Origin of the sequence: Streptomyces sp. NPDC093510, from assembly GCF_040683555.1 — a bacterium.
In the GTDB taxonomy this organism is placed as follows: Bacteria; Actinomycetota; Actinomycetes; order Streptomycetales; family Streptomycetaceae; genus Streptomyces.
In genome coordinates this window covers 1-57,671 of sequence record NZ_JBFBEE010000035.1, presented here as the reverse complement: position 1 = coordinate 57,671, position 57,671 = coordinate 1, and the positions used below count along the sequence as shown (strand labels likewise).

Annotated in this window: 46 protein-coding genes, 1 tRNA gene and 1 other RNA gene (1 of these 48 running past the window's edge); 36 read left to right on the top strand and 12 right to left on the bottom strand. The window is 71.6% G+C overall.

Annotated elements, in window-relative coordinates:
- A protein-coding gene (locus AB0N81_RS37540) for an FHA domain-containing protein (protein WP_365366587.1) crosses the window boundary here: on the bottom strand, nt 1-361 show its 5' end (the start). It extends 3,044 nt beyond the left edge of the window; 361 of the gene's 3,405 nt are visible here — the first part of the coding sequence; the start codon lies at nt 359-361; the stop codon falls past the left edge of the window.
- A gap of 448 nt (nt 362-809) precedes the next feature.
- On the opposite strand from AB0N81_RS37540, the gene AB0N81_RS37535 reads away from it, so the two are divergent.
- The 4 genes from AB0N81_RS37535 to AB0N81_RS37520 all read left to right on the top strand — a co-directional run bounded on the left by AB0N81_RS37535 (nt 810) and on the right by AB0N81_RS37520 (nt 7,598).
- Entirely contained in the window at nt 810-2,510 is a 1,701-nt protein-coding gene (locus AB0N81_RS37535; RefSeq protein WP_365366585.1) for a protein kinase, read from the top strand.
- Between the two features lie 207 nt (nt 2,511-2,717).
- Nucleotides 2,718-3,980, top strand: a complete 1,263-nt coding sequence (locus tag AB0N81_RS37530) for a serine/threonine-protein kinase (RefSeq protein WP_365366583.1) — start codon at nt 2,718-2,720, stop codon at nt 3,978-3,980.
- Nucleotides 3,981-5,491: 1,511 nt separating this feature from the next.
- The gene (prfB, locus tag AB0N81_RS37525; RefSeq protein WP_365366581.1) at nt 5,492-6,598 is read left to right on the top strand and encodes a peptide chain release factor 2; all 1,107 of its coding nucleotides are present in this window, start codon (nt 5,492-5,494) and stop codon (nt 6,596-6,598) included.
- Nucleotides 6,599-6,929: 331 nt separating this feature from the next.
- Entirely contained in the window at nt 6,930-7,598 is a 669-nt protein-coding gene (locus AB0N81_RS37520; protein ID WP_365366579.1) for an LPXTG cell wall anchor domain-containing protein, read from the top strand.
- A 162-nt stretch (nt 7,599-7,760) separates the two neighbouring features.
- Here the strand turns inward: AB0N81_RS37520 and AB0N81_RS37515 are convergent, their stop codons facing one another.
- The gene (locus AB0N81_RS37515) at nt 7,761-7,952 is read right to left on the bottom strand and encodes a hypothetical protein (protein WP_355816744.1); all 192 of its coding nucleotides are present in this window, start codon (nt 7,950-7,952) and stop codon (nt 7,761-7,763) included.
- Nucleotides 7,953-8,180: 228 nt separating this feature from the next.
- Between AB0N81_RS37515 and ftsE the strand changes: the two genes are divergently transcribed.
- The 6 genes from ftsE (at nt 8,181) to dacB (ending at nt 13,963) form a co-directional block, all read left to right on the top strand.
- Entirely contained in the window at nt 8,181-8,870 is a 690-nt protein-coding gene (gene ftsE / locus AB0N81_RS37510; RefSeq protein ID WP_055569411.1) for a cell division ATP-binding protein FtsE, read from the top strand.
- 116 nt (nt 8,871-8,986) lie between these two features.
- Entirely contained in the window at nt 8,987-9,904 is a 918-nt protein-coding gene (gene ftsX, locus AB0N81_RS37505) for a permease-like cell division protein FtsX (RefSeq protein WP_365366577.1), read from the top strand.
- Nucleotides 9,905-9,982: 78 nt separating this feature from the next.
- Nucleotides 9,983-11,185 (top strand): S41 family peptidase, encoded by a 1,203-nt coding sequence (locus AB0N81_RS37500; protein ID WP_365366576.1) that lies wholly within the window; start codon nt 9,983-9,985, stop codon nt 11,183-11,185.
- Nucleotides 11,186-11,203: 18 nt separating this feature from the next.
- On the top strand, nt 11,204-11,725 hold the full coding sequence (smpB, locus tag AB0N81_RS37495; protein ID WP_365366574.1) for an SsrA-binding protein SmpB: 522 nt from the start codon (nt 11,204-11,206) through the stop codon (nt 11,723-11,725).
- Between the two features lie 154 nt (nt 11,726-11,879).
- Nucleotides 11,880-12,249: a transfer-messenger RNA gene (gene ssrA, locus AB0N81_RS37490) on the top strand.
- Between the two features lie 148 nt (nt 12,250-12,397).
- Nucleotides 12,398-13,963: a D-alanyl-D-alanine carboxypeptidase/D-alanyl-D-alanine-endopeptidase gene (gene dacB / locus AB0N81_RS37485; protein WP_365366608.1), complete on the top strand. Its 1,566-nt coding sequence runs from the start codon at nt 12,398-12,400 to the stop codon at nt 13,961-13,963.
- On the opposite strand, the gene AB0N81_RS37480 is transcribed toward dacB, so the two are convergent.
- Nucleotides 13,881-15,128, bottom strand: a complete 1,248-nt coding sequence (locus tag AB0N81_RS37480) for an MFS transporter (RefSeq protein WP_365366572.1) — start codon at nt 15,126-15,128, stop codon at nt 13,881-13,883. The genes dacB and AB0N81_RS37480 overlap by 83 nt on opposite strands.
- 83 nt (nt 15,129-15,211) lie before the next feature.
- Here AB0N81_RS37480 and AB0N81_RS37475 point away from each other — a divergent pair, with 83 nt between their 5' ends.
- The 5 genes from AB0N81_RS37475 to AB0N81_RS37455 all read left to right on the top strand — a co-directional run bounded on the left by AB0N81_RS37475 (nt 15,212) and on the right by AB0N81_RS37455 (nt 21,665).
- Nucleotides 15,212-16,195, top strand: coding sequence for a LysR family transcriptional regulator (locus tag AB0N81_RS37475; RefSeq protein WP_365366570.1), 984 nt, complete (start codon nt 15,212-15,214; stop codon nt 16,193-16,195).
- Between the two features lie 157 nt (nt 16,196-16,352).
- Entirely contained in the window at nt 16,353-17,150 is a 798-nt protein-coding gene (locus tag AB0N81_RS37470) for a hypothetical protein (RefSeq protein ID WP_365366568.1), read from the top strand.
- Nucleotides 17,151-17,365: 215 nt separating this feature from the next.
- Complete coding sequence (locus AB0N81_RS37465) at nt 17,366-19,486, top strand: glycosyltransferase (protein ID WP_365366606.1); 2,121 nt, start codon at nt 17,366-17,368, stop codon at nt 19,484-19,486.
- Nucleotides 19,483-20,718: an acyltransferase gene (locus AB0N81_RS37460; protein WP_365366566.1), complete on the top strand. Its 1,236-nt coding sequence runs from the start codon at nt 19,483-19,485 to the stop codon at nt 20,716-20,718. The genes AB0N81_RS37465 and AB0N81_RS37460 overlap by 4 nt, the downstream gene beginning before the upstream one ends.
- Before the next feature lie 344 nt (nt 20,719-21,062).
- Complete coding sequence (locus AB0N81_RS37455) at nt 21,063-21,665, top strand: hypothetical protein (protein ID WP_365366564.1); 603 nt, start codon at nt 21,063-21,065, stop codon at nt 21,663-21,665.
- 129 nt (nt 21,666-21,794) lie between these two features.
- Here AB0N81_RS37455 and AB0N81_RS37450 read toward each other — a convergent pair whose 3' ends face one another.
- Entirely contained in the window at nt 21,795-21,995 is a 201-nt protein-coding gene (locus AB0N81_RS37450) for a DUF397 domain-containing protein (protein ID WP_365366562.1), read from the bottom strand.
- A 12-nt stretch (nt 21,996-22,007) separates the two neighbouring features.
- Nucleotides 22,008-22,859 (bottom strand): DUF5753 domain-containing protein, encoded by an 852-nt coding sequence (locus AB0N81_RS37445; protein ID WP_365366560.1) that lies wholly within the window; start codon nt 22,857-22,859, stop codon nt 22,008-22,010.
- 227 nt (nt 22,860-23,086) lie between these two features.
- On the opposite strand from AB0N81_RS37445, the gene AB0N81_RS37440 reads away from it, so the two are divergent.
- Nucleotides 23,087-23,656, top strand: coding sequence for an ATP-binding protein (locus tag AB0N81_RS37440; protein ID WP_365366558.1), 570 nt, complete (start codon nt 23,087-23,089; stop codon nt 23,654-23,656).
- Here the strand turns inward: AB0N81_RS37440 and AB0N81_RS37435 are convergent.
- Nucleotides 23,640-24,284 carry an NAD(P)H-binding protein gene (locus AB0N81_RS37435; protein ID WP_365366604.1) on the bottom strand — a complete coding sequence of 215 codons (645 nt, stop codon included), beginning with the start codon at nt 24,282-24,284 and terminating at the stop codon, nt 23,640-23,642. The two genes, AB0N81_RS37440 and AB0N81_RS37435, sit on opposite strands and share 17 nt — an antisense overlap.
- Nucleotides 24,285-24,373: 89 nt before the next feature.
- Nucleotides 24,374-25,384, bottom strand: a complete 1,011-nt coding sequence (locus AB0N81_RS37430; protein ID WP_365366556.1) for an EamA family transporter — start codon at nt 25,382-25,384, stop codon at nt 24,374-24,376.
- 156 nt (nt 25,385-25,540) lie between these two features.
- On the opposite strand from AB0N81_RS37430, the gene AB0N81_RS37425 reads away from it, so the two are divergent.
- From AB0N81_RS37425 to AB0N81_RS37375, 11 genes are all read left to right on the top strand, one after another.
- Nucleotides 25,541-26,101 carry a MarR family transcriptional regulator gene (locus AB0N81_RS37425; protein WP_365366554.1) on the top strand — a complete coding sequence of 187 codons (561 nt, stop codon included), beginning with the start codon at nt 25,541-25,543 and terminating at the stop codon, nt 26,099-26,101.
- 229 nt (nt 26,102-26,330) lie between these two features.
- Nucleotides 26,331-26,990: a hypothetical protein gene (locus AB0N81_RS37420; RefSeq protein ID WP_365366552.1), complete on the top strand. Its 660-nt coding sequence runs from the start codon at nt 26,331-26,333 to the stop codon at nt 26,988-26,990.
- Complete coding sequence (locus tag AB0N81_RS37415) at nt 26,978-28,021, top strand: hypothetical protein (RefSeq protein ID WP_365366551.1); 1,044 nt, start codon at nt 26,978-26,980, stop codon at nt 28,019-28,021. The genes AB0N81_RS37420 and AB0N81_RS37415 overlap by 13 nt, the downstream gene beginning before the upstream one ends.
- A 280-nt stretch (nt 28,022-28,301) precedes the next feature.
- Nucleotides 28,302-29,642: a nitrate/nitrite transporter gene (locus AB0N81_RS37410; protein WP_365366549.1), complete on the top strand. Its 1,341-nt coding sequence runs from the start codon at nt 28,302-28,304 to the stop codon at nt 29,640-29,642.
- Between the two features lie 123 nt (nt 29,643-29,765).
- The gene (locus tag AB0N81_RS37405) at nt 29,766-30,983 is read left to right on the top strand and encodes a uroporphyrinogen-III synthase (protein WP_365366547.1); all 1,218 of its coding nucleotides are present in this window, start codon (nt 29,766-29,768) and stop codon (nt 30,981-30,983) included.
- A 141-nt stretch (nt 30,984-31,124) separates the two neighbouring features.
- Nucleotides 31,125-31,721 (top strand): CGNR zinc finger domain-containing protein, encoded by a 597-nt coding sequence (locus AB0N81_RS37400; RefSeq protein WP_365366545.1) that lies wholly within the window; start codon nt 31,125-31,127, stop codon nt 31,719-31,721.
- A 147-nt stretch (nt 31,722-31,868) separates the two neighbouring features.
- Nucleotides 31,869-32,444, top strand: a complete 576-nt coding sequence (locus AB0N81_RS37395) for a sigma-70 family RNA polymerase sigma factor (RefSeq protein ID WP_365366543.1) — start codon at nt 31,869-31,871, stop codon at nt 32,442-32,444.
- A complete protein-coding gene (locus tag AB0N81_RS37390) occupies nt 32,441-33,241 on the top strand; it encodes a zf-HC2 domain-containing protein (protein ID WP_365366541.1) in 801 nt (266 codons plus the stop codon). The genes AB0N81_RS37395 and AB0N81_RS37390 overlap by 4 nt, the downstream gene beginning before the upstream one ends.
- A gap of 99 nt (nt 33,242-33,340) precedes the next feature.
- Nucleotides 33,341-35,689 (top strand): UvrD-helicase domain-containing protein, encoded by a 2,349-nt coding sequence (locus tag AB0N81_RS37385; protein WP_365366539.1) that lies wholly within the window; start codon nt 33,341-33,343, stop codon nt 35,687-35,689.
- Between the two features lie 395 nt (nt 35,690-36,084).
- Nucleotides 36,085-37,515, top strand: a complete 1,431-nt coding sequence (locus AB0N81_RS37380) for an NAD-dependent malic enzyme (RefSeq protein WP_365366537.1) — start codon at nt 36,085-36,087, stop codon at nt 37,513-37,515.
- Between the two features lie 300 nt (nt 37,516-37,815).
- Nucleotides 37,816-38,097, top strand: coding sequence for an HU family DNA-binding protein (locus AB0N81_RS37375; protein WP_016645140.1), 282 nt, complete (start codon nt 37,816-37,818; stop codon nt 38,095-38,097).
- A gap of 67 nt (nt 38,098-38,164) precedes the next feature.
- On the opposite strand, the gene murA is transcribed toward AB0N81_RS37375, so the two are convergent.
- Nucleotides 38,165-39,508: a UDP-N-acetylglucosamine 1-carboxyvinyltransferase gene (gene murA / locus AB0N81_RS37370; protein WP_365366535.1), complete on the bottom strand. Its 1,344-nt coding sequence runs from the start codon at nt 39,506-39,508 to the stop codon at nt 38,165-38,167.
- 244 nt (nt 39,509-39,752) lie between these two features.
- On the opposite strand from murA, the gene AB0N81_RS37365 reads away from it, so the two are divergent.
- Nucleotides 39,753-40,361: a YqgE/AlgH family protein gene (locus AB0N81_RS37365; RefSeq protein WP_365366533.1), complete on the top strand. Its 609-nt coding sequence runs from the start codon at nt 39,753-39,755 to the stop codon at nt 40,359-40,361.
- On the opposite strand, the gene AB0N81_RS37360 is transcribed toward AB0N81_RS37365, so the two are convergent.
- Nucleotides 40,334-41,233 (bottom strand): LysR family transcriptional regulator, encoded by a 900-nt coding sequence (locus AB0N81_RS37360; protein WP_365366531.1) that lies wholly within the window; start codon nt 41,231-41,233, stop codon nt 40,334-40,336. The two genes, AB0N81_RS37365 and AB0N81_RS37360, sit on opposite strands and share 28 nt — an antisense overlap.
- Nucleotides 41,234-41,341: 108 nt before the next feature.
- Between AB0N81_RS37360 and AB0N81_RS37355 the strand changes: the two genes are divergently transcribed.
- From AB0N81_RS37355 to AB0N81_RS37325, 7 genes are all read left to right on the top strand, one after another.
- Complete coding sequence (locus AB0N81_RS37355) at nt 41,342-42,526, top strand: MFS transporter (protein ID WP_365366529.1); 1,185 nt, start codon at nt 41,342-41,344, stop codon at nt 42,524-42,526.
- A gap of 307 nt (nt 42,527-42,833) precedes the next feature.
- Entirely contained in the window at nt 42,834-43,130 is a 297-nt protein-coding gene (locus AB0N81_RS37350) for a DUF3039 domain-containing protein (RefSeq protein WP_365366527.1), read from the top strand.
- 114 nt (nt 43,131-43,244) lie between these two features.
- Nucleotides 43,245-44,870: a beta-N-acetylhexosaminidase gene (locus tag AB0N81_RS37345; protein WP_365366525.1), complete on the top strand. Its 1,626-nt coding sequence runs from the start codon at nt 43,245-43,247 to the stop codon at nt 44,868-44,870.
- A gap of 312 nt (nt 44,871-45,182) precedes the next feature.
- Nucleotides 45,183-46,088 (top strand): FAD binding domain-containing protein, encoded by a 906-nt coding sequence (locus tag AB0N81_RS37340; protein ID WP_365366523.1) that lies wholly within the window; start codon nt 45,183-45,185, stop codon nt 46,086-46,088.
- Nucleotides 46,085-47,893 (top strand): 2Fe-2S iron-sulfur cluster-binding protein, encoded by a 1,809-nt coding sequence (locus AB0N81_RS37335; RefSeq protein ID WP_365366521.1) that lies wholly within the window; start codon nt 46,085-46,087, stop codon nt 47,891-47,893. Before AB0N81_RS37340 ends, AB0N81_RS37335 begins: the two co-directional genes overlap by 4 nt.
- Nucleotides 47,890-50,205, top strand: coding sequence for a molybdopterin cofactor-binding domain-containing protein (locus AB0N81_RS37330; protein ID WP_365366519.1), 2,316 nt, complete (start codon nt 47,890-47,892; stop codon nt 50,203-50,205). The genes AB0N81_RS37335 and AB0N81_RS37330 overlap by 4 nt, the downstream gene beginning before the upstream one ends.
- Nucleotides 50,202-50,741 (top strand): AAA family ATPase, encoded by a 540-nt coding sequence (locus AB0N81_RS37325; protein WP_365366517.1) that lies wholly within the window; start codon nt 50,202-50,204, stop codon nt 50,739-50,741. Before AB0N81_RS37330 ends, AB0N81_RS37325 begins: the two co-directional genes overlap by 4 nt.
- Before the next feature lie 25 nt (nt 50,742-50,766).
- Here the strand turns inward: AB0N81_RS37325 and AB0N81_RS37320 are convergent, their stop codons facing one another.
- The 3 genes from AB0N81_RS37320 to AB0N81_RS37310 all read right to left on the bottom strand — a co-directional run bounded on the left by AB0N81_RS37320 (nt 50,767) and on the right by AB0N81_RS37310 (nt 55,999).
- Nucleotides 50,767-54,105 (bottom strand): S8 family serine peptidase, encoded by a 3,339-nt coding sequence (locus AB0N81_RS37320; RefSeq protein WP_365366515.1) that lies wholly within the window; start codon nt 54,103-54,105, stop codon nt 50,767-50,769.
- A gap of 179 nt (nt 54,106-54,284) precedes the next feature.
- Nucleotides 54,285-54,359, bottom strand: a tRNA-Cys gene (locus AB0N81_RS37315).
- Nucleotides 54,360-54,478: 119 nt separating this feature from the next.
- Entirely contained in the window at nt 54,479-55,999 is a 1,521-nt protein-coding gene (locus AB0N81_RS37310) for an FAD/NAD(P)-binding protein (RefSeq protein WP_365366513.1), read from the bottom strand.
- A gap of 175 nt (nt 56,000-56,174) precedes the next feature.
- Between AB0N81_RS37310 and AB0N81_RS37305 the strand changes: the two genes are divergently transcribed.
- Nucleotides 56,175-57,257 (top strand): helix-turn-helix transcriptional regulator, encoded by a 1,083-nt coding sequence (locus AB0N81_RS37305; protein WP_365366511.1) that lies wholly within the window; start codon nt 56,175-56,177, stop codon nt 57,255-57,257.
- The last annotated feature ends 414 nt before the right edge of the window (nt 57,258-57,671 follow it).

The window sequence follows — 57,671 nt, the reverse complement described above, 5'->3', positions numbered from 1 at the left end:
GCAGATGCACGCCGCCCGCGTCGGGACCCGCCACCACGTGCAGCTGGGCGGCCGCACCGGCCGGTTCGGGGCCCGGCTCCGCGGGGGCGCCGAGCGACAGCACCGCGCCGTCGATCAAGGGGGGCTCGCCGAGCGTGCAGCGCTGGGCGTCGAGGCGCTCCGGGCCCGCGTACAGCACCAGGGGGGCCTCGCTGCCCGCCACGGTCGTGGCGAGGCCGGAGACCACCGCGGCGAGCGCGGTCCCCGCGGGGGCGGTGACCAGGACGTCACAGGCGCCGGGGGCTCCCGGCGCCGCCGCGGGGCGGCCTTGCGGGTCGGTCCGGCCGCTGCGCGGCCCGAGGACGGTCAGCCGGATCTGCATCGCCGTCAGCGGTCCCTTCTGCGCTGGGCGCCCGGCACGGGGACACGCGCTGTGATTCCCCCCACCGCACACGGGCACGTCGGCCAGTACTGGAGGCATCCTCGCACCTGCCACTGACAACACGCCCGGCGGCCACCGGTAAGTGATCTTGATTGGTCGGCTCTGCTCGGAAAAGTGCCTGCTTGGACCGTTGCGCAGGGGTGCGGGAGTTATTCGGAGAAGGTCAATTCGGGACCACTCGGCAACCAATGGCCACGGGCGAGCGTCTTTCCACCGAACAGCGATCCGGAAAGCCCCGGAAAGAAAAGGCCGGGCGGAATCCGACCGGCCGGTGCCCTGTTCGGCGGCACTACAGTGGGTCGGAACATCTTCGTGTCACCTTCGGACAGACCCCCGGACAGGACCAGCGTCCGGACGGGACCAGCCAGACCAGCAGGGAGCGCATGACGTGCGGCCGGTAGGCAGCAAGTACCTGCTCGAGGAGCCGCTCGGGCGCGGCGCCACGGGCACCGTCTGGCGAGCCCGCCAGCGGGAGACCGCGGGTGCCGAGGCGGCCGTTCCCGGCCAGCCCGGCGAGACCGTCGCGATCAAGGTCCTCAAGGAAGAGCTCGCCAACGACGCGGACGTCGTGATGCGCTTCCTCAGAGAACGGTCCGTCCTGCTCAGGCTCACGCACGAGAACATCGTCCGCACGCGCGACCTGGTCGTCGAGGGCGACCTCCTCGCGCTGGTCATGGACCTCGTGGACGGCCCCGACCTGCACCGCTATCTGCGCGAGAACGGCCCGTTCACGCCGGTCGCCGCGGCCCTGCTGACCGCCCAGATCGCCGACGCGCTCGCCGCCAGCCACGCCGACGGCGTCGTGCACCGCGACCTGAAGCCCGCGAACGTCCTGCTCAAGCAGGACGCCCAAGGCATGCACCCGATGCTCACCGACTTCGGCATCGCACGCCTCGCGGACTCCCCGGGCCTGACCCGCACCCACGAATTCGTCGGCACGCCCGCGTACGTCGCGCCCGAGTCCGCCGAGGGCCGCCCGCAGACCAGCGCCGTGGACATCTACGGCGCGGGCATCCTGCTGTACGAGCTCGTCACCGGACGCCCGCCGTTCGCCGGCGGCTCCGCCCTCGAAGTCCTGCACCAGCACCTCAGCGCCGAGCCGCGCCGCCCCTCGACCGTCCCCGACCCGCTGTGGACGGTCATCGAGCGCTGCCTCGACAAGAACCCGGACCGCCGCCCCAGCGCCGAGAACCTCGCCCGCGGCCTGCGCGCCGTCGCCGAGGGCGTCGGCGTGCACTCCACCCCGGCGCAGATCGCCGCCGCGGAGGGCGTGGGCGCGCTGCTCATGCCGGACCCCTCGCCGGCGCACGTCCCGGGGACCCCGGACGCGGCCGACCCCACGCAGGTGCTGCCGAACAACGCGGGCTCGTACGATCCGAACGCCGCGACCAGCGTCATGCAGAGCACCGGCGGCCACACCCCCGGCTCCCCGGACGCCGACCCGACGTCCGTGCTGCCGCACCGCGGCGGCAACGCCGACCCGACGGCGGTCATGCCGCCGGTCCCGCCGAACGGCCCCGGGGCGGACCCGAACGACCCGCACCCCTGGCAGAGCCAGATGGCCGCGGCCCGCGACCGCAACGAACAGACCCAGTACCAGGCGTACCTGGACCCGAACGACGACCCGCTGCGCCGCCGCCCCCAGCGCCAGGTGGCCCGGCCCCAGCAGCAGCCGCAGCAGCCGCCCCCGCAGCAGTACGCGCCGCAGCAGCCGCGCGGCCGGCAGCAGCAGCGCCAGCAGCAGTACGCGCCCGCGCCGCAGCCCCAGCACCAGCCGCAGCACCAGCCGCAGCAGTATGCCGCGCCCCCGCAGGCGCCGCAGCCCCAGCAGCCCGCCCCGCGCCCCGCACGGGAGCCGCGCGAGCCGCGTCAGCCGAGGCAGCGCAGCGCCAACCCGATGAAGATCCCGGGCCTCGGCTGCCTCAAGGGCTGCCTGTTCACGATCGTCATCCTCTTCGTGGCGAGCTGGCTGGTCTGGGAGTTCAGCCCGCTCCAGGACTGGATCGGTACGACGAAGGGGTACTGGGAGCAGCTCCAGGACTGGTACGACACGGTCAGCGGCTGGATGGGCAAGGTCGGCGGCAACTAGCGCGGGCCGGGGCGGTCCTGAGGGCTGCTCAGGTTCTGCTCGGGCTCTGCTCGGGCTTCGCTCTGGCTCCGCTCCGGCTCCGCGCGGGCCCTGTTCAGGCTGCACTGTGGATTTGTCGACATCTGCAGGGTGATTTCTGCTCCCGGAGTGAAGGTTGGCGGCAAGGCCGCGTAGTTTTGTCGCCAACACGCATCCGTAGGAGCAGTCTTGACGCGCAAGATCGGCAGCCGGTACACCGCCCACCAGATCCTGGGCCGTGGCAGCGCCGGCACGGTGTGGCTCGGCGAAGGACCCGAGGGCCCCGTCGCCATCAAGCTGCTGCGCGAGGACCTGGCCTCCGACCAGGAACTCGTCGGCCGCTTCGTCCAGGAGCGCACGGCGCTGCTCAGCCTCGACCACCCGCGCGTGGTCGGCGTCCACGACCTCGTGGTCGACGGCAACGACCTGGCGCTGGTCATGGATCTCGTACGCGGCACCGACCTGCGCACCCGCCTCGACCGTGAGCGGCGCATGGCCCCCGAGGCCGCCGTCGCCATCGTCGCGGACGTAGCCGACGCCCTCGCCGCCGCGCACGCCGCGGGCATCGTCCACCGCGACGTCAAGCCCGAGAACGTACTCCTGGACATGCAGGGCCCCCTCGGCCCCGGCGGCGCGCACCCCGCCCTCCTCACGGACTTCGGCGTCGCCAAGCTGATCGACTCCCCGCGCAGGACCCGCGCGACGAAGATCATCGGCACTCCGGACTACCTCGCCCCCGAGATCATCGAGGGCCTCCCGCCGCGTGCGGCCGTCGACATCTACGCGCTGGCCACGGTCCTGTACGAACTCCTCGCCGGCTTCACCCCCTTCGGCGGCGGGCACCCCGGCGCGGTCCTGCGGCGGCACGTCACCGAGACGGTGGTTCCCCTCCCCGGCATCCCCGAAGAGCTCTGGCAGCTCCTCGTCCAGTGCCTGGCCAAGGCCCCCGCGTCCCGGCTGCGCGCCTCCGAGCTCGCCGCGCGGCTGCGGGAGCTGCTGCCGCTGGTCGCGGGGATGCCGCCGCTGGACGTCGACGAACCGGACACGGAGTCCGAGCAGGCCGATGAGGCGTACGACGCCTCCTCCTCCGCCGCCTCCGCCCCGGCCGCCGAGACCCGGGCGGCGGCTCCCCGGCGGGGGGCGGTGCCGCTGGTCCCCGGCTCGGCGTCCGCCGACTCCAACCGGGACACGCACACGTCCATGCGGGTGCCGGGGCCCGACGAGCTGGCCGGCGGCGCGCGCGGCACGGCCCGCGCTCCCCGCGCCTCCGGCGCGGCCCGCCCCGGCTCCGCCAAGCACCGGTCCTCGGCTCGTCGCCGCAGGATCACGTTGGGGGTGGCGGGGGTGGTGCTCGTTGCGGCGGCGGGGGTCGGAACGTGGGTCGCCACGAGCTCCGACGACGGTTCCCCCACGCCCCCCACCAACACCAACTCGGCCCCTCCGACGCCCTGACCCCACCCACGTGCCTGCGCGCCTGGCGCGGGCTGCTGTGGGCAGGGGCAGGGGCCGGGGCAGGGGGTAGCGGGTTGCTGGGTGTGGGCAGCGGCGGGGTGGGGTCGGGGCGGGGTCGCGACCGCCCGCCCCGGCCCGGCCCGCCGCTGCCGCTCCGCGGCGGCCACCTCCCACCCACCCGCCCACCCGCCCGTGCACCCCGCACAGGCCCCCGGGGGGCGCGGGTGCCCGTCCCCGCCCGCCTGGTGGGCACTGCGCCCTGTCTCGTCGCTGCGCGCCGGATGGCTCCCAGCCCGCCCGTTTGCCCTGCGCCGAATTCCGCGGGCAGAGCCGCCCCGGGGGTGCGGGTGTCTGTCTCCGGTCCCGCTGGTGGGCGCTGCGCCCTGTCCCGTCGCTTCGCGACGGATGTTTTCCCACCCGCCCGCTCGTGCGCCCCGCGCCGCATCGGGCTGTAGGAGCCGGGCTGCAGCCCGAGCGGGTGCGGGTGGCTGTCCCGGTCCTGCCGGGGTGGCGTGTCCTGTCCCGTTGCTTCGCGCCGGATGTTTCCCGCCCGCCCGCCCGTGCGCCCCGTGCCGCATGGGGCTGTAGGAGCCGGGCTGCAGCCTGCTCGGGTGCGGGTGGTTGTCCCGGTCCTGCCGGGGTGGCGTGTCCTGTCCCGTTGCTTCGCGCCGGATGTTTCCCGCCCGCCCGCCCGTGCGCCCCGTGCCGCATCGGGCTGTAGGAGCTGGGCCGCAGCCCGCTCGGGCGCGGGTGTCTGTCCCCGGGGCCTGCCGGTGGGTGCTGTGTCCTGTCTCGTCGCTTCGCGACGGATGCTTCCCACCCGCCCGCCCGTTTGCCCTGCGCCGAATCCCGCGGGCAGAGCCACGCCGGGGTGCGGGTGTCTGTTTCCGGTCCTGCTGGTGGGTGCTGGGCCCTGTCCCGTCGCTTCGCGACGGATGCTTCCCACCCACCCGCCCGTGCGCCCCGCGCCGCATGGGGCTGTAGGAGCCGGGCCGCAGCCCGCTCGGGCGCGGGTGCCTGTCCCCGGGGCTCGCCGACGGGTGGCCTGTCCTGTCTCGTCGCTGCGCGACGGATGCTCCCCGCCCACCGGTTTGCCCCGCACCACATCCAGCCGTAGGGACCGGAGTCGTAGCCGTCTCCCCCACCCCGGCCTCCGGGCGGCCCGCCCCTACAGCCCCATGCGGTGCCGGGCGAACGGGTGGGTGGGTGGGGAGCATCCGCCGCGGAGCGGCGGGACAGGACAGGCCACCCACCGGGCAGAGGGGAGGGGGCCGCCTCGGCTCCGGGCGGGGCAGGATGTGTCCGACCCGGCACAAGGGCGAGGGCACAAGGGCGAGGGCAGAAGGGCGAGGGCAGGAGGGTGTGGGCAGAGGGGTGGGTCCCGGGGGCCCGGATCCCGGGGGGCCAGGTCCCGGCTTCCGGGGGTTGGGGGAGAGGCTCCGCGGAGCGGGAGGCGTCCCGCCAGGGCCCGCCCGGCCAACCCCCCTTCCCATAGCCGTTACGCTGGAGTCGTGGCAGTCGTCGATGTTTCCGAAGAGCTCAAGTCCCTCTCCTCGACCATGGAGTCGATCGAGGCCGTCCTGGACCTCGACAGCATGAGGGCCGATATCGCCGTGCTCGAGGAGCAGGCGGCCGCGCCGTCCCTGTGGGACGACCCGGAGGCGGCGCAGAAGATCACCAGCAAGCTGAGCCACCTCCAGGCGGAGGTCAGGAAGGCCGAGGCGCTCCGTGGGCGCATCGACGACCTCAGCGTGCTGTTCGAGATGGCCGAGGAGGAGGACGACTCGGACACCCGCGCCGAGGCCGAGACCGAGCTCACCGCCGTCAAGAAGGCACTGGACGAGCTGGAGGTCCGTACTCTCCTCTCCGGGGAGTACGACGCGCGTGAGGCCCTCGTCACCATCCGCGCGGAGGCCGGCGGCGTCGACGCCTCCGACTTCGCGGAGAAGCTCCAGCGCATGTACCTGCGCTGGGCCGAGCGCCACGGCTACAAGACGGAGCTGTACGAGACGTCGTACGCGGAAGAGGCCGGCATCAAGTCGACCACCTTCGCCGTCAACGTCCCGTACGCGTACGGGACGCTCTCCGTCGAGCAGGGCACCCACCGCCTCGTGCGCATCTCGCCGTTCGACAACCAGGGCCGCCGCCAGACGTCCTTCGCAGGAGTTGAGATCCTGCCGGTCGTCGAGCAGACCGATCACATCGAGATCGACGAGAGTGAGCTGCGCGTCGACGTGTACCGCTCCTCGGGCCCCGGCGGCCAGGGCGTCAACACCACCGACTCCGCGGTCCGCCTGACCCACCTGCCGACCGGCATCGTCGTCTCCTGTCAGAACGAGCGCTCGCAGATCCAGAACAAGGCGACCGCGATGAACGTCCTCCAGGCGAAGCTCCTCGAGCGCCGCCGCCAGGAGGAGCAGGCGAAGATGAACGCCCTCAAGGGCGACGGCGGAAACTCCTGGGGCAACCAGATGCGTTCGTACGTCCTGCACCCGTACCAGATGGTGAAGGACCTGCGGACGGAGTTCGAGGTCGGCAACCCCGAGTCCGTTTTCAACGGCGAGATCGACGGTTTCCTGGAAGCCGGAATTCGCTGGCGCAAGCAGCAGGAGAAGTAGCAGGAGAAGCAAGCAGGAGAGCGAAGCTCGCCGGGGACCGTCGGAAACGGCTTGGGGCGGCTTTATCGACAAGGCAACTGCTGCCCAGAAGGCGGCAGTTGCCTCTTGCGTCACAGTCACATCTCCGTACGACGGTCAACTCCCCCAATTTCGGACATCGCGCCCGCAACGACCTTGACGCTGCTGTGAAAAGTGGAAAGGCTAGCGCGCGGCGTGCGTATTTCTGGGGCGCGTGGGATCCGTGGGGGCTGATCGTTGGTCGAACGCCCCCGGCGAACGCAGCCCCGGGCGCTGCCTCACTGACGATTCAGCTACTGGGGGTAGCAACCAGATGACAAAGAAGACGCGGATCCGTGTCGCGCGAATAGCTGCCGGCGCGGTGATCGCCGCCGGTGCCTCGCTGACCGCCGCGGGTGCCGCCTCGGCCCTCGACGTCGGTGTCGAGCTCGGCGGGGTGGGCGCCGGTGCCCACGCCGACGAGAGCGGTGTGGGCGTGGACGTGGACCTGGACCCCGCCGAGGACCCGGAGGTCCCGGGCGACCCGGGGCCCGGGGACCCGGACCCGGAGGACCCGACCGACCCGCCGGAGCCCACCGAGGAGCCCACGGAGCCGACCGAGGAGCCGACGGACCCGGAGATTCCCACCGAGGAGCCGACGGACCCCGAGATCCCGACCGAGGACCCCACCACCGACCCCACCGACCCGGGTGAGGGGAACGGCAACGGCGGTGGCAACGGCGGCGGTGGCGACAACGGCAACGACACCGACCCCGACGGCGGCTCCGTCCCCGTCGAGCAGGGCAAGGGCAAGGACAGCCTGACCGACACCGGCTCCAAGCCGGTCGAGCAGGGCGGCAACAAGGGCGACGCGGGCGAGCTCGCCGAGACCGGTGCCACCGAGACCACGTTCCTGCTGATCGGCGCCGCGACGATGATCGCCGGCGGCATCGGCTTCCGCATCCTGCCGCGCCTCGTCGGCAACCGCGGCGCCGCTGCCTGATCCAGGCCGGTACGGGCCGCGTCGTACGACACGTACGCGTGAAGTACGACACGTAGCCACCACGTATGCGTGAAGAAGGGCCCGGAGCTCCACGGAGCTCCGGGCCCTTCTGTGTGACGCTGTGACGCCGGTCCGGGCGTCGTGACTCTCTGTGTGCCGCGCCTAAGCGGTCTGGTGCGCCAGCAGTGCCACCGCCGCGATCAGCACGACGAGCAGCGCTATCAGTGCCGCGGGATTGAGCCCCGCGAAGGGCCCTTCCTGCTGCAGACGCTCGCGATTGGCCCGGCACACGGGGCAGCGGCCTTCATTCACGGGCGCTGCGCAGTTCGCGCATACCAACCGATCCAGGGTCATGCGCTTCTCCTCCCGCACAGTCTCAGCCTGCCCAACGCTAGGGGTAACCCAATCGTTCCCCCTACCACTGTGCCAGCTTCCGCGGATTTCGGCGCGGCCCGCCCCCGCACGACGGTTTCCGGCGCCGCCAGGCGTGACAATTTGCGCAACTCAGGACGCCGACTGCGCTCGCGTACCGCCTTCGCGTATGGTCACGCTCACCTACCCCCGGCAACCCGTGGTGCATCCGTGATCCGATTCGACAACGTCTCCAAGGCCTACCCGAAGCAGACCCGCCCCGCGCTCAGGGACGTCTCCCTCGAGATCGAGAAGGGCGAGTTCGTCTTCCTGGTGGGCTCCTCCGGCTCCGGAAAGTCCACTTTCCTGCGGCTCGTCCTGCGTGAGGAGCGCACCAGCCACGGCCAGGTGCACGTCCTCGGCAAGGACCTCGCGCGCCTGTCCAACTGGAAGGTGCCGCACATGCGCCGCCAGTTGGGCACCGTCTTCCAGGACTTCCGGCTCCTGCCCAACAAGACCGTCGGCGAGAACGTCGCGTTCGCGCAGGAGGTCATCGGCAAGTCCCGCGGCGAGATCCGCAAGTCCGTGCCCCAGGTCCTCGATCTCGTGGGTCTCGGCGGCAAGGAGGACCGGATGCCGGGCGAGCTCTCCGGTGGTGAGCAGCAACGCGTCGCGATCGCGCGCGCGTTCGTCAACCGCCCGAAGCTCCTCATCGCCGACGAGCCGACCGGCAACCTGGACCCGCAGACGTCCGTCGGCATCATGAAGCTGCTCGACCGGATCAACCGGACCGGCACCACCGTAGTGATGGCCACTCACGACCAGCAGATCGTGGACCAGATGCGCAAGCGGGTCATCGAGCTGGAGAAGGGCCGTCTCGTCCGCGACCAGTCCCGCGGCGTGTACGGCTACCAGCACTGACAGCACTGACAGCACTGACAGCACTGACAGCTCTGACAGCTCTGACAGCACTGACAGCCCTGTCTCGCTCGTACCGTCTGATCCACTTGATCCACCTGATCCACTGAAAGGCCGCCATGCGCGCCCAGTTCGTCCTGTCGGAGATCGGCGTCGGTCTCCGCCGCAATCTCACGATGACCTTCGCGGTCATCGTCTCCGTAGCGCTTTCGCTCGCCCTGTTCGGCGGTTCGCTGCTCATGCGTGACCAGGTGAGCACGATGAAGGGCTACTGGTACGACAAGGTCAACGTCTCGATCTTCCTGTGCAACAAGGCCGACGCCGAGCAGGACCCCAAGTGCGCCAAGGGCGCCGTCACGAACGAGCAGAAGGACCAGATCCTCGGCGATCTGAAGAAGATGCCCGTCGTGGACAAGGTCCAGTACGAGTCGGCGGACGAGGCGTACAAGCACTACAAGGAGCAGTTCGGCGACTCCCCGCTGTCCAGCTCGCTGACGCCGGACCAGATGCAGGAGTCGTACCGCATCAAGCTGAAGGACCCGGAGAAGTACCAGGTGGTCGCGACCGCCTTCTCCGGGCGTGACGGCGTGCAGGCCGTGCAGGACCAGAAGGGCTATCTGGACAACCTCTTCGGGCTGTTGAACGGCATGAACTGGGCGGCTGTGGCAGTGATGGCGCTGATGCTCGTCGTCGCGCTGATGCTGATCGTCAACACCGTGCGCGTCTCGGCGTTCAGCCGCAGACGTGAGACCGGCATCATGCGGCTCGTCGGCGCGTCGAGCTTCTACATCCAGATGCCGTTCATCATGGAGGCCGCCGTCGCCGGCCTCATCGGCGGAGCCGTCGCCTGCGGAATGCTGTTGGTCGGGCGGTACTTCATGATCGACCACGGTCTTGAGCTGTCCGAGAAGATCAACCTGATCAACTTCATCGGCTGGGACGCGGTCTTCGCCAAGCTGCCGCTGGTGCTCGCGATCGGCCTCCTGATGCCCGCGCTTGCTGCGTTCTTCGCGTTGCGCAAGTATCTGAAGGTGTGACAAGAGCCCCCAGCACGGCAGGGCGTCGTACGGTTCAACCCACCGTGCGGCGCCCCGCGTTGTCCTAGACTCACCGTCATGTCAGGCCACGCCCGGTTCGCCGACCGGTTGTCCCCGCCCCGCCGCATCCGCCGCGGGGCGACCCTGACATTGGTGTTCGCCGGCGTCCTCGTCACGGGGGGCGCCACCGGGTCCTGGAGCGAGGCCGCGGGCGACGGCCGAAATCCCCCTCCCTCTGCCTTGCCGGCTTCGTCGCGTGCCGACGCCCCGTCTCCTCCTGAGGGCGACGTCGTCGACGAGGCCGCCGACGCCGCGGCCGAGGCCATGGCCGACGGCAAGTCCGCGAAGAAGGCCGCCGAGGAGGCCGTCAGCCGTAGCGGGGACCGCTGGGGGTCGGTGTACTCGCCGGGGGAGTACCAGGAGTTCGAGAAGGCCCTCGGCGGCGGTTACACGGGCGTCGGGCTGTGGGCCCGGCGCACCGCCGACCGCCGCATCGAGGTCTCGCGGGTCCAGGAGGACGGGCCCGCGGCCCGGGCCGGCATCCGCGAGGGCGACCGGCTGCGCTCCGTCGACGGCAAGCGCGTCACCGGCCGCCCCGTCACAGAGGTCCTCGCCCTGCTGCGCGGCGACCGCGCGGGCACCCCGGTGACTCTCGGTGTGGAGCGCGGCGCGCGCGCGTGGCGCGAGACGCTGCACAGGGCCCACGTCTCCACGGACCCCGTCACGGTCACCCGGCTGTCGGACGGCGCCGTCCTGATCAAGGTCGCGGCGTTCACCAAGGGCTCCGGAGAGGCCGTGCGGACCGCCGTGCGCGAGGCTCCCGAGGACGCCGGGGTCCTCCTCGACCTGCGCGGGAACTCCGGGGGCTTCGTGACGGAGGCGGTCACCGCGGCGTCCGCGCTGGTCGACGGCGGGCTGGTCGCGACGTACGACGTACGGGGTGAGGAGAAGGCGCTCCACGCCGAGCGGGGCGGCGACACGGACAGACCCGTGGTCGCGCTGGTCGACGGCGGCACGATGAGCGCGGCCGAGCTCCTCACGGGCGCCCTCCAGGACCGCGGGCGCGCGGTCGTCGTGGGCTCCAGGACCTTCGGCAAGGGTTCGGTGCAGATGCCGAGCCGTCTGCCCGACGGTTCCGTCGCCGAGCTGACCGTCGGCCACTACCGCACCCCTTCGGGGCGTGCCGTCGACGGCAGGGGCATCACTCCCGACCTGGAGGCCGAGGACGGGGCCGAGGAGCGGGCCGAGACAGTATTGACTGGCCTCGGACCCCCCTCGTAGTGCGAAAATGGCCGGACTATGGCGAAGGAAAAGGTAAAGCGCAAGGCCGCGAAGGCCAATGAGAAGGCCCCCGCCCGGAAGATGGTCGCGCAGAACAAGAAGGCGCGGCACGACTACCACATCCTGGACACCTACGAGTGCGGCCTGGTGCTGATGGGCACCGAGGTCAAGTCGCTGCGCATGGGCAGGGCCTCCCTGGTGGACGGCTTCGTGCACATCGACCACGGCGAGGCGTGGCTGCACAACATCCACGTCCCGGAGTACGTGCAGGGCACCTGGACCAACCACTCCGCCACGCGGAAGCGCAAGCTCCTGCTGCACCGGGCGGAGATCGACAAGCTGGAGTCGAAGTCGCAGGAGACGGGCCACACGATCGTGCCCCTCGCCCTGTACTTCAAGGACAGCCGCGTCAAGGTCGAGATCGCCCTCGCCAAGGGCAAGAAGGAGTTCGACAAGCGGCAGACGCTCCGCGAGAAGCAGGACACCCGCGAGACCAACCGCGCGATCTCGGCGGTGCGGCGGCGCCAGGGGATCGGCTAGCCGCCGGTCGCGAGGTCCGCGCGAGGTCGGGCGGAATAGGCTGGCACCGTCGTGCGTTGGTCACGTACGATGGGTCTTGCCCCGCTGGTGACGGGGCAAGCCGGATCGAAGATCCACTGCGAAGTGGTCCGAGGTCCATTTGAAAAATCAACATGGGGATGATCGGTTTCGACAGCGGATGTCGAAGCAGGGGAAGCGTGTCGAGGAAGCGGCAATGATCTCGTAAACCATATGTCGCAAAAAATAATCGCCAACACCAAGCGCGATTCCTTCGCCCTCGCTGCCTAAGTAGCGACTTGCGAAGTGTCAGCCCGGGGCTGTTCCCGACCCGGATCCTGGCATCAGCTAGGGAACTAAACTTCTAGGCCCGGTCACGGGACCTAGGAGGAAATCAAACAGTGACTGGGCCCGTCGGCGACTTGTTCGCGTGATCGCCGGGGCCGAGAAAATCGCAGCGAACTGCACACGGAGAAGCCCTGATTCTGCACCGTTGGACGCGGGTTCGATTCCCGCCATCTCCACAATTCCCATGTGAGGCGAGAGCCCTCCGGCCCAGGCCGGGGGGCTTTTGTCGTGTCCGGTCGGCGCGGGACCGGAGTGGGGTCTGTCGCGGGGCGCCGGAGTCCGGGATGCTCCAGGGTCATGAGTAGACCCGTGAGACGCAACACCCGCATGCGCCACTGGATCTGGCCCGCCGTTCTCGCCGTGGCGGTGGCCGGCCTCTCCGGCGGTTCGCCCGCCGGAGCGGACTCCGACCGGTCGGGGCTCCCCGAGGCCATCGACACCGTCCTGGGCGACCCCCGCATGGAGGGCGGCGTGGCCAGTGTCGTCGTCGCCGACTCGGCGTCCGGCGACATCCTGTACCAGCACCGCCCCAGCGGGCGCCTGATGCCCGCGTCCAACACCAAGATGCTCACCTCGGCCGCCGCCATGGAACTCCTCGGCCCCGACCACCGGTTCACGACCGACGTCCTCTCCACCGCACAGCGGCGCGGCCCCGTCCTCCGGGGAGACCTGTATCTGCGCGGCACAGGAGACCCGACGACGCTCGTGAAGGACTATGACCGGCTCGCCGCGAAGATCGCCGACTCGGGCATCAGGAAGGTCACCGGACGGCTGATCGCCGACGACACCCGCTTCGACGACAAGCGCATCGGCGACACGTGGAGCGGCGACGACGAGTCCGCGTACTACGCGGCGCAGATCAGCGCCCTGAGCGTCGCGCCCGACACGGACTACGACACCGGGACGGTCATCGTCGAGGTGGCGCCCGGGGCACGGGCGGGGGACAAGCCGCGCGTGAGCGTGACGCCGAAGACCGACTACGTAGACATCGATCTGCGCGCGACCACCGTCGCCCGGGGCGGCGCCGACACCATCGCCGTGGAGCGGCAGCACGGCAGGAACACCATCACCGTCAGCGGCACCGTCCCGGTCGGCGGGGCCACCACCAAGGAGTGGGCCACCGTCTGGGAGCCCACCGGGTACGCGGCCGCCGTCTTCCGGGACGCCCTCGCCGCGCACGGCGTGAAGGTGAGCGGGCCGACCAGGACGGGGACCGCCACACCGAAGGGGGCCGAGCAGCTCGCCTCACACGACTCCATGAAGCTCAAGGACCTCATGGTCCCCTTCATGAAGCTCTCCAACAACATGCACGCGGAGAGCCTCACCAAGGCCATGGGGCACAAGGCGACCGGGCGGCCCGGCAGTTGGGGCGACGGGATCGCGGCGATCGCCGGGTACCTGAAGACGGCGGGCGTCGACCCGGGCAGGATTCGGCAGGTGGACGGCTCCGGGCTCTCGCGCAAGGACAACGTGGCGGCGGACCAGTACATCGAGCTGCTGCGTTCGGCGAAGGGCGAGCCGTGGTTCGACGACTGGTACGCGTCGCTCCCCGTGGCCTGCGCCCCGGGCAAGTTCGCCGGCGGCACGCTGCGTTCACGGATGTGCGGGACCCCGGCGGCTCTCAACGTCCATGCGAAGACGGGGTCGTTGACGGGTGCGTCCGCGCTGTCCGGTTACGTCAAGGACAAGGACGGGCGCGAGCTGGTCTTCAGCATCATCCTGAACAACTACCTCCCCTCGTCCGTGAAGGCACTGGAGGACGCGATCGTGGTGACCCTCGCCTCCTCGACCGAGGACAAGGCAGTCCCGGTCAGGCCGCGTTCGACGCGCGCGGCCGAGCGGGACGGCGACGGCGAGCTGGAGTGCTCGTGGCACAAGCCTGTGCGCTGCTGAGCAGCAGGGCGCAGCAGGCGGCGGCGACCGGCACTCCGTAGCCCGCGGCGGTGCCCAGGCGCTCCACCGCCCAGCCGCCGCCCGCAGCACCGCAGGCGATGCCCCCGAGGAGGCCGGTCACGGCGAGGGTCATGCCCTCGTTCGACCGCCCCTCGGGGGTGCGGAGCTGGACGAGGGTCATGGCGGTGACCATCGTGGGCGCCGTCGCCATTCCGGCGACGAGCAGCGCTCCGGAGAGGGCGATCAGCGAGCCGGTGACGGTGACCGCGAGCAGCGGCAGGGTCATCAGGACCGCCATCGCGGCGGCGCACAGGAGGTGGCGGCGGCCGAGGGACCCGCGCGGCCGCACGGCTCCGTAGACGAGCCCCGCCGCGCAGGAACCCGCGGCCTGGAGGGCGAGGACCGCGCCTGCGGCGGCCTTGTGCCCCTGCGCGTCCGCGAAGGCGATCGTGACGACTTCGAGGGAGCCGAAGACGGCACCGGTGGCGAGGAAGCCGGCCAGCAGGGCGGGCATCCCGCGCGCGCGGAGCAGCGATTCCGTCCCGGCGGACGGGCCCGTACGCGCCTGGGGCGGCGGTTCCGTCGCCCGCTGGGCGGCGAAGACGAGCACGCCGGTCAGCAGCAGGACCAGGCCGACGAGGGTGCCCGCCTGGGGGAAGAGCGAGCCGCACAGGAACGCCGCGAGAACCGGGCCGAGCATGAAACACAGCTCGTCGGCGGCCTGTTCGAAGGAGTTGGCGGTGTGCACGGCCTGCGCGTCGCCCTTGAGCAGGTGGGCCCAGCGGGCCCGGGACATGCCGCCCGTGTTGGGGGTCGTGGCCGTGGCGGCGTACGACGCGAACAGTGTCCAGTCGGGTGCTCCGTAGCGCACGCACAGCAGCAGCGAGAGCGAGCCGAACGCGGCGACGACGGTGGCGGGGACGGCGACGCGCGCCTGGCCGTGGCGGTCGACCAGCCGCGCCGTCCAGGGCGCCACGACGGCGGTCGCCGCGAGGCCGGTCGCGGTGACGGCGCCGGCCAGGGCGTACGAACCGCGCGCTCCGGAGATCATGATGACGGCGCTCACGCTGAACATGCCCATGGGGAGGCGGGCGATGAGGTTGCCGACGGTGAAGGCGGTGGCGCCGGGTATCGCGAAGAGGCGGGCGTAGGGGTTGCGGGGCATGCGGCAACCCTCGCCGGGGGCGCAGGGCGGGGTCCAACACCTTCTGAGCGCTGATTCACGCGTCTCCGTTGTAGGTTCCTGCGGTGACCGAGGATTCAGTCGTACGCAGAGATGTGGACCCCAGGCTGCTGCGCGCTTTCGTCGCCGTCGCGGAGGAACTGCACTTCACCCGGGCGGCCACCCGGTTGTACGTCGCGCAACAGGCGCTCAGCCGCGATGTCCGGCGTCTGGAGCGTGAGTTGGGCGCCGGACTCTTCGTGCGCACGACGCGGCAGGTCACGCTGACCGCCGACGGCGAACGGCTGCTGCCGTACGCGCGTCGCGTCCTGGCGGCCCAGGACGACCTGCTCGCCGCGGCCACGGGTGCGTCGCGGCCGCTGCTCGTCGACCTGAACAGCCCCGGCCTGGTCTTCGGGCGCATTCTGGAGCGGGCCCGCGAACTGGCCCCCGACTGCGAGCTGATGGCCCGCTTCGAGAGCGGTCTGACCGGCTCCGCCGCCGAGATCGTCGCCGGGCGCCTCGATGTGTCCTTCGGTCGGTACGCGGGGCTGGACCCGGCGCTGCGGGCGGGGCTCGACCAGCAGCCGGTGCGGTACGAGCCGATGGCTGTGCTGCTGCCGGCCGGGCATCCGCTGGCGGAGCTCGACGCCGTGCCGCTGGACGCGCTCGCGGGGGAGACCGTGTACGCCGGGGCGGGCAACCCCAGGACGCTGGAGTGGACCGGCCTGGCGCGGCTGCTCTTCGAGGGCCGCGGCATCGAGATCGCGCCACCCGCGCCGCTCGCCGTCGGCGCCGAGGAGTTCGAGCGGGTCATGGCGAAGAATCGAAATCCGGTCCTCGCTGTTGTCGACTTTCCGGCCATGCCGGGGGCTGAGCTGCGGCCGCTCGTCGATCCCGTCCCGCTGTCACCCGTGTCGCTGGTGTGGCGAAAAGGTCTGGTTCACCCGGGAGTTACCGCTTTGCGGGAGGCGGCCGCGGCGCTCGCCGCAGAGGAAGGATGGCTGGAGACGCCGCCGGACGGATGGGTTCCGGCCGTGGATGCACTCATCATGATGAGACAGAACTGACTGATATCCGCGCCCCCACTCCGGTGCGCTACATTCATGGCCCGAGTTCAGTGTGATAGGGGAGGCGCTCGGATCAGGTGGGGGCCCGGTCCGGACGACAGGTCATCGGGACCGTATGCGCGCCTTAAGTCGGTTATGTGGGGGGTTGTGCGTACGCATGGAAACTTGGCGAGAAGATGCCCTACCAGGACATACTCATGATCCGAACGAGGTCACCGTTCAGATCGACGGCCTGGGACGGCAGCTGGCGGATCTGTCCGCCGAGCCGGGCCGGCAGGGCTCGGCCGACGGGCCTGTCTTCGTCGACGAGACGGGCCGCCGGAGCCGGAGATTCCGCCGCTTCGGGGCGATCGTCGGCATCGTCTGCGCGGTCTACGCGGCGGTCATAGTCGGCACGCTGTTCTCGGGCAGCTCCAGCGCGCCCTGGCTGCCCATGCCGGGCCCCAAGGACGAGAAGCCGGCGAGCAAGGTGGACACGCCGGGCCACCCGGCCGCTTCCGCCGATCCCTCCGCGGCCTCCACCGCCTCCGACCCGTCGGCGTCCCCCGGTGCCAAGGGCAGCAAGGGCTCCGCGGGCGGCAAGGGCGCGACGTCCGAGCCCGGCGGCGACGGCGGTCGCGGCCCCTCCCGGACCGGGGACACCGGCGGCGAGCGGGGCACACCCCTCGGCCCCGACCCCACGAACGGCGGCGGCGGGCCCGGCCCCGGACCCGACCCGACGGACGGCGGCACCGATCCCGACCCGGCCCCGCCCGCAGGCACCGCGGGCACCGGACCCGGCCCGGCCGACCCCGCCGACCCGCCCGGCGGCCCCATCACGCAGCCCCCGAACCAGGGCGACAACGGCAACGGCGGCGGTAACGGCAACGGCGGTGGCGGCGGCAGCGCCGAAGTACCCGTCGGATACACCCCTCCCCCCGCCGAGCAGTCCTCCACGGACACCCAGACGTCCTGAGAGGACGCACCGCGATGAACTCCCGCACCACCAGGGGCCGGTCCGTCCGCCCCCGGGCCGGTCACGCCCAGAACGGCTCCCCTCAGGACGGCTTCCCTCAGGACGACTTCCCTCAGGACGACTTCCGCCAGAACGGCTCACCCCAGAGCACCCGTCCCCGCAGCGGCCGCGGCAGGCGCCGCGCCAAGCCGCCCGTCGGACGCCGCCGTCTGCCCATGCGCTACCTGCTGCCCTCGCTGCTCCTCGTCGCGCTGCTCGCGATGCTGATGCTGCGCGGGTACGTGCACAGCGAGATCCTCGCCGACCACCGGGTGCGGCCGCCCGCTCCCACGGACCACGTGCCGCGGAAGATCCTGGAGGGCGGCCCGGTCATCGACACCCGCAACGGCCGGGAGACCACGCTGAGCGTGCCCGACCACCGGCTCGTGCTGACCTTCGACGACGGCCCCGACCCCGAGTGGACGCCCAAGGTCCTCGACGTACTGAAGGAACACGACGCCCACGGCGTCTTCTTCGTCACCGGCACCATGGCCTCGCGCCATCCCGGCCTGGTCCGGCGCATGGTGGACGAGGGGCACGAGGTCGGCCTGCACACCTTCAACCACCCCGACCTCTCGTACCAGTCCATGAGCCGCATCGACCGGGAGCTCTCGCAGAACCAGCTCGCCCTCGCCGGGGCCGCGGGCATACGGACCTCGCTGTTCCGCCCGCCGTACTCCTCGTTCGCCGACGCGATGGACGACAAGTCGTACCCCGTGACGAAGGCCATCGGCAGCCGCGGCTACCTCACCGTCGTCAACAACACCGACAGCGAGGACTGGAAGCGCCCCGGCGTCGACGAGATCATCCGCCGCGCCACGCCCCAGGGCGGCGAGGGCGCCATCGTGCTCATGCACGACTCCGGCGGCGACCGCTCGCAGACCGTCGCCGCGCTCGACCGCTTCCTGCCCGAGCTCCAGAAGCAGGGCTATGAATTCGGGAACCTCACCGAGGCCCTGGGCGCGCCCAGCGCGCACACCCGGGTCACCGGCGCCGAGCTGTGGAAGGGCAGGGCCTGGGTCTTCCTGGTCGGCGCCTCCGAGCACATCACCGACGGCCTGGTCGTCGCCCTCGCCGTCATCGGCGTCCTCGTCTTCACCCGCTTCGGCCTGATGCTGCTGCTCTCCGCGGTGCACGCGCGCAAGGTGCGGCGACGGGACTTCCGCTGGGGCTCGCCGATCACCGAGCCCGTCTCGGTCCTGGTCCCGGCGTACAACGAAGCCAAGTGCATAGAGGCGACGGTCCGTTCCCTGATGGCGAGCGACCACCCCATCGAGGTCGTCGTCGTCGACGACGGGTCGTCGGACGGCACGGCCCGCATCGTGGAGGGCCTGCGCCTGCCGAACGTCCGCGTGGTGCGCCAGCAGAACGCGGGCAAGCCCGCCGCCCTCAACCGGGGCATAGCCAACGCCCGCCACGACATCATCGTGATGATGGACGGCGACACCGTCTTCGAGGCGTCCACCGTCCGCGAGCTCGTGCAGCCCTTCGGCGACCCGCGCGTGGGCGCCGTCGCGGGCAACGCGAAGGTGGGCAACAGGGACTCGCTGATAGGCGCCTGGCAGCACATCGAGTACGTGATGGGCTTCAACCTCGACCGCCGCATGTACGACATGCTGCGGTGCATGCCGACCATCCCTGGCGCGGTCGGCGCGTTCCGGCGGTCCGCCTTGGAGCGGGTCGGCGGCATGAGCGACGACACGCTCGCCGAGGACACCGACATCACGATGGCGCTGCACCGCGACGGCTGGCGCGTCGTGTACGCGGAGAACGCGCGCGCCTGGACCGAGGCCCCGGAGTCCGTCCAGCAGCTCTGGTCCCAGCGCTACCGCTGGTCGTACGGCACGATGCAGGCGATCTGGAAGCACCGCCGCGCGGTCGTCGAGAGCGGTCCTTCCGGCCGCTTCGGGCGGGTGGGGCTCCCGCTGGTCTCGCTGTTCATGGTCCTCGCCCCGCTCCTGGCCCCGCTCATCGACGTGTTCCTCCTCTACGGCCTGGTCTTCGGCCCCACCCAGAAGACCGTCGTCGCCTGGCTGGGCGTGCTCGCGGTGCAGGCGGTCTGCGCGGCGTACGCCTTCCGCCTGGACCGCGAACGCATGAGCCACCTGATCTCGCTGCCCCTCCAGCAGATCCTCTACCGGCAGCTGATGTACGTCGTGCTGCTGCAGTCCTGGATAACCGCTCTCACCGGAGGCCGTCTGCGCTGGCAGAAGCTCCGTCGCACGGGAGTGCTGGAGGCGCCCGGTGCCATTCCGCGACAGCGGACGGGCAGCCATGATCGGAGTCCCGTCGCATGAGCCACAGCCCCATACCCGCGTACGCGCCGAGGGTGGCTACGGAGACACCGGTCGCCGCGCCCGAGAAGCCGGGCCGCGACCGCTACCTGGACCTCCTGCGCTCGCTAGCGCTCGTCCGAGTCGTCGTCTACCACCTGTTCGGCTGGGCGTGGCTGACGATCGTGTTCCCCTCCATGGGCGTGATGTTCGCGCTCGCCGGCTCTCTGATGGCGCGCTCGCTGAAGCGTCCCGCGTGGGGTGTGATCAAGGGCCGCGTCCGTCGCCTCCTCCCTCCCATGTGGGTGTTCAGCGCGGCGGCGCTCTTCCTGCTCTTCGCGGGCGGCTGGAACGTCTCGGACGACCGCGACCACGGGGGCACGTGGGGCCTGGTGTCCTTGCTCAACTACGTCTTCCCCGTGGGCGCCCCGCCCTTCCCGTGGCACCTGGGCGAGAAGGCGGGCCTCCTGGAGGACACCTGGCCCGCGCAGGCGGTGGGCCCGCTCTGGTACATCCGCGCGTACCTCTGGTTCGTCATCGCGTCCCCGCTGCTCCTCCGGGCGTTCCGCAAGGTCCCGTGGGTGACGCTGTTCGCCCCGCTCGCGCTGACCGCGGTGGTCGGCACGGGCGTCGTCACGATCCCGGGCGAGACCGGCAACGCGGTATCGGACTTCGCGATGTACGGCAGCTGCTGGGTGCTCGGCTTCGCCCACCAGGACGGCCTGCTCGCCCGGGTCCCCCGCTACCTGGCGGTGTCGGCCGCGGCCCTCGTCATGGCCTTCGGCCTGTGGTGGGCGTCGGGCCACCTGGGCCCCGACGGCTGGGACCTGAACGACATACCGCTGGCGCAGGCGACGTGGTCGTTCGGCTTCGTGGTCATCCTGCTCCAGTACGCCCCGTCGTGGCAGGAACTGCCGGGCCGGCTGGCGAAGTGGGACAAGCTGGTCACGCTCTCCAACAACCGCGCGGTCACGATCTACCTCTGGCACAACCTCCTCATCATGGCGACGGTGCCGGTCATCGACATGGCGTACGACCTGCCGTTCATGGAGGACGAACGCTGGAGCTCGGCGCTCGACACGACGTACATGCTGTGGATGACCGTCCTGGTCTGGCCGTTGATCGGGCTGATGGTGGTGGCCGTGGGCTGGGTCGAGGACCTGGCGGCGAAGCGGGGGCCGAGGCTGTGGCCGGACGGCGGGCGGGCGGGAAGGTCTTCCCGTCGGGGACGGGCGTCGTCCCGTCGGGGACGGTGACCGTTTCAATGCGTTGCGCGACTGTTACGTACAACTAGGTGCCCGCAATGGCTTGAAATGCCGCTGTAAATCCAGGCGTTCGAGCGCGTGAGGGCGCGGCACGTGCCGCTGCCGCGGACGGCGAAATTCGCCCCAGCGAACACTCGCGCAGCCAAAAGCCGCAGCGCTTGCGGGGATTGGGTTCGCTGACTGCTGATGCGTTGCATTCGCCAACAGGTGGGCGTCGAGGGGCCGTAACGATCTCGACGCGCCCTGTAGCCGACTCCTAAGCTGACGGCTCTTCCCGCTGCTCGCGCCGGACGACCGCCGCGCGGCGGGCCCCCCACCTCTGCCAGGAGATTGCTTTGCTTCACCGTAAGACCGCGCTGCGCGTCGCCGCGCCCGTCGCCGTGCTCGCCCTCGCGCTGACCGCCTGCGGCGGCGGCGACGACAAGAAGTCGGACGACAAGAAGGCGGACACCGCCAAGTCCCAGAACAAGCCCAAGCCCGAGGAAGAAACGGTACTGCCCGCGGGCAAGACCACCTCGGGCAAGGTGAAGGAGGACGAAGCCTTCGTCACGTACGACGTCGCCGCCGAGAAGGTCGACGTGGGCACGGAGGCCGAGACCAAGAAGCTGGTCTCGGACCCGAAGCAGGCCAAGGGCCTGGTCACGGCGACCGCCCACATGAAGATCACGCACAAGGGCGGCGCGCCCCTCACGGACACGCCCGACGTCCAGGACACCACGGAGATCTACGCGGACGGCACCCGCGGCGGCCTGCTCATCGGCGCCGCCGAGGACGCGCCGGGCTGCGAGGACGAGCTGGACCTCGAAGGCTGGAAGAAGGGCGAGACCCACGTCCTCTGCGAGACGTACCTGATCCCGAAGGGCTCGAAGTCCATCGAGGTCCGCTGGTCCGCCAAGGAGGACGGCGACCAGGTGAGCTGGAAGTTCGCGGGCAAGTAGCCGGTACCTCATACCCGGTAGCTCATACCCGGTAACCGGCACATGGAGACGGCCGAGCGGCCGGGCATCGTCCTCAGGGCGACGCCCGGCCGCTCGGCCGCTTCTGTTGTGCGGTGGTTCCCTGTCCGGTCAGGGGTGCGGGGGTGGGGTCGGGGTCGGGGTCGCCTTGAGGGTGCGTATCAGGGCGTGCAGGCGGCCGGGAGTGGTGGTGAGGATGGTCTCCGGGGCGTCGCTCTCGCGGAGGCGGATCGTGGCGGGGGTGGGGGCGGATATGTAGACGCAGTTGGAGGAGTCGCCGCTGTAGGTGGACTTCTGCCAGCGAGGTTGCATGGTGGGCTTCTCTCAGGGCTGTCGGGAAATCTGGTGGATCAGGTCGCGTGAAGCGCGTGCGGTGAGCGCCCCGTGCTCCAGCCGGTCCAGTACGGTGCGGTACTTCGCCAACTGTGCCTCCGCGTCCAGGAACTCGCACCCGTGGTGCGTGTCGAGCTGCACGGTGTCGAGTTGTGGCACGGGTCCGGCCAGGTAGTCGACGGACTGACCGGTTCCGGGGAAGGCGCCCTGCCCGAAAGGGATGACCCGAATGGTGATGCTGGGCAGCTCACTCAAGTCGATGAGGTGGCGTAGCTGGGCGCTGCTGGTGGCGGGGCCGCCGAAGCCCATGCGCAGGGCGGACTCGTGGATGGTCGCCGCGTAGGGGGCCGGAGAGTCGCTGTGGAGAACTTCCTGGCGCTTCATGCGGTACGTGAGCCGGTGCTCGATCTCGTACTGACGCATGGGCGGAACCACCGCGCGGAAGAGCGCGCGGGCATGGTCCGTGGTCTGCAACAGCGCGGGGATGTGAATGACCAAGGCCACCCGGAACTGCCGCGTGTGGTGCTCCAGTTCAGCCAGGTCGATCAGGCTGACCGGGAGATGTTCACGGTACTCGTCCCACCAGCCGCGCTTGCGACCGCCGGTCATGGCGGCCAAGGCGTCGACCAGCCGGTCGTCGGGGCAGTTGTAGGTGCGGGCGAAGGTGCGGATGCGGTCCGCGCTGACGGGGTAGCGGCCGGCCTCGATGCTGCTTATCTGCCCCTGCCTGAGGCCGAGCAGGGCGGCAGCCGCTGTCGCGGTCAGCCCGGCCTGCTCCCGGAGTTTGCGCAGTTCCGTGCCCAGGCGCTGCTGCCGCAGGGTCGGGTTGGTGCTGGGCGGCACGATTCCTTCTTTCTTGCTCTCTTGCGGGGCATGCCCTCGTGTCACCCACACGAGGGAAATGTGAAGTGTGACGCCTGACTGGTATCAAGTATCACACCAACTGCTCTACGGTGAGTTCGCACCGCCCAACTGGCCTTGTCCATAACCGGAAGAGCACCGCGCCATGGCGGCAACGCCACCGTCGGACGCCAGGAAGGCGACCTCCCCCTCCCCTCCAGGAGCCGTTCATGGTCACCGTAACCCCAGCCGAAGGCTGGTCCTACGCCCTTCACCTGCCCCACGACCCCCGCGCTCCGCGCGTCGCCCGTATGACCTTGCGGGCCGCCCTCGACGGGCACGGCATGAGTGAACTCGTGGAGGTCGCCGAGCTGTTGACGTCCGAGATGGTCACCAACGCGTACCGGCACACGAAAGGCCCCGCCTCGCTGCGGTTGAGGTCCGTGCGGGCGGGGCGGCTCCGGGTGGGGGTGTGGGACACCAGTTCCCACATCCCCGCGCCCTTCGACAAGCCACCGGCAATTCCCGGCGGCTCGACCGTGCCGCCCGCCTCGGACGACTCCGACGGCGGGCGGGGGCTGCACCTCGTACATGAGTGTGCCGACTCGTGGGGCGGGTGGCTGCTGGGTGACCAGTTCACGGGCGGCGGCGGCAAGTTGCTGTGGTTCGAGCTCCGGGGGGCCGGGCCGCAGCCGCAGAGGACCGAGCCGCAAAGGACCGAGCCGCAAAGGACCGAGCCGCGAGGGGTCGAGCTGCGAAGGACCGAGCCGCGCGGGGTCGGGGTCAGTACCCGACGGTGAAGCGGGTGCGGTGGTGCTTCGGGTGCTCCGCCTCGTCCAGGAGTGCCACCGCCAGGTCCTCCATCGAGATGGACGAGCTGCCGTCGGGGGCCACGAGCAGTTCGTCCGCGGCCAGGCGGAACACGCCCGTGCGTGCGCCCGGTTCGAAGAGGGCCGAAGGGCTCACGTAGGACCAGGGCACGTCCGTGTCGGCGGAGCGGATCGCGTCGTACTGGGCGTTGGACGCCTCGGCTATGTGGCGCCAGGCCGCGGGGACGTGACGCGGGTCGTCGACGGCGAGGACCCCACCCGTGCCGGGGACGGTCAGGCTGCCCGCGCCGCCGATGACCAGGAGCCGGACGCCCGTCCCGGCCAGGCCCGCCAGCAGGGACTTCACGATGGCGGGGTGGTCGCTCTCCCGGCCCGGGGCGGGTCTGGTGGCGTTGACGACGAGATCCTGCCCGGCGCTCAACTCGGCCACGTGGTCGGGGTTCGCCGCGTCGCCGGTGCGGTGGGCGGCGGCCGGGTGCAGCTCGGGAAACCGGGCGGCGTCCCGGACGACGGCGGTGACTTCGTGACCACGGGAGAGGGCCTCGGTGACGACGCGGCTGCCCGCGTTTCCGGCTGCTCCGAAGACGGTGATGCGCATGGGCATGGGGATCGGCTCCCTGGATTCGGGGCGGGTGGGATCAGGTGGATCGGGCGTGCTCGGTTGGGATCGGTTGGGATCGGGTGGGATCAGAGGTGGTTCAGGCGCGGGGCGACGGGCAACGGGCGGCGGCCCTGGCCGAGCAGCACGCTCGACAGGACGAGGACCAGGCCGCCGATCTGCCAGACGGTCAGGGTCTGTCCCAGGAGCAGCAGGCCGGCGAGTGTGGCGACGACCGGGTTGGTGAGGCCGAGGAACGAGACCGAAGAGGCGGGGAGACGTTCGATGCCGCGGAACCACAGGGCGTACGCGAGGGCCGTGCCGATGATGCCGAGGTAGGCGTACCCGGCGACGTTGGCTCCCGTGAAGTGATCCGGCAGGCCCTCGACGCTGAGCGCGATGGGTGCGAGGACCAGGCCGCCGGCGGTCAACTGCCAGCCGGTGAGGGCGAGAAGGGAGACGCCTTCCGGGCGGCCCCACCGCTTGCTGAGCACGACGGCCAGTGCCATCAGTGTGGTGGCCGCCAGCATGGCCACGATTCCCGTGAGGTCGACGGCGGCACTGCCGCGCAGGACCAGCAGGGCGACGCCGACGACACCGACGAGGCCCGCGATCAACGTACGGCGGGTGGGTCGCACCTTCAGTACGCCGATGCCGAACCCGGCGACGAGCAGCGGCATCACGGCGCTGATCGTCGAGGCGACGCCGCCCGGCAGCCGGTACGCGCCGAAGAAGAGGAGCGGGAAGAACGCTCCGAAGTTGAGGATTCCGAGGACGGCGGCCTTCCACCACCAGTCGCCGCGCGGCAGGCGCCGGGTGAGCGCGAGCAGGATGAGCCCGGCGGGCAGTGCGCGCAGGGCGGCGGCGAGCAACGGGCGGTCGGGGGGCAGGAGTTCTGTGGTCGTGACGTAGGTCGTGCCCCAGGTGGCGGGGCCGATGGCGGCGAGGGCGGCGATGCCGGCGGCGGCTTTGGTGGAGGTGCGGGGGGTGCCGGTCGGCCCGGCGGCCGGGGGATGAGCCGGGCTGTGTGTGGTGCGGTGAGTCGGGCTGTGTGTGGTCCGCTGCGTGGTGCGCTGCGTGGTGCGGCTGCCGATGGCCATGGTGACGCTTCCCCTCGTCGTTCCCCTCAACGCTGTTATTCTCAACGTTGAGGTAAATATGGCTCTCGGGTCTGCGAACGTCAAGTATCTGAACGTTGAGGTACTTGCTCGGGAAGCAGATCCGGTGCCCGATACGGCAGGAGTGGAGACGCCGCCATGGACGAGATGACCGACACGACCGGCATGACTGACATGACTGACATGCCCGACCACGACGCCATCGATGAGTTGCGCGCCCAATGGCGCCGCGAGCGCCCCGACCTGGACCTCGCGCACCTGGACGCGATGGCCCTGGTGGGCCGCATCAAGCGGGCCGACCACCTGCTGAGCAAGGGCATGAAGCGGGTCTTCGTCGAATACGGCCTGGAATTCGCGGAGTTCGACGTCCTCGCCACGCTCCGCCGGGTCGGCGCCCCGCACGAACTCACCGCGGGCGGGCTCCTCAAGACCGCCATGGTGACCTCGGGCGCCATCACCAACCGCCTCGACAAACTGGAACGCAAGGGCCTGATCGAGCGCCACCCGGACCCCAACGACCGCCGCGCCATCCGCGTCCACCTCACCGAGGCCGGCCGCGACCTGGTCGACCGGGCGGTGGTCGACCACGTCGCGAACGAGGAACGCATGCTCGCGTCGCTGCTCCCGGAGGACCGGGCGGCCATCGACGGGGCGTTGCGCCGTCTGCTGGTGTCGTTGGGGGACACGCATCTGGGGTGAGGCGGCGCGTTGCTATCGCGGATGCGCCCGGTCGTAGACGCGGCACCCTTGTCATGTCACTCCGTGAACAACCAGGCGCGGTTGGTGAAGAATTTGCGTCAACGATGGGCGTGTGCGACCGCTTTACCCGAGTATGCGCGGTGTGCGGGCTGACCTCAGCGTGCCCTTGTCTGTCCCTGGTCGATAACTTGGTTCACTCCAGAGAACTCTCGCCCACCAGGAGCTCACCGTGAACCGCCGACCCGCCCTCCTCGCAGCGGCATCCTTCACAGCCGCGGCACTCTTCGCACTCTCCGCCTGTGGCGGGGGCGGCGACTCGGAGGACAGCGACAAGATCGCGGGTGCCGACTCGGGAGACGGGGCGAAGAAGTCGTCCCCGTCGGCGTCGGCGTCGGCCGACGGGGTCGACCGGCCCGAGATCGTCGTGCCGAAGGACGTCAACCTGGAGTTCGCCCCCGAGACCACGGGCGACGCGAAGGCGGACGCCGTGCTGCGGGACAACGCGGAGTACTGGCGGGCCATCGTCGAATCGATCGAGAAGCAGGACCCGAAGTCGGAGGCCGTCCGCTTCTACAGCAAGGACGCCGGGCTGCTGGGGACGATCGAATGGTCCGGCAACTTCATCAAGAACGACCTGACACTGGCCGGAACCGTGCGCTTCACCGACCGAAAGGTCAAGTTCAGCAAGGACGGCTCGGCCGGTCTGACCTATTGCTCGGACGAGTCCAAGGGCTACACGAAGGACCGCAAGACACACAAGAAGAACGTCACCCCGGCCGGCAAGGACTCGTACATCCGCTACAACGACCGTCTGCGCAAGAACGCCGACGGCGTGTGGCAGCTCACCAACAGCACGTCGGAGATGGGGAGCGCGCTGTGCCAGCCGTGAGCCGGAGGAACGTAGTGGTGGCGGCGCTCGCCGCCATGGTCATCACCGTGCAGGCGGCGCCGCACGCGTGGGCCGGGTGGACGGACCAGACGGACGGCAAGCAGGCGAAGGGCGGCAAGAACGGCCGCACCATCACCGTCCAGACCAAGGTCCAGACGTCGGTCAACGGCAATACGAGTTCGGCCAGGACCGGCAACCTCTCGTCGGCGGACAGCAATTGGAACCCGCCCGCCTGCTGGTACGAACCCGCCTTCTCGCCGAAGGAGATCAAGGAGACGGTCAAGGCGTGGCGCGGTTTCGGCGACGGCGTCCCGCTCTTCGACGGTGTCGGGGAGTTCGTCGGGGACTACCTCGACAGCCGCTACAAGAAGGGCAAGCCGTACAAGGACTACAACCTCGACAAGCAGGGCAAGGGGATGTTCTGGGCCGCGGCGGTCAACCCGAACCGCAAGGATGACCCGGAGGCCAGCGCCTGCGACAAGCAGCCCTTCTGGGTCGACGAGGGTGCCACGCCCGACGAGCCGCTCGCCGTGACCCCCGAGATCCTCGCCGAGTACGCCTACGACGAACTCCCCGTCCCCAGCACCTCCATCAAGATGGCGCCCGAGGGGACGACGAAGGTCAATCTTCCGACCTGGGTCTGGCTGGACAAGGCGAAGTTCAAGAAGGTCTCCGTCACCGCGAGCATCCCGGGTTCGGGGCTCTCCGCGACCACGACCGCCGAGCCCGTGTCCCTCTCGATCGACCCGGGGACGGAGGACGCCGAGACGTACCCCGCTTCCGGCGAATGCCCCATCGAGGACGGCAAGATCGGCGTGCCCCGCGCGAAGGGCACCCCCGCGGACACGGACCCGCCCTGCGGAGTGAGGTACCTGCGGTCCTCCGGCGACGGCCCGTACAACCTCCAGGCCACCGTCACCTGGAAGATCAGCTGGACCAGCACGACCGGCGAGGGCGGCGACCTCCCGGACGGCCGGTTCGGCGCGGACCAGCAGGTCGAGGTCGAAGAGGTGCAGTCCGTCAACCGGTGAGCCCGGATCCCCTCAACCGGTGAGCCCGGGTCCCGCAACCGGTGCGCCCGGACCCGGTCAACCACGTGAGTCCGCATCCCGCGCTCGATCCGCGTCCCCTCACCGCCGGCCTCCCGAGCTCAGGCCCCTTCACCACCGAGCCCCCGCCCCCTCACCGCCCCGCCCCACCCCCCGTGAGAGCAACGTTCCCCCGTGGTCATCGCGCGGCACAAGGCGGAAATGCGGGGTCCATACCTTCGGGAGGGTCGGCCGGTGTGTGTGGGCTGTTTCTGGAGGCGTGATGTGGATCGATCGGTGGGACCCGGAGGACGAGACGTTCTGGAAGGAGGGGGGAGGGGAAAAAGTCGCTCGGCGGAATCTGGCGTTCTCCGTGTTGTCGGAGCACATCGGGTTCTCCGTGTGGAGCCTGTGGTCGGTGATGGTCCTGTTCATGGGGCCCGAGTACGGGATCGACGCGGCCGGGAAGTTCTTCCTCGTGTCGATGGCGACCCTCGTGGGGGCCGTGGTCCGCGTGCCCTACACCTTCGCCGTCGCCCGCTTCGGCGGGCGTAACTGGACCGTCATCGCGGCCTCCCTGCTGCTCCTGCCGACCATCGCCGCGTTCGTCGTCATGGAGCCGGGGACCTCCTACTCCACCTTCATGCTGTGTGCGCTGCTCACCGGCGTCGGCGGCGGCAACTTCGCGTCCAGCATGACCAACATCAACTCCTTCTTCCCGCTCCGGAAGAAGGGGTGGGCCCTCGGGCTCAACGCCGGGGGCGGCAACATCGGCGTGCCCGTGGTGCAGCTCGTCGGGCTCGCCGTCATCGGGGCGGGCGGCGGGCCCCGCGTCGTGCTCGGGATCTACATTCCGCTTGTTCTCGTTTCCGCCGTCTGTGCCTTTCTCTACATGGACAGCATTTCGTCCGTCCGCAACGACACCGGTGCCGTGAAGGCGGCCACGCGGGACGCGCACACGTGGATCATGTCGTTCCTCTACGTGGGGACGTTCGGGTCGTTCATCGGGTACGGCTTCGCCTTCGGGCTTGTCCTGCAAACACAGTTCGGGCGTACGCCGCTGGAGGCCGCGCAGCTCACCTTCATCGGGCCGCTGCTCGGCTCGCTCATCCGGCCCGTCGGCGGGCGGCTCGCCGACCGGTTCGGCGGGGCGCGCATCACCCTGTGGAACTTTCTCGGCATGGGCGCCGCCACCGGTGTGGTCGTCGTCGCGTCCATGCGGGAGTCGCTGCCGCTGTTCGTCGGCGCGTTCGTCGCGCTGTTCGTCCTCACCGGGCTCGGGAACGGATCGACGTACAAGATGATCCCCGGGATCTTCCAGGCGAAGGCCGAGGCCGAGGGCCTGGAAGGGGAAGCCGCCGCGGCCCAGGGGCGCCGGCTGTCCGGGGCGGCCATGGGGCTCATCGGGGCCGTCGGCGGGCTCGGCGGGCTCGGCATCAACCTCGCGCTGCGGCAGTCCTTCCAGACCGTGGGCTCCGGTACGGGGGCGTACGTCGCCTTCCTCGCCTTCTACGGGGTGTGCGCGGGCGTCACCTGGGCCGTATACCTTCGCGGGCGGACCGGCCGTACCGTTCCCGCGGCCGACACCGAGGAGAAGCCGCAGCTCAGCTACGCCGAGGTGTGACGTAACACGGCGGACATCGGCGTGAACCGGGCCTGTCACGCGCCGTTGACAGGCTCGGTCGTCCGCCGCCCACGAACCACGAGCGGAACGAGAGTCACTAGCGGGACGAGACGAGACAGGTCTATGCACCACAGCAGCGACGCCCACAGCCACGACGACAGCACCCACACCCCCGCCCACACCCCCGCCCGCACCCCCGCCCCGAACGCGTCCGGCGCGTACAAGCCCCTCGCCGGGTTCACCGTCGGCGTCACCGCCGCCCGGCGCGCCGACGAACTCGGCACGCTGCTGGAGCGGCGCGGCGCCACCGTCCTGCACGCGCCCGCGCTGCGTATCGTGCCGCTCGCCGACGACAGTGAACTCCTCGCCGCGACGAAGGAGTTGATCGATCACGCGCCGGACGTCGTGGTCGCCACCACCGCCATCGGGTTCCGCGGCTGGATCGAGGCCGCGGACGGCTGGGGGTACGGGGAGGCGCTGGTCCGCTGTCTGCGCGGGGTCGAACTGCTCGCCCGCGGACCGAAGGTGAAGGGCGCGGTGCGGGCCGCGGGACTCACCGAGGAGTGGTCGCCCTCCTCCGAATCCATGGCGGAGGTGCTCGACCGGCTCCTCGGCGAGGGGGTCGAGGGGCGGCGCGTCGCCCTCCAGATGCACGGCGAGCCGTTGCCCGGCTTCGTCGAGGCGCTGCGGGCCGGGGGAGCGGAGGTCGTCATGGTGCCCGTCTACCGATGGCTGCCGCCGGAGGACCTCACGCCCGTCGACCGGCTGCTCGACGCGGCCGTCGGACGGGGCGTCGACGCGCTGACGTTCACCAGCGCGCCCGCCGCGGCGTCCCTGCTCGCCCGCGCGGAGGAGCGGGGCATGACGGCCGAGCTGCTCACCGCCCTGCACCACGACGTGCTTTCCGCCTGCGTCGGGCCCGTCACCGCGCTGCCGCTGCAGTCCCTGGGCGTCGACACGGTGCAGCCCGAACGGTTCCGGCTCGGCCCGCTCGTCCAGCTCCTGTGCCAGGAACTCCCCTCCCGGGCGAAGGTGTTGATCATCGCGGGGCATCGCGTCGAGATCCGCGGCCACGCCGTCCTGGTCGACGACGAGCTGCGCGCCGTGCCGCCCGCGGGCATGGCCCTGCTGGCCGCCCTCGCCCGCCGCCCCGGCTGGGTCGTGGCCCGCGCCGAACTGCTGCGCGTCCTGCCGGGCGCGGGGCGCGACGAGCACGCGGTGGAGTCGGCGATGGCCCGTCTGCGTACGGCCCTCGGCACGCCGAAGCTGATCCAGACGGTGGTCAAGCGGGGTTACCGGCTGGCGATCGACCCGGTGTCGGAGTCGAAGTACGTGGGGTGAGGCCTGCGCGGGCCTTGCCGCCAGGGGCGGGCCTTCTTGGGGCAACCTGGCACGCCGGGTTCCGGACCCGCCCGGGGGAGTGCACTGTAGGGGTACGCAACGGCATTCACTCACCGGTAACCCCAAGGCGGTGACAGGCGCATGGCGTTGGGCACGGCCCCGGCTCCGTACGAGCTGCGATTCGACTCCGGGCGGAGCTGCCTGGACCTCGTGGCGACGAACCACCCCGTGGAACGGCTCGACTCCGTGGAGCGGCTGCGTGCCTGGCTCGCGGGCACGGGTCTCGTCCCGGCGAGCGTGCCCCTGCCCGGCGCGGGCCCGCAGTGGGTCGCCGCCTTCCGCGAACTGCGCGATCAGGTCGGCCAGTTGGTGCTCGGCGAGATCGGGGGCCGCCCCCGCGCCGCCGCCTCCGCGCTCGAACGCGTCAACGCGCTGGCCGCCGCCCCGCCCCCGGCACCCCGCGCGGTCCGCGCCGCCGACGGCACTCTGGTCCGCGTCCTGCGCGGCGACCCCGGCTGCGCGGCCCTCGTCGCCGCCGTCGCCCGGGACGCCGTCGACCTGCTCACCGACCCGGTGGCCCGCGCGCTCCTGCGCCAGTGCGAGGGCGACAACTGTCTGATCGTGTACCTCGACACGTCCCGTGGCCGTCGTCGCCGCTGGTGCTCCAGCGAGGTGTGCGGCAACCGCGAGCGGGTGGCCCGGCACCGGCGCAGGGTGGCGGCGGTCGGACGCGAGTGAGGGGCGTCCGCCCGCACGTGTTCACGTAGGCCCGACTCCTCCCGACCGAACCTCCGTCGGCCCTCGTTGAACACCCGCCACCCCGTGTACGTACCTCCGTGGTGAGACCCGCCCGACCCGCCGAAAGCGCGGACACCGGAGGTACGCGTGCGCAAGGATTCCGCCGTGGCCGATGAGCGCCCGCAGCCGCACCGCCATCGACTCGGCCGGCCCCCGGGCCCGGACGAGGAGCTGATGCGCGCCCTCTACAGCGAGCACGCGGGGGCACTTCTCGCCTACGTGCTCCGGCTGGTGGCGGGCGACCGGCAGCGTGCCGAGGACGTCGTGCAGGAGACGCTCATCCGTGCCTGGAAGAACGCCGGTCAGCTCAACAGAGCGACCGGTTCGGTCCGCCCCTGGCTGGTGACGGTCGCTCGGCGCATCGTCATCGACGGCCACCGCAGCCGGCAGGCCCGGCCGCAGGAGGTCGATCCGTCGCCGCTGGAGGTCATCCCCGCGGAGGACGAGATCGACAGGGCACTGTGGCTGATGACGCTCTCGGACGCGCTGGAGGACCTGACTCCCGCACACCGGGAGGTACTTGTCGAGACCTACTTCAAAGGGCGTACGGTCAACGAGGCGGCCGAGACGCTGGGCATACCCAGCGGCACGGTCCGTTCACGGGTCTTCTACGCGCTTCGCTCGATGAAGCTGGCGCTCGAGGAGCGGGGGGTGACGGCATGACCGATTTCCACAGCCACCACGGCGCGCGGCAGGACGACGACGAGCTCCACGAGACCGTCGGTGCCTACGCCCTCGGGATACTGGACGACGCCGACGCCACGCGGTTCGAGGAGCACCTCGCCGGGTGCGCGTTCTGCCGGCGGCAGCTGGACGAGCTCTCCGGCATGGAGCCGATGCTGGCCGCCCTCGCGGACTTTCCCGGCCCGCGCGGCATGCCCGCGATCGGCGAGCAGCTCGCCGCCGGACCGAGCCCCCGCCTCGCAGGACGCCTCCTCGCGGAGGTCTCCGCCAAACGGGAGCGCGGCCGCAGGCGCGGCCTGTACCTGGTCGCGGCGGCGGTCGCGCTGATCGTCGGCGGGCCGTTCACCGTCCTCGCCGTGACCGGTGACGGCGACGGCTCGAAGGACGCGGTCGCCGACCCGCACCCGTCCAGCCCCGCCGAGGACGCCTTCTTCCACCACATGGAGGAGAAGACGCGCGCCACCGACCCGACGACGAAGGTCAGCGCCACGGTCGGTACGGAGAAGAAGCCCTGGGGCACGCACACCGTCCTGGAGCTGAAGAACGTCAAGGGCCCGCTCAAGTGCTCCCTGGTCGCGGTCGGCAAGGACGGCGAGAAGGAGACGGTCAGCAGCTGGTCGGTGCCCGAGTGGGGGTACGGCATCAAGGACAGCCCGAACAAATGGGCGCGCAGTCCGTTGTACGTCCACGGGGGCGCGGCCATGGACCGCAACGACATCGACCACTTCGAAGTGACCACGTTCGACGGCGAGCGGCTGGTCGAGGTGGACGTGTAGCGCACGGCGAGCGCGAGACAAGTGCACAGGACGGGCCCCTTTCGCCTAAGGTGGACGGCTGCTCAATACGGGCAGCAGCACGGTGTGAAAGGGGCCTCGGTGGCCGACGTACGCGACCGCGAGATCAGCGTCGAACAAGAGCATCTCGACCAGGTCTACCGACGCCTCGAGGAGAAGATCCACGAGGCCGAGTTCCTGATGAACGACGCTGCCAAGCGCTCCCAGGTCGGTACGCCGGGCGCGCTCGCCGAGCGCGACGCGCAGGTCTTCCGCGCCGGTGTCCACCTGAACCGGCTCAACAACGAGTTCGAGGACTTCCTCTTCGGCCGCATCGACCTGCTCCGGGGCAAGGACGGCAAGAAGGGCCCGGACGGCGCGTACACGGCGGTCGAACCGGCCGAGGGCGCGGTGCGCGAGGAGGAGGGCGGCAAGTACGCCGACATCGCGGAGACCCTGCACATCGGCCGCATCGGGGTCCTCGACGCCGACTACTCCCCGCTGGTCATCGACTGGCGGGCACCCGCCGCCGCGCCCTTCTACCGCTCGACGCCCGTCGACCCGGGCCGTGTCGTGCGCCGCCGCGTCATCCGCTCCAAGGGCCGCAGGGTCCTCGGCGTCGAGGACGACCTGATGCGCCCGGAGCTCACCGCCCACCTCGACGGCGAGGTGCTCCCGGTGATCGGCGACGGCGCCCTGATGGCGGCGCTCGGCCAGGCCCGCAGCCACTCCATGCGCGACATCGTGGCGTCGATCCAGGCCGAGCAGGACATGGTGATCCGCGCGCCCGCCGCGTCGGTGACGTACGTGGAGGGCGGGCCCGGCACAGGCAAGACGGCGGTGGCCCTGCACCGGGCCGCGTACCTCCTGTACCAGGACCGCCGCCGGTACGCGGGCGGCATCCTCATCGTCTCCCCGACCCCGCTCCTGGTCGCCTACACCGAAGGTGTGCTGCCCTCCCTCGGCGAGGAGGGGCAGGTCGCGATCCGCGCGGTCGGCTCCCTGGTGGACGGCGTGGAGGCGACGGAGTACGACAGCCCGGCGGTGGCCAGGGTCAAGGGCTCCTCGCGCATGCTGAAGGTGCTGAGGAAGGCGGCGCGCGGGGCGCTGGAGACTCCCTCCGCCCCGGCCGCCGCGGCCCCGCAGGGCGGACAGCTGGCCTTCGGCGACGAGGACCCCGAACCGCAGGCCACCGCCACCGCCACCCCCACCCGCCTCCGCGTCGTCGCCTTCGGCCGCCGTCTCGAACTGGACGCCGACCAGCTGAACCGCATCCGCAGCAACGCGCTCGGCGGCACCGCCCCCGTCAACCTCCTGCGCCCGCGCGCCCGCAAGCTCCTCCTGGACGCCCTGTGGTCCCGGTCGGGCGCGGCGGGCCGCCACACGGACCCCGAGCTCGCCGCCGAGCTGCGCTCCTCCTTCGACGACGACATCACGTCGGAGGACGACTTCATCCGGTTCCTGGACGCCTGGTGGCCCGAGCTCACCCCGCGCGGCGTGCTCGCCGCGATGAGCGACGAGAGGCGCCTGGGCCGCTGGGCCCGCCGCATCCTCAACCCCGGCGAGGTCCGCAAGGTCGCCCGCTCCCTGCGGCGCGACGCCCTGTCCGTGCACGACGTGGCGTTGCTCGACGAGCTCCAGGCGATCCTCGGCACGCCGCACCGCCCCAAGAAGAAGCGTGAACTCGACCCCCTCGACCTGCTCACCGGCCTCGAGGAGCTGATGCCGCAGCGCGAGGAGTCCCAGCGCGAGCGCGCCGAGCGTCTCGCGGCGGAGCGCACCGAGTACGCCCACGTCATCGTCGACGAGGCGCAGGACCTGACGCCGATGCAGTGGCGCATGGTGGGCCGCCGCGGCCGGCACGCCACCTGGACGGTCGTCGGCGACCCGGCCCAGTCCTCCTGGTCCGACCCGGACGAGGCGGGCGAGGCCCGCGACGAGGCCCTCGGCACCCGCCCGCGCCGCCGTTTCACGCTCACCGTCAACTACCGCAACCCGGCCGAGATCGCCGACCTGGCCGCCAGGGTGCTCGCCCTGGCGATGCCGGGGGCCGAGTCCCCGTCGGCGGTCCGCTCGACCGGTGTGGAGCCCCGCTTCTCCGTCGTACGGGGCAGGGACCTCGCCGCGTCCGTGCGCGAGGAGGCGGCGCGGCTCCTGGAGCGGGTCGACGGGACGGTCGGTGTCGTCGTCGCGATGAACCGCCGCGAGCAGGCGGCCCGCTGGCTTGCGGGGCTCGGCGGCCGCGTCGTGGCGCTCGGCAGCCTGGAGGCCAAGGGCCTGGAGTACGACGCGACGCTCGTCGTCTCGCCCGCGGAGATCGCGGACGAGTCGCCCGCGGGCCTGCGGGTCCTGTACGTGGCGCTGACGCGCGCGACGCAGCAGCTCACGGTCCTGTCGGGGGAGCGCGACGAGCCGGACGCGGACGGCGTTCCGGACCTGCTGAGGGACTGACGGCGAAGAGAACGCATTTGCCCGCGGGACGGGAATTGCCTTACGGGGATCGTTTGTTACCTTGGATGTGGCACCGGCTCGATCCAAGCCCCCGGGCCCAACCATCGTCGCTACGAGCGACCACTTGCCGCGAGGCGAGCATGGCGGGTCGGTGTCATGAACGTAGGAGAGAGGCCCACGTCACCACGTGACGTGGGCCTCTTTCTGTTCCGGTCCCTCACGGTCCCTCTTTCTGTTTCGCTTAACTTCTCGTATGGTGGAAACAAGTTTCCGAAACTGCAGCGCACTGGCCGGTGAACAAAACGTTCTCAATCCGGGGCGGCTACCACGTACTCGGCGGTAGGTGCGACCATCGGACGGCAAGAGCTACAAGGTGAAAGCAGAGGAAGTCGGCCATGGCAACGGCGCCCAGCGTCTCCTACTCGATGACGGTCCGACTGGAGGTGCCCGCGAGCGGAACGGCGGTCTCCCAGCTCACCACGGCCGTCGAGTCCTCCGGGGGCTCGGTCACCGGCCTCGACGTCACGGCCTCCGGCCACGAGATGCTGCGCATCGACGTGACGATCGCGGCGTCCTCGACCACGCACGCCGACGAGATCGTCGAGCAGCTGCGCACCATCGAGGGCGTCACGCTCGGCAAGGTCTCCGACCGTACGTTCCTGATGCACCTCGGCGGCAAGATCGAGATGCAGTCGAAGCACCCCATCAGGAACCGCGACGACCTCTCCATGATCTACACCCCGGGTGTCGCCCGGGTCTGCATGGCGATCGCCGAGAACCCCGAGGACGCCCGCCGCCTCACCATCAAGCGCAACTCCGTTGCGGTCGTAACGGACGGCTCGGCCGTGCTGGGCCTCGGCAACATCGGCCCGAAGGCCGCGCTGCCCGTCATGGAGGGCAAGGCGGCCCTCTTCAAGCGCTTCGCCGGCATCGACGCCTGGCCGCTCTGCCTGGACACCCAGGACACGGACGCCATCGTCGAGATCGTCAAGGCCATCGCCCCCGGCTTCGCGGGCATCAACCTGGAGGACATCTCCGCGCCGCGCTGCTTCGAGATCGAGGCCCGGCTGCGCGAGGCCCTCGACATCCCCGTCTTCCACGACGACCAGCACGGCACCGCCATCGTCGTCCTCGCCGCCCTCACCAACGCCCTGCGCGTGGTGGGCAAGGGCATCGGCGACGTGCGCGTGGTCATGTCCGGCGCCGGCGCGGCCGGGACGGCCATCCTCAAGCTGCTGCTCGCCGCCGGTGTGAAGAACGCCGTCGTGGCCGACATCCACGGCGTCGTGCACGCCGACCGCGAGGACCTCGTCTCCGCCGACGTGGACTCGCCGCTGCGCTGGATCGCCGACAACACCAACCCCGAGGGCCTCACAGGCACCCTCAAGGAGGCCGTCGTCGGCGCCGACGTCTTCATCGGCGTGTCGGCTCCGAACGTGCTGAACGGCGACGACGTCGCCGCCATGGCAGACGGCGCCATCGTGTTCGCGCTCGCGAACCCGGACCCCGAGGTCGACCCGGCAATCGCCCGGCAGACGGCGGAAGTTGTGGCCACGGGACGCTCGGACTTCCCGAACCAGATCAACAACGTCCTGGTCTTCCCCGGCGTCTTCCGCGGCCTCCTCGACGCCCAGTCGCGCACGGTCAACACGGAGATGATGCTGGCCGCCGCGGGCGCCCTCGCGGACGTCGTCGCCGAGGACGAGCTGAACCGGAACTACATCATCCCCAGCGTCTTCAACGACAAGGTCGCAGGTGCGGTGGCCGGTGCCGTGCGCACCGCCGCCAAGGCCGCGGGGGCCGCTGTGACAGGCGCCACGGCCTAGGGACACGGCGCGTCGCAGAACCCGGGCCCCACGGGCCCGCTCTAGGGTGGCTTGGCAGACAGCCCTCCCTGCCCCCCGCTTTTCGGGGGCGGCGGACGCTTTTTCGTGTGACCCCGAGGTCGCCGGATTGGCTTTCCCGCCGCAGGTGGGGGCAGGATGCGTAATCGGGCGCGAGGGTCTGACGTCAGACCCGGGTCCGGGGACTGTCCGAGGACCCTGGCAGCATCGTCTTCGCTGTGCCCATCATGCGGCTCTGCCGCGTGGCACGCCTCAACGGCAAAAGAACACGGGAGTACAAACATGAACCGCAGTGAGCTGGTGGCCGCGCTGGCCGACCGCGCAGAGGTGACCCGCAAGGACGCCGACGCCGTGCTGGCCGCGTTCGCCGAGACCGTCGGCGAGATCGTTGCCAAGGGCGACGAGAAGGTCACCATCCCCGGCTTCCTGACCTTCGAGCGCACCCACCGTGCCGCTCGCACCGCCCGCAACCCGCAGACCGGTGAGCCGATCAACATCCCGGCCGGTTACAGCGTCAAGGTTTCGGCTGGTTCCAAGCTGAAGGAAGCGGCCAAGGGGAAGTAACCCTGAGCAGCTGAAAGGGGCGGTCACCCACTGGGTGACCGCCCCTTTCGTGTGCCGTGGTGGCCGGCTAGCCGAGCGGAGCCCTGCCCGGGAGCTCGACCTTCGCGCCGAGTTCCTGGAGCTTCTCCATGAAGTTCTCGTAGCCGCGGTTGATCAGGTCGATGCCGTGGACGCGGGACGTGCCCTGGGCGGCGAGGGCCGCGATCAGGTACGAGAAGCCGCCGCGCAGGTCGGGGATGACCAGATCGGCGCCCTGCAGCTTCGTCGGGCCGCTGACGACCGCCGAGTGCAGGAAGTTGCGCTGGCCGAAGCGGCAGTCGGAGCCGCCGAGGCACTCGCGGTAGAGCTGGATGTGCGCGCCCATCTGGTTGAGCGCCGAGGTGAAGCCGAGCCGGGACTCGTAGACCGTCTCGTGGACGATGGAGAGGCCCGCGGCCTGCGTCAGGGCCACGACGAGCGGCTGCTGCCAGTCGGTCTGGAAGCCCGGGTGCACGTCCGTCTCCAGGGCGATCGCGTCGAGCGAGCCGCCCGGGTGCCAGAAGCGGATGCCCTCGTCGTCGATCTCGAAGGCGCCACCCACCTTCCGGTACGTGTTCAGGAACGTCATCATCGAGCGCTGCTGGGCGCCGCGGACGTAGATGTTGCCTTCGGTCGCCAGAGCCGCGGAAGCCCAGGAGGCGGCCTCCAGGCGGTCCGAGAGGGCGTGGTGGTTGTAGCCGCCGAGGCTGTCGACACCGGTGACCCGTATGGTCCTGTCGGTGTCCATGGCGATGATCGCGCCCATTTTCTGCAGAACGCAGATCAGGTCCTCGATCTCCGGCTCGACCGCGGCGTTCGAGAGCTCGGTCACGCCCTCCGCGAGCACGGCGGTGAGCAGGACCTGCTCGGTGGCGCCCACGGACGGGTAGGGCAGGCGGATCTTGGTGCCGCGCAGCCGCTGCGGGGCCTCCAGGTACTGGCCGCCCTCGCGCTTCTCGATGGTGGCGCCGAACTGGCGGAGCACCTCGAAGTGGAAGTCGATCGGCCGGCCGCCGATGTCGCAGCCGCCGAGGCCGGGGATGAAGGCGTGCCCGAGGCGGTGCAGGAGCGGGCCGCAGAAGAGGATCGGAATGCGCGACGAGCCCGCGTGGGCGTCGATGTCGGCGACATTCGCGCTCTCCACGTGCGACGGGTCCATGATGAGCTCGCCCGGCTGCTCGCCGGGGCGGACCGTCACGCCGTGCAGCTGCAGCAGGCCGCGTACGACGCGTACGTCGCGGATGTCGGGCACATTGCGCAGCCGGCTCGGAGCGCTGCCGAGCAGCGCGGCGACCATGGCCTTGGGCACGAGGTTCTTCGCGCCGCGGACACGGATCTCGCCCTCAAGCGGGGTTCCGCCGTGGACAAGCAGTACATCGTCGGTGACGGTCATGAATCTCGCGTTCCGATTGGATGGACGGGGGGACCAAAGGGCTAGCGTAATGGCCGTGTACCCCCCTTCCGTAAGGCGAAGGGCGCGCAAAACACGTCATGAGTTCGTGACAACACGAAACGTGCGGAACCGGACACTCCGGGTCACCGCCCTCCGCAGGCGCTCCACCGGCCACTTCGGCCTCTGAGCTGCGTCCACTCCGGTCTGCGTATTGCCACCCCGCGCGGGGCGAAGATGCGGGATCATGTGGTTCATGACCGAGGTGTCCTCGCTCACAGGGCGGCTGCTCGTGGCCACACCGGCCCTGGCGGACCCGAACTTCGACCGCGCGGTGGTGCTCCTCCTCGACCACGACGAGGAGGGCTCCCTCGGCGTGGTCCTGAACCGCCCGACGCCGGTGGACGTCGCCGACATCCTGGAGGGCTGGGGAGAGCTGGCCGGGGCGCCCGGCGTCGTCTTCCAGGGCGGTCCCGTCTCGCTGGACTCGGCCCTCGGGGTCGCGGTGATCCCCGGCGACGAGACGGCGTCCGCGGGCGCGCGGTCGCGGGCCGGACGCGGGGACCCGGTCGGATTCCGCCGGGTGCACGGCGCGATCGGCCTCGTCGACCTGGAGGCCCCGCCCGAGCTCCTCGCCTCCGCCCTCGGCTCGCTGCGGATCTTCGCCGGTTACTCGGGCTGGGGCCCGGGCCAGCTGGAGACCGAGCTGGCGGAGGGCGCCTGGTACGTGGTCGAGTCCGAGCCGGGCGACGTCTCGTCGCCCGATCCGGAGCGGCTGTGGCGTGCGGTGCTGCGGCGCCAGCGCAGCGAGCTCGCGATGGTGGCGACCTATCCGGACGACGCGTCGCTGAACTGACCGGCGCGCCGCAGATAGCGCTCGGCCAGCGGGTGCGCGTCCCTGGCCGGGACCGCCAGGTGCACGGCGACGGGCGGGGCGTTCTTCAGGCGTACGTAGCGCAGGGACGGGTGGGAGTGCCTGCGGGCCACCGGCTCGGGCGCCACGCCCACCCCGTGGCCCGCCGCGACCGCTTCCAGCCATTCGTCGAAGTTGTCGGCGGTGCAGGCGAGGCGGGGGCGGCGGGACGGGGGCCACAGGTCGGGCCGTGTCGTGCCGGTGACGGTGTTCACGACCAGGGGCACGTCCGCGAGCTCCGCCCAGTCGACGACGCGGCGGCCCGCGAGCTCCGCGGCCCCGCGCGCCACGACGGCGATGCGCGGCTCGTGCAGCAGCACCCGCGTGCGGACGGCGGCGCCGGGCGGGATCTCGCCCCGTACGACCGCGACGTCGCACGCGCCCGAGGTGAGCCCGGCGAGCGGCTCGTCGCGCCGGACGAGCCGCACGCCCGCGCCGGTCGCCGCCTTGAAGGCGTGGGCGAGCTCGGCGCAGGCCGCGGGCAGGAGCGAGGTGAATCCGAGCCGCAGCATCGGGGGCTCGCTGACCGCGGTGCGCAGCGCGCCGTCGATCCGGGCCAGCAGCGGCGCCAGCTCGTCGCGCAGCCGGCAGCCGGCCTCGGTGAGCTCGACGCGGCGCGTGGTGCGCTCCAGGAGGCGCGCGCCGACGGCGTCCTCCAGGGCCCGCACGGTCCGGGTCAGCGCGGGCTGTCCGACGCGCAGGGCGGCGGCGGCGTGCGTGAAGCTCAATTCGTCGGCGACGGCGAGGAATCCGCGCAGGTGGCGCAGCTCGACCCCGTCCACTCCGACGCTCTCCCGTACCCGTACGTGATCCATGCCTCCCGAGCATAAATGGGCGCCGCGGGCATTTCCCCCCGGATTCGGAGGCTGCCTACGTTTCCCTCCCGAAAACGCGAGGGAACAGGGAACAGGGAGCTGAAAGCTGTGCGCAAGGTGTGGCTGTTGATGTTGGGGTCCTTCACGCTGGGGCTCGACGCCTATGTGATGGCCGGGCTGCTGCCGGTGGTCGCCGACGACCTGGGGACGACCGTCTCGCTCGCCGGGCAGATGGTCACCGTCTTCACCCTCGCCTACGCGGTGAGCGCGCCGCTCGTCGCCGGGCTGCTGACCGGAGTGCGGCCGCGCGTGCTGATCGTCGCCGCGCTTGCCGTCTTCACGCTCGGCAACGGGCTGACCGCGCTCGCGCCCGGCCTCGCCGTGCTGCTCGCAGCGCGCGCGGTGGCGGGTGTCGGCGCCGGGGTGTACTCGGCGCTGTCCACGGCGGCCGCCGCGTCGCTGGCGGGGGAGGTGCGGCGCGGGCGGGCGCTCGCGCTGGTGATGGGCGGGATGAGTTCGGGCACGGTGCTCGGGGTGCCGCTGGGCGTGCTGCTCGCCGACCACACGACGTGGCGGGCCACGATGTGGCTGGTGACGGGCCTCGGCGCGGTCGCGCTCGTGGGGCTCGCGGTGGGGCTCCCGGAGGTTCCCGCCGAGCCGCCGGTCCCGGTGCGGGCGCGGCTCGGGGCGCTGGCCGACCGGAAGGTGCTGCCCATCGTGGGCGTCTCCTTCCTGGGGGCGGTGGCGAGCCTCGGCCTCTACACCTACCTCGCGCCGGTGCTGGCCTCATCGGGCGGCGTGGGCGAGAGCGAGGTGGCGCCGTATCTGTGGGCGTGGGGGATCGGCGGGGTGCTCGGCAGTCTGCTCGCCGGGCCGCTGGTGGACCGTACGGGCCGGGTGGTCGCCCTCGTGACGGGGATCGTCTCGACCCTGGTCCTCGCGATAGGCGTCCTGCCGCTGCTCGGCGCCGCCGCGTATCCCGCGCTCGTCGTCTGGGGTGCGGCGGGCTGGGCGTTCCAGGTTCCGCAGCAGCACCGTCTGCTCGCGCTGCGCGCCGAGCGGGGGACGGTCGCCCTCGCCCTCAACAACTCCGCCCTCTACCTGGGCAGCGCGGTGGGCTCCGGCGTCGCGGGGCTCGCCCTCGCGGTGGGGCTCGCGCCGCGGGATCTGCCGTGGGCGGCGGCCGTGGTGGCCCTGGCGGGGCTGATTCTGCACCTGTCCGCCACGCGGGGCGGCGGTCTCTTTGGTCTGCGGGCCGGTGGGGGCTTGGCGCGCAGTTCCCCGCGCCCCTGAGGTGGTCCGTCGTGCGGTCTTGCGTGTGGCTCCGTCGTCCGGGGGTGCCCTGGCGGGCGGGGGCTCCTTCAGGGTGCGGGCCGGTGGGGGCTTGGCGCGCAGTTCCCCGCGCCCCTGAGGTGGTCCGGGGCGCGGCCCCGCGTTTGGACTGGTCACCTGGGGGTGCGCCGGCGGTGGGGGTCGGTGGTCTTACCCAGGGGCGCGGGGAACTGCGCGGCCAGCCACAGCGGGCCCGCGCGATAGGAACGGTCACCCGGTGGGTACGGCCGATGCCGGGACGGCGTGGGCGTGAGTACCCTTGGCCCTTATGAGCACTCTTGAGCCCGAGCCCGAGCGCGGGGCAGGTACGGGGACCCTCGTAGAGCCGACGCCCCAGGTGTCGCACGGTGACGGCGACCACGAGCGCTATGCGCACTACGTCCAGAAGGACAAGATCATGGCGAGCGCGCTGGACGGCACGCCCGTCGTGGCGCTCTGCGGCAAGGTGTGGGTCCCCGGCCGCGATCCGAAGAAGTACCCCGTCTGTCCCATGTGCAAGGAGATCTACGAGTCCATGAGCCAGGGCGGCGACAAGGACAAGGGCGGCAAGGACGGCAAGAAGTAGCAAGAAGCAGACGGCGAGAAGTTCGTACCTTGTGAGACCTCTTCGCCCGAGGGGCGTTGCGCCTGCCGCAACGCCCCTTTTGCGTTGCGCAATCGCGTGACAGCCTTCGGTCGCATGACCTTTGGGCAACTCATCCCGGCGCCCGCACGCGCCGAGGCCACGCAGAGCTCTTCCTTCGTCTTCGACGCGTCCACCACCGTCTGGGCCGGCCCCGGCACCGGCTCCACCGAGCGGTGGCTGCGCGCCGTCCTCGGCCCCGCGCTCGGCCTGCCGCTCCGCGACGGCGCCGAGGGGGCGGCCAACTCCCTCTCCTTGCACGTCGACGGGTCCTTGGAGCCGGAGGCGTACAGGCTCACCATCGACGGCGACCGCGTCGAGATCCGCGGCGGCGCGGGCGCCGGAGTCTTCTGGGGCGCCCAGACGCTGCGCCAGCTCCTCGGCCCCGACGCCTTCCGCCGCGCGCGCCTGCGGCCGGACGCCGGGCACACCGTCCCGGCCGGCGTCATCGAGGACGCCCCCCGCTTCGGGTGGCGCGGCATGATGCTCGACGTGTCGCGGCACTTCATGCCGAAGGACGGGGTCCTGCGCTACCTCGACCTGCTCGCCGCCCACAAGCTCAACGTCTTCCACTTCCACATCACCGACGACCAGGGCTGGCGGGTGGAGATCAAGCGCCACCCCAAGCTGACCGAGGTCGGCTCCTGGCGGTCCCGCACCCGGTGGGGCCACCGGGCCTCCCCGCTCTGGCAGGAGCACCCGCACGGCGGCTACTACACGCAGGACGACATCCGCGAGATCGTCGCGTACGCGGACTCCCTGCACATCACCGTCGTCCCGGAGATAGACATCCCCGGCCACTCGCAGGCCGCGATCACCGCCTACCCGCACCTCGGCAACAGCGACGTCGTCGACACCGAGGCGATGACCGTCTGGGACTCCTGGGGCGTCAGCCCGAACGTCCTCGCCCCGACGGAGGACGTACTCCGTTTCTACGAAGGGGTCTTCGAGGAAATCCTCGAACTCTTCCCCTCGACCTTCGTCCACGTCGGCGGCGACGAGTGCCCCAAGGACCAGTGGAAGGCCTCACCCGCCGCGCAGGCCCGCATCAAGGAGCTGGGGGTCGGCGACGAGGACGGGCTGCAGAGCTGGTTCATCCGGCACTTCGACCGCTGGCTCACCGCGCGCGGGCGCCGGCTCATCGGCTGGGACGAGATCCTGGAGGGCGGCCTCGCCGAGGGCGCCACCGTCTCCTCGTGGCGCGGCTACCAAGGCGGCATCGACGCGGCCAAGGCGGGCCACGACGTCGTCATGTGCCCCGAGCAGCAGGTGTACTTGAACTTCCGTGAGGACGGCGGCCCCGACGAGCCGATGCCCATCGCCTACGTCCGCACCCTGGAGGACGTCTACCGCTTCGAACCCGTCCCCGCCGAGCTCACCGAGGAGGAGGCGGCCCACGTCCTCGGCACCCAGGCCAACGTCTGGACCGAGGTGATGGAGAACCAGGCGCGCGTCGACTACCAGGTGTTCCCGCGCCTCGCGGCCTTCAGCGAGGTGGCGTGGCGGCGGCTGCCCGCCCCGGCCGAACGTGACTTCGCCGACTTCGAACAGCGAATGACCGCCCACTACGCGCGACTTGACGCCCTCGGCGTCGACTACCGCCCGCCGAGCGGCCCGCTGCCGCGACACCAGCGCCCCGGCGTGCTCGGACGCCCGATCGAGGGAGCGCCCCCGAACGTGTGAGGCAGCTCCGGGGCCCGCGCTCCCGGCGGCCCGCGCCGGGAGCACGGGCCCCGGAGCGCGGGCCGGGAGCGCGGGCCGCCGGAAGCCGTGCGAAAACGGCATATCCCCCTGGTCTGGGGACGAATGCCTCCTAGCGGACCCCCGCGTCGGGGCCCGGGGAAGATGTGCCAGAGTTGCCACGTCCGGGTTGTGAGCACGTACCGTACGGCGGAACAGGCGTAACGGTGACACGTCGCGAAACGGCGAGCACTCCACATACGCGATGGATGTACGTGGAGCAGGCGGCCGGGCATCGGGAAGGGGCAGCCGGTTTTGAGCACGCACGCACCGCAGGCGGCACAGACACCGCATTCGGTGAAGCTGCCCGCCACGCTGGACGAGGCCGTGGCGGCGCTCGCCGCCATGCCCGCCGCCGTGCCCGTCGCCGGCGGCACGGACCTCATGACCTCGGTCAACTCGGGACAATTGCGGCCCGCCGCCCTCGTCGGCCTCGGCCGCATCAACGAGATCCGCGGCTGGCAGTACCAGGACGGCCACGCCCTGCTCGGCGCCGGTCTCACGCACGCGCGCATGGGGCGCCCCGACTTCGCCGCCCTGATCCCCGCCCTGGCCGCCGCCGCGCGCGCCGCGGGACCGCCCCAGATCCGCAACGCGGGCACCCTCGGCGGCAACATCGCGTCGGCCGCGCCGACCGGCGACGCGCTGCCCGTCCTCGCCGCGCTCGAAGCCGTCCTGATCATCGCGGGACCCGGCGGCGCCCGCCGTGAGATCCCCGTCTCGCACCTGCTCACCGGCATGGAGATGCTCCGCCCCGGCGAGCTCATCGGCTTCGTGCGCGTACCGCTCCTGCACGCCCCCCAGGTCTTCCTCAAGGCGACCGGGCGCACCGGCCCCGGCCGTGCCACGGCCTCCGTCGCGCTGGTCCTCGACCCCGCGCGGCGCGGCGTGCGGTGCGCGGTCGGCGCCATCGCGCCGATGCCGCTGCGCCCGCTGGAGGCCGAGCAGTGGGTGGCCTCGCTGATCGACTGGGACGGCGAGCGCGGCAGCCTCGTCCCGGAGGCGGTCACCGCCTTCGGTGAGTACGTGGCCTCCGCGTGCATCCCGGACCACCCCCCGGCGGCCGACGGCACCGAACAGCCGCTCGCCCCCGCCGTACTGCACCTGCGGCGCACCGTCGCCGCGCTGGCCCGACGAGCACTGGGGAGGGCGCTGTCGTGAGCGACGACCAGAACACCCACAACGGCGGCGGCTGGCAGCCGCATCCGCAGGGCGAGTACGACTCCGACGCCACGGCGTTCGTGCAGCTCCCCGAAGGCATGCTGGACGTCCCGCTCGCCGCCCCGGGACACGGTTACGTACCGCCGCAGATAACGGTCACCCCCACCACCGCCGACGCCACCGACCCGGCCGCCACGGGCGCCTGGGTCATGCCGCCCGAGGTGACGGGCGCGGTCCGCTGGCCCGATGCGGGCACGGCGCAGGAGCAGCCCGAGCCCCACGCCCAGCCCCATGCGAACGCCCAGCCCCACGCGCACGCGGAGCCGCACGGGTACGACCCCCGGGCGACCGGTCAGTGGAGCTTCCCCGAGGCGGAGCACGCGGGGCAGCAGCAGACGTACGGACAGGGCTACGCCCACCAGTACGGGCAGGAGCCCGCGGCTCCCCCCGCCGACGTCACAGGACAGTGGTCGATCCCCGTCGCCGAGGGTGATCTGCCGGACGAATCGGGCGAGTTCACGGCGTCCTCGCTCGCCGCGCAGTGGGGCGGCGGCACGCCTCCCGCGACGCTGCCCGGCGGCGCGCCCGCGCCCTGGGCGACCGGGGCGGGCGCCGGTGCGCCCTGGGGGGTCCAGCCGGACCCGCAGCCGGTCGCGGAGCCGGCTCCGGAGCCCGAGCCGCAGCCCCATGCGCAGCCCGAGGCGCAGCCGGAGAACCGGTTCGAGAAGACGCAGTTGCTGCGGGCGATCAGGATTCCGTCGGAGGAACCGCCGGCCGCGGAACCCGAGCCTGCTCCCGAGCCCGAGCTGGTGGCCGAGCCCGAGCCGGAGCCGGAGCCGGAGTTCGCCTCCGAGCCGGTCGAGGAGCCCGTCGAGTCCGTCGAGCCGGTCGAGCCCGTCGAGGTAGCGGCGGCCCCTGTCCCGGACCCCGTCCCGGACCCCGAACCGGCCGTCGAGGCCCCGGAAGCAGCAGCCGAGCCCTCGGACGTTCCGGACGAAGCAGTCACCCCGGACGAGACCGCCGCGCTCGCCCCGCTCGCCGCACCCGTCGAAGCCGACGCGGAAGCCACCGCGGAGCTCGATCCGGAGCCCGAACCAGAGCCCGAGCCCGAGACCGAGGCCGAGGCCGTCCCCCTCCACGACGACCACCCCCTCGTCTCCTACGTCCTCAGCGTGAACGGCACCGACCGGCCCGTCACCGACGCCTGGATCGGCGAGTCGCTGCTCTACGTCCTGCGGGAGCGGCTCGGTCTCGCCGGGGCCAAGGACGGCTGCTCGCAGGGCGAGTGCGGGGCCTGCAACGTCCAGGTGGACGGGCGTCTCGTCGCCTCCTGCCTGGTTCCCGCCGCGACCACCGCGGGCAGCGAGGTCCGTACCGTCGAGGGCCTTGCCGCCGACGGTCGGCCCTCCGACGTGCAGCGCGCTCTCGCCGCGTGCGGAGCCGTGCAGTGCGGCTTCTGCGTACCGGGCATGGCCATGACCGTGCACGACCTCCTTGAGGGCAACCCCGCCCCCAGTGACCTGGAGGCCCGCCGCGCCCTGTGCGGCAACCTCTGCCGCTGCTCCGGCTACCGCGGCGTGCTCGACGCCGTGCGCGAGGTGGTGGCCGAGCGCGAGGCGTCCGCGGCCGCCGCGGACTCCGCCGCGCAGGCCGAGCACGAGCACGGGCACGGGCAGCACGGGGGGCCGCACGGCCAGCAGGAGCAGCCCGGTCAGAACCACAGCCACAGCCACAGCCACGGTCACGCCGACGCACGCATCCCGCACCAGGCGGGCCCCTACGGCCAGGACGGAGGCCACGCGTGAGCACCGGCACCGGCACCGACGCCACGACCGCGACCACGCCCCCCGCCGCCCCGCCGGGACCCGGGCAGCCGCCGCACGGCATCGGTGCGTCGCTGCCGTCCGCGGAGTCCCGCGTGAAGACGGAGGGCACCTTCCCCTACGCCGCCGACCTGTGGGCCGAGGGCCTGCTGTGGGCGGCCGTCCTGCGCTCCCCGCACGCGCACGCCCGCATCGTCTCCATCGACACCAGCCACGCCTTGGAGATGCCGGGTGTCCGCGCGGTCGTCACGCACGAGGACGTTCCGGGCGAGCCGCTGCACGGCCGCAGGACCCCGGACCGGCCGGTCTTCGCCTCCGATGTCGTACGCCACCACGGCGAGCCCATCGCCGCCGTCGCCGCCGACCACCCCGACACCGCGCGGATGGCCGCCGCCGCCGTCATCGTCGAGTACGAGGTGCTCGAACCGGTCACCGACCCGGAGAAGGCCTTCGAGGCCGAACCGCTGCACCCCGACGGCAACCTGATCCGTCACATCCCGCTGCGGCACGGCGACCCGGAGGCGGCGGGCGAGCTCGTCGTCGAGGGCCTGTACCGCATCGGCCGCCAGGACCCGGCGCCGATCGGAGCGGAGGCGGGCCTCGCGGTGCCGCGTCCCGACGGGGGAGTGGAGCTGTACATCGCCTCCACCGATCCGCACGCCGACCGCGACCGGGCCGCCGCCTGCTTCGGCATCGCCCCGGAGCGCGTGAAGGTCGTCGTCACCGGTGTACCGGGCGCGACCGCCGACCGTGAGGACGCGGGCTTCCAGCTGCCGCTCGGCCTCCTGGCGCTGCGCACCGGCTGCCCGGTGAAGCTCACCGCGACCCGCGAGGAGTCCTTCCTCAGCCACGCCCACCGCCATCCGACGCTCCTGCGCTACCGCCACCACGCGGACGCCGAGGGCCGGCTGGTCAAGGTGGAGGCGCAGATCCTCCTCGACGCGGGCGCGTACGCGGACACGTCGTCGGAGGCGCTCGCCGCCGCCGTCTCCTTCGCCTGCGGCCCCTATGTCGTACCGAACGCCTTCATCGAGGGCTGGGCCGTCCGCACGAACAACCCGCCCTCCGGGCACGTCCGCGGTGAGGGCGCGCTCCAGGTGTGCGCCGCGTACGAGGCCCAGATGGACAAGATCGCCAAGAAGCTCGGCGTCGACCCGGCGGAGCTGCGGCTGCGCAACGCCATGGCGACCGGCGACATCCTGCCCACCGGCCAGACCGTGACGTGCCCGGCGCCGGTAGCGGAACTCCTCGCCGCCGTACGGGACTTCCCCCTCCCCGAGCTGCCCAAGGACACCCCCGAGGACGAGTGGCTGCTGCCCGGCGGCCCCGAGGGTGCGGGCGAACCGGCCGCGGTGCGCCGGGGCGTCGGCTACGGCCTCGGCATGGTCCAACTGCTCGGCGCCGAGGGCACGGACGAGGTCTCCACGGCCACCGTGAAGGTCCACGACGGTGTCGCGACGGTGATCTGCGCGGCCGTCGAGACCGGCCAGGGCTTCACCACCCTGGCCCGTCAGATCGTCCAGGAGACGCTCGGCATCGAGGACGTGCGGGTCGCGCCCGTCGACACCGACCAGCCGCCGGCCGGCCCGAGCTGCCGCGGCCGCCACACCTGGGTGTCGGGCGGTGCGGTGGAGCGCGCGGCGAAGATGGTCCGCACACAGCTGCTCCAGCCGCTGGCCCACAAGTTCGGGATGTCGACCGAGCTGCTCCAGATCACCGACGGCAAGATCACCTCGTACGACGGTGTGCTGTCCACGACCGTCACGGAGGCTCTGGAGGGCAAGGAGCTCTGGGCCACGGCCCAGTGCCGTCCGCACCCGACCGAGCCGCTGGACGAGGCCGGGCAGGGCGACGCGTTCGTGGGCATGGCGTTCTGCGCGGTCCGGGCGGTCGTGGACGTCGACATCGAGATCGGTTCCGTGCGGGTCGTGGAACTGGCCGTCGCGCAGGACGTGGGCCGCATCCTCAACCCCGCCCAGCTGAAGGCCCGCATCGAGGCGGGCGTCACGCAGGGCGTGGGCGCGGCCCTCACGGAGAACCTCCGTACGCCGCGCGGCATCGTCCGCCACCCTGACCTCACCGGCTACGCGCTCCCGACCGCCCTGGACACCCCGGACATCCGCATCGTGAAGCTGGTGGAGGAGCGGGACGTCGTGGCCCCCTTCGGCGCGAAGGCGGCCAGCGCGGTCCCGGTCGTGACGTCCCCGGCGGCCATCGCCTCGGCGGTCCGCGCGGCGACGGGCCGCCCGGTCAACCGCCTCCCGATCCGCCCGCAGGCGGCGGTCGCCACGTGACGCCGCCCGAGGGCGCCGTCGTCGTCCTCACCGGCATCATGGCGTCCGGCAAGTCCACGGTCGCGCAGGCACTGGCCGAGCGCCTGCCGAAGGCCGCGCACGTGCGGGGCGACGCCTTCCGCCGCATGATCGTCTCGGGCGGTGCGGAGTACGAGGGTGAGGCCGGGAGTGAGGGCGAGGCCCAACTCCGGTTGCGGTACCGGCTTTCCGCGGCGGCGGCCGACACGTACGCCGGGGCGGGCTTCGCCGCGGTCGTCCAGGACGTCATCCTGGGCGCGGAGTTGACGTCGTACGTGGAACTCCTGCGCACCCGCCCCGTGTACGTCGTCGTCCTCGCCCCGCGACCCGACGCGGTCGCCGCCCGCGAGGCCGCCCGCGGCAAGACGGGCTACGGCGCGTGGACGGTCGAGGACCTGGACGCGATCCTGCGCGAGCAGACACCTCGCGTCGGACTCTGGCTGGACAGCACGGAGTTGACGGTCGATCAGACCGTTGACGGGATTCTCGCGGGCCTGGACGAAGCCCGGGTGGCGTGACACCCCCCGGGCCCCGTGATCCGCGTTACTTGCCGTAGTACGCGTCGTGGATGGACACCGACGACTTGTTGCCGTCCTTGTCCGTGATCCTGGCGCGGAGCGAGACGCCCTCGCCCTTCGCCGGATTCTTCACGGCGACCTTGCCACCTTGGACGGTGACCTTCTTCCACGTCCTGCCGTCGTCGTACGAGACGTACACGGCAAGGGACTTGAGGTTGCCCGCGCCCGCCGCCGCGCCCTGCACGGTCACCGGGACGGACTGGGTGGCGCCGGCCGGGGCGCGGCTCGCCAGGTCGAGCTTCGGCGTGAACCGTGCCGTGGAGGCGGGGAGCCGGGTGCGGTCCGCCGTCGTCTTCGAGCGGAACGTCCAGGACGCCTCGACGCGTGACGAGGCCGCGGCCACCTTCGGGTCACGCTTCACCGACGCGGTCAGCCGGTACTCGGCGTCGCCCGCAGGCACCTCGAACGTCTCGCCGCCGCTCACCGGGTCGTCGTTCTCGGCGATCTTCGTGCCGTCGCGGTAGAGCGTCGACTTCGCGGCGGAGTACGCGCTCCAGCCCTCGTGGCCCTTGCCGTCGGCGACGACGGGGATGCGGCCGCCCAGCCGGTCGCCCTCGCGGAAGACGCCGATGTCGGCGGCGTTCAGAGCGGGCCCGAAGACGCCGACGTTGAATGTCTCCGTGTAGGTCCGGCCCGCTGTGAAGTCCCGCGGGTCCATCTCGTAGGTCCCCTCGAAGGCCGGCGCGCCCTCCTCGTCCTTGTCGCCGTACTGATCGAAGTCGATGCCCCACCTCGTGGCACCCAGCGCGGTCGCGTACACCGTTGTGGTGCGCGGCAGTTTCCGCGGCTCGAAGATGTGCGAGATGCCGCCCGCCTCCGGCAGGTATCCGGCGACGGAGAGGGAGCCCGTCCGGCCCGGGGCCGATGCGCCGGTGCGGACCTTGACGGTGGCGAAGTCCGCGCGCTTCAGATGCTTGGTGTAGCCGGTGGAGAGCTTCTTGACCCGGCCGCCGAGGAACAGGTCGTAACGGGTGCCCGCGCCCTTCGTCCAGGTGCCGAGCCACTGTTCACCGAAGCCTTCGGGGACCTCCGCGCCCAGGTGGGCGGTGCGCAGGCTCTTGAACGAGGAGTTGGTGGGGGAGGATTCGTAGCCCTGGTAGATGTAGCGCGGCATGCCCCACACCGGCTTGGCGTCGCGGTCCGGGACCGTGATGTCGACGGGCTTCGCCTTGCGCGCGTCGAGGGTCACGGTCATGTTCCTGTCGACGGTCAGCCGCGGTTGGAGGAGCCAATCGGTGCCCTTGTCGATGTCGTCCGGGTCGACGTGGATCGACCAGTCCAGCAGGTAAGTGCCCTTGGCCACACGGACCTTGGCGGTGGCGCCCTGGGGGAAGAGGTTCAGCCCCTTGTCCTCGCCGGTGAGGGCCGACATCGACGAGTCGTGGTGTGCGGTGGGCCTGCCGTCGCGGCCGATCGTCTTCAGCGTGACGTCGTACGACTCCACCTCGCGGTCGACCGCGGCGGCGGTGCGCACGGACTGTCCGGCGCCCTTGGCCTCGATGTACGCGGAGTACGTTCCGTCCACCGTGTCGCCGGGCCGCGTGTCCGCGGTGAGGTCGACGGAGGCGGTGCCGCCCGCGGGGACGGTGACCTTCTTCGCGCCGAGGGTGAAGAACCCGGCGGGGGCGGGACGGCCCTTGGGGTCGGTGGCGGTCACCGTGAGGTCCAGGGTGACGTCGTCCTTGCCGAGGTTCTTGTACGTCACCTTCTTGGTGACCGGCTTGTCGTCGGTGTGCGGCCACTGCTGCGTGCCGAAGCTCACCGACACCGGGTCGGCGATCACGGTCTGCTTCAGGGCGTTGTCGACGGCGATGCGGCCTGAACCCTGCTGGAAGGGCGTGTACTTGCCGGGCTTGGTGGAGCCGGTCAGGGCGCCCTTCAGCTCGGGCTGCTTCCACTCGGGGTGCTGCTGCTTGAGCAGGGCGGCGGCGCCCGCCACGTGCGGGGCGGCCATCGAGGTGCCGGAGATCGTCAGATAGCCCTCGGGGTTCTGGCCGACCTCCTTCTCGATGACGGAGCCGGGCGCGGCGGCGGCGGTGATGTCGACGCCGGGCGCGGTCACGTCCGGCTTGATCGCACCGTCGCCGACCCGCGGGCCCTGGCTGGAGAAGTCCGCCAGCTTGTCGTCGTCATCGACCGCACCCACGGTCAGCGCCGCGTCCGCGCTGCCGGGCGAACCGACCGAACCGGGCGAGCCGTCGTTGCCCGCCGAGATGGCGAAGAGGATGCCCTTGTCGGCGGAGAGCTTGTCGACCTGCGCTTCGAGGGGGTCGACACCGGGGGTGTCGCCGCCGCCGAGGCTGAGGTTGACGACGTCGGCGCCTTCCGCGGCCGCCCACTCCATGCCCGCGATGATCCCGGAGTCGTCTCCGTAACCCTCGTCGCCGAGGACCTTGCCGCTGAGCAGCTTGGCGCCGGGTGCGACGCCCTTGAACTTGCCGCCGGACTTGGCTCCGGTACCGGCCGCGGTGGACGCGACGTGCGTGCCGTGGCCGTAGCGGTCCTTGGCGTCCGCCGACTGCGTGAAGTTCTTCTCGCCGATCACCTGGTCCTTGAGGTCCGGGTGCGTGGCGTCGACGCCGGTGTCCAGGACGGCGATCTTGACGCCCTTGCCGTCGTATCCGGCGGCCCAGGCCTTGTCGGCGCCGATCTGCTTGACGCTCTTGTCGAGGGTCGCCTTGCGCACGCCGTCGAGCCAGACGTGGCTGATGCCGGACGCGGCGGTGCGGGCGCCGCCCTTGCCGCTGGTGAGCGCGGCCCACAGGTCGGCCGCGTCCTGCTTGGGCGTGCTGACGGCGTCGGCGTTCAGCGCCTTCAGGGTCCTGCGGACGGTGGTGTCACCGGCGGAGCGGACCTCGGCCTTGGCGGCCGTCGCGGCTCCCTTGTAGCCGACGATGACCTTGAGGCCCTTCTTCTGGGCCGTACGGTTCGCCTGCTCTCTCAACTCCGCCAAGTCGAAGAGCCGTTGCTCCACCGTGCCGTCGGCTATCAGGCGCTGGGCGTCGGAGGGGAGGACGAGGGTGTGGCCGTTCGGCAGGCGCTGTGTCCGTACGGGGATGCGTTCACGGCCCTTCGCGGGCCGGAAGCCGGTGACGCGGCCGTCGCGGCCGACGGTGACGCGGTCACCGGTGAGGAGCGTGAGGTGGGTGACGTGGGTGCCGACGCTGTGAGCGGTGAGGTCCGGCCCCGCCGGGGCCCGGGTCGGTGCTGTGGCCGACGCGGGGCCGGTCGAGCCCGCTGCGAGGGCGACGGCGGCGGCCGCGGCGACGGTGGCCGCGCCCGCTCTTCTGGCGTGGTGGCGCAAGTTTCCCCCTGGAGTCGTGATCCGAGGTGCTGTCCGGGGGAGTATGTCGAGCGGAGGGCCGCGGGCCGAACTCCGTTATGAGAACGTGCAGTTGGGGATACCTGTTCGTGTGGTTCCCAGGGAATTTCGAGAGATGACTCACGGGAACCCGGGAGGAAGAGCCCCGGATTCCCGTGAAGTGGAGGCCGTGGCGGGAATCGAACCCGCGTTACTGGATTTGCAGTCCAGCCCCTCAGCCACTCGGGCACACGGCCAAGTCGTCGACGTGACTTCTTCGACGTGACTTCGTCGACCTGACTTCTTGAACGTAGCCGTGGCCCGACACCGGTCTCAAGCGATCAGGGGGTGCCGCAACGGGACTGCCATGCCGCGTTCATGAAAGGGGCGAGCGCAGGGCCTGGGCCGTCCGGGACGACTGGGCCGCGACGCCGGGGATGCTCGACGTGATGAACGGGCCGCCGCCGGTCAGGTCCCCGATCACGTGCACGCGCGGGTCGGCCGGGACCAGCCCGCCCGACGGGTGGAGCGTGGCCAGGCCGGTGTCCACCAGGGAGTCGACCAGGCGCCGGGCCCCGGCGGGGACGGCTTGAGGGGGCGGGTTCACGGCATTGACGACGGTGTCCGCCGTACGTTCCCCGTCGGCGCACCGGACCCGGAACCGCCCGTTCGCGGGCTCGATCGCGCGGACGCCGGAAGCGACTGTCAGCTGCCCGGAGTCCATGAGCCCCATCAGGACGGCCGCGTTCACCGGGACCATCGGCGAGGCCAGGCCGACGGCCGTGCGGAAGTGGTCGCGCAGGCGCGCGCGGTCGGCCTCGGGCAGCAGCCGCCACGCGTACGGGCCGACGGCGTGCGCCGCCCCCTGAAGTACGCGACGGCCGATGCGCGGGTCGTCGACGGCGGCCAGCCGGCTCCGGTGCCGCCGGACCGGGTCCTCGGCCGGGGCGGCTTGCAACTCGGCGACGAACGCGTCGAAGTCCTCCCCGGCGTCGGCGAGTTCCGAGCGCAGCAGCCCGGTGAGGTCGTCGAGGGTGACGGTTCCGTGTGCCGCGTGCAGCTCCGCCACGCGTTCGGCGGTCAGGTGCCGAGGGCGGCGGTCGACGGGGCGCTGCCATACGTACGGCAGGACCCCCGTGCGGGAGAGCAGCGTGATCCGCCCCCGGTGGCCGCGGGCGGCGAGGGACACGACGACGTCCACGGCGGTGAGGCCGCTGCCGATGACCGCGACGTCGCTCCCGGCCGGGATGCCGCCGAGGGTGTCGGCGAGGGGGTAGGGGTCGGCCGTGAAGCCCGGCGTGCCCGCGAGGCCGTACAGGTCCGGGGGGCTGCCCGCGCCGACGCACAGCGCGACCCGCGTCGCGGCGTGCTCCTGGCCGTCGTCGGTGCGCAGGATGAGGTGGGCGCCGGAGCGGTCAGCTCCTGTCACGCGGTCGGCCCCGGTCACGCGGTCGGCCCCGGTCACGCGGGCGGGTACGACGCGGACGGACCATCCCCGCTCCGCCAGCGCGGCCACCGCCTTCTCGGCGGTGTGGGTCAGGTATGCGCCGTAGAGCGCGCGCGGGACGAGGGGCCGGTCGAAGAGTTCGTCCATGTGGTCGGCGGCCCGTTCGCCGAGCCAGTCCGCGTAGTGGTCCGGGTCGCCGTGGCGTACGGACATGATGGCGGGCGGCGAGTTCACCAGGACCGAGTCCAGGTCCGGGCCGTACGGGCGGCCCCGCCACAGGTTCGGCGACGGCTCGAAGACGGTGATGGTGCCGGGCCCGTCCAGCGCACCGGCACCACCTCCGTCTTCCGGCGCGGCCAGCGCGTCCAGCAGGGCGACGGCTGCGGCGCCGCCTCCGACGACGGCGATGGCGGTGGGGGTGGGAGTGGGGGTGGGGGTGGTGACGTCCATGCTCGACCTCCGAGTTCTCCGGGTGGGATCGCCGTCGACTCTCGTCGGACGCGCCGGAGAGCCCCATCCCCCGCCTGCGGGTGATCGGACAGGGCCGACCCCCTCATCCGAGGGGTTGGTGCCGCGCACGGGACCGTGCAAGCTGAGCGGGGCCGGCAAGGGGGGAGAGGCGCACATGAACGATCCACGCCGAGGGGTGCTCGCCGGGGCCGAACGGGCCGCGAGCGTCGTCGAGTTGTTCGAGCGGGTGTCGGCCGGGCTGCGCCGCCTCGTGCCGTTCGACTCGGCCGTGTGGCGGGCCACGGACCCGGAGACGGGCCTGATCACGGCGCCGATGCTGGTGGAGAACCTCGGCTGGGGCGAGGGCTGCGCCGCGTACTGGGAGAACGAGCTCCTGGAGGAGACCGTCCTGCCGTACCGCGAGCTGGCCCGCGCGGCCGTCCCGGCGGCCGGGCTGCGCGATGCCACCGGCGACCTGCCTGCCCGCAGCAGCCGCTACCGGCGCCTCCTGCGCGGGTGGGGCGTGCACGACGAACTGCGGGCCGTGCTGCGGATCGGCGACCGGCCGTGGGGCCTGATCAGCCTGTTCCGTCACGCGGAGGCGTTCCGTCCGGACGAGATCGCGCTGGTCGCCGACCAGTCCCGCCCGCTGGCGGCGCTGCTACGAGGGTTCGCCCGGCCGCCCGCTCCCGTACGCCGGGCCGATGTGCCCGCGCCCGGCCTGATCCTCTTCGACGGGACCGGCGAGGCGGTGTCGATCAACGAGGAGGCGCGGCAGCACCTCGCGTCGCTCCCCACGGGCCCTTCCTTCCCCTCACCTCTGGCCGTACGACTGCCGATCTGGGTGATCGGCACGGCTCTCCAGGCGCGGGCGGTCGCCGAGGGCCGTGACCACGGCGACGCGCGCGTGCGCATCCGGACCACGGAGGGGCGCTGGCTGGTCTGCCACGCGTCGTGCCTCACGGGCCCCGGCGGGCGGCCGGGTCCTGTGGCCCTCGTCATCGAGCCCCCGGCCCCTGCCGACCTGGCGGTCCTGATCGCGGAGTCGTACGGGTTGTCCCCGCGCGAGCTGGAGGTCACCCAGCTCGTCGCGCGGGGGATGACGACCGCCGAGATCGGCGCGAGGCTGTTCATCACCCCGCACACGGTCCGCGACCACATCAAGACCCTCTTCGCCAAGGTCGGCGTCTCCAGCCGGGGCGAGCTGGTGTCCCGTCTCTTCACGGAGCACTACTGGCCGAAGGGGCACTCGGCGTGATGCTGTCCGGCCGCCTCCTCCTTCTCTGTGACTTCGGTGGGCCGGTGTCTTTGACGGTGGCCGGGGCCGCCCGGTTTTTTGCGGATTGTGGCGCCTCCGGGCCGGCAGTAAAGGGCGCTCCGCTGCGCTACGCGTCGGCTGCGCCGATTCCGCTCCGCTCCACCCTTGACTCCCGACCCTGCACCGCAAGTCTTCCTTGAGCCGGACGGCCAGGGGTGGGGGCTTCGGATTCCCTGGATGGGTCATCCGCTTTCGCTGCCGGGTGCGGGCCGGCCCAACGTAAGTCGACGTCACGGTCAGGGCTGCTGCCCCCGGCTAGGCCGCTCGGGTCATCCGCTCTCGTTGCCGGGTGCGGACCGGCTCAACGTGAGCCGACGTCACGGTCGCAGCTCGGCCGACTGCCCGGCTTCGCCG

Coding starts and splice junctions, on each gene's coding strand:
- murA (WP_365366535.1), bottom strand. CDS start 39,508: ATGACCGTCACCGACGATGTACTGCTTGTCCACGGCGGAACCCCGCTT.
- AB0N81_RS37400 (WP_365366545.1), top strand. CDS start 31,125: ATGGCGTTGGGCACGGCCCCGGCTCCGTACGAGCTGCGATTCGACTCC.
- AB0N81_RS37390 (WP_365366541.1), top strand. CDS start 32,441: ATGACCGATTTCCACAGCCACCACGGCGCGCGGCAGGACGACGACGAG.
- AB0N81_RS37360 (WP_365366531.1), bottom strand. CDS start 41,233: ATGGATCACGTACGGGTACGGGAGAGCGTCGGAGTGGACGGGGTCGAG.
- AB0N81_RS37470 (WP_365366568.1), top strand. CDS start 16,353: ATGGAAACTTGGCGAGAAGATGCCCTACCAGGACATACTCATGATCCG.
- AB0N81_RS37375 (WP_016645140.1), top strand. CDS start 37,816: ATGAACCGCAGTGAGCTGGTGGCCGCGCTGGCCGACCGCGCAGAGGTG.
- AB0N81_RS37460 (WP_365366566.1), top strand. CDS start 19,483: ATGAGCCACAGCCCCATACCCGCGTACGCGCCGAGGGTGGCTACGGAG.
- AB0N81_RS37450 (WP_365366562.1), bottom strand. CDS start 21,995: ATGCAACCTCGCTGGCAGAAGTCCACCTACAGCGGCGACTCCTCCAAC.
- AB0N81_RS37515 (WP_355816744.1), bottom strand. CDS start 7,952: ATGACCCTGGATCGGTTGGTATGCGCGAACTGCGCAGCGCCCGTGAAT.
- AB0N81_RS37380 (WP_365366537.1), top strand. CDS start 36,085: ATGGCAACGGCGCCCAGCGTCTCCTACTCGATGACGGTCCGACTGGAG.
- AB0N81_RS37365 (WP_365366533.1), top strand. CDS start 39,753: ATGTGGTTCATGACCGAGGTGTCCTCGCTCACAGGGCGGCTGCTCGTG.
- AB0N81_RS37350 (WP_365366527.1), top strand. CDS start 42,834: ATGAGCACTCTTGAGCCCGAGCCCGAGCGCGGGGCAGGTACGGGGACC.
- smpB (WP_365366574.1), top strand. CDS start 11,204: ATGGCGAAGGAAAAGGTAAAGCGCAAGGCCGCGAAGGCCAATGAGAAG.
- dacB (WP_365366608.1), top strand. CDS start 12,398: ATGCGCCACTGGATCTGGCCCGCCGTTCTCGCCGTGGCGGTGGCCGGC.
- AB0N81_RS37410 (WP_365366549.1), top strand. CDS start 28,302: ATGTGGATCGATCGGTGGGACCCGGAGGACGAGACGTTCTGGAAGGAG.
- ftsX (WP_365366577.1), top strand. CDS start 8,987: ATGCGCGCCCAGTTCGTCCTGTCGGAGATCGGCGTCGGTCTCCGCCGC.
- AB0N81_RS37425 (WP_365366554.1), top strand. CDS start 25,541: ATGGACGAGATGACCGACACGACCGGCATGACTGACATGACTGACATG.
- AB0N81_RS37345 (WP_365366525.1), top strand. CDS start 43,245: ATGACCTTTGGGCAACTCATCCCGGCGCCCGCACGCGCCGAGGCCACG.
- AB0N81_RS37480 (WP_365366572.1), bottom strand. CDS start 15,128: ATGCCCCGCAACCCCTACGCCCGCCTCTTCGCGATACCCGGCGCCACC.
- AB0N81_RS37435 (WP_365366604.1), bottom strand. CDS start 24,284: ATGCGCATCACCGTCTTCGGAGCAGCCGGAAACGCGGGCAGCCGCGTC.
- AB0N81_RS37520 (WP_365366579.1), top strand. CDS start 6,930: ATGACAAAGAAGACGCGGATCCGTGTCGCGCGAATAGCTGCCGGCGCG.
- AB0N81_RS37500 (WP_365366576.1), top strand. CDS start 9,983: ATGTCAGGCCACGCCCGGTTCGCCGACCGGTTGTCCCCGCCCCGCCGC.
- AB0N81_RS37465 (WP_365366606.1), top strand. CDS start 17,366: ATGCGCTACCTGCTGCCCTCGCTGCTCCTCGTCGCGCTGCTCGCGATG.
- AB0N81_RS37405 (WP_365366547.1), top strand. CDS start 29,766: ATGCACCACAGCAGCGACGCCCACAGCCACGACGACAGCACCCACACC.
- AB0N81_RS37305 (WP_365366511.1), top strand. CDS start 56,175: ATGAACGATCCACGCCGAGGGGTGCTCGCCGGGGCCGAACGGGCCGCG.
- AB0N81_RS37440 (WP_365366558.1), top strand. CDS start 23,087: ATGGTCACCGTAACCCCAGCCGAAGGCTGGTCCTACGCCCTTCACCTG.
- AB0N81_RS37310 (WP_365366513.1), bottom strand. CDS start 55,999: ATGGACGTCACCACCCCCACCCCCACTCCCACCCCCACCGCCATCGCC.
- AB0N81_RS37430 (WP_365366556.1), bottom strand. CDS start 25,384: ATGGCCATCGGCAGCCGCACCACGCAGCGCACCACGCAGCGGACCACA.